The organism is Lederbergia sp. B243.17, from assembly GCF_057657925.1.
In genome coordinates this window covers 1-57,671 of the sequence record NZ_JBWBKF010000064.1, presented here as the reverse complement: position 1 = coordinate 57,671, position 57,671 = coordinate 1, and the positions used below count along the sequence as shown (strand labels likewise).

The following is a 57,671-nucleotide window of genomic DNA, read 5'->3' as shown; positions in this document are numbered from 1 at the left end:
GGATATGCGAGGCACCCATCACACGTGAAGCCGTCACATACTCGCTTTCCTTCAAAGAAATGACCATCGACCGCATCAATCGCGCATAGTTCGGCCACCAGATGATGGCCATGGCAATGACCGAGTTCATAATGCTCGGCCCTAGTGCAGCCGCAATGACCATTGCCAAAATAAGGGGCGGAAAGGCCATGATCAGTTCTGAGAACCGCATCATCACTTCGTCTACCAGCCCGCCTTTATATCCGGCGATCCCTCCGAAAAGAATTCCGAAGGCAAAGGCACTAATTACGGTAATAACCCCTGCAGTTAAGGATATTCTCGAGCCATACATTACACGTGAAAATACATCACGGCCCAGTTCATCGGTCCCAAAAAAGTGTGTAGAGCTTGGAGGCTCGAATCTGCTGGACAGATCTTGTGCTGTTGTACTATGCGTGGCGATTAGCGGCGCAAAAAAGGCGATAAAAATCCACAATATGCATATGATTAATCCCAGTTTAAATAAAAATCCTTTTTGAGTGATGAAAGATTTAAATGTTCGCATTACCGGTACCTCACTCTCGGATCGATTACTCCATAAAGGATGTCGATTACCAGGTTAATCACAACGTAAATAAACGCAATTAATAATGAAACGCCACAAATGGCAGGAAAGTCGAGTGAAACGGCCGAGAGATAGGCATATTGGCCAATGCCTGGCCAAGCAAAAATATTCTCGACCAGCACCATTCCGCCTAATAGATTACTGAACCCCATACCGGCTACTGTCAGGACCGGGATCATTGAATTGGCAAGCGCATGCCCCATAATAACCCCTGATTCTTTTCGGCCTTTTGCCCTGGCTGTCCGGATATAGTCCATCGACATGACCTCAAGCAGGTTCGACCTTGTTTGCCGTGCAATCAATCCCATCGTGAACAATCCCAACACGGTTCCTGGAAGAATTAAGTGCATCATCACATCCCCAAACAGGTAAAAATCACCGCTAAATAAGGAATCCAGCAATAACAGTCCTGTACCGCCTTCCGGTGTGGAGGATCGTGAATCAATCCTTCCCGGTCCAGGTGTAAGACCTAATTTAGAAGAAAATATAAAGAGCATGATTAAAGCAAACCAAAAGCTTGGTATCGAAACCCCGCTAATTGATATCGTACGGACAACGTGATCAATCGGCTTATTCCGGTAAATTGCAGAGATGATGCCAAGTGAAATCCCAAGCACCAAGGCAATGACCATGGCTGCTATCGACAACTCCAACGTAGCCGGGAAAAACTGCATAAGGTCTTCCAGCACCGGCTTTCCTGTGCGGATGGATGTGCCGAGATCACCGGTAAGCAAGTGCTTGAAGTATAGAATAAACTGTGTGAATAAGGATTGGTCCAATCCCCATTTCTTTTCAAAGGCTGCGACAATCTCCGGATTGTTCAATGCTGCCTGACTCAAATTCGCAGCGACCGGATCACTCGGCACCAAATGAGAAAGGATGAAAACGAAAAGCGATACACCGAATAATAGAAAAAGAAGGAACAATAAACGTCTCCCAATAAATCTAAGCAAGATCGATCCACTCCCGACTAAAAACAACATCTTTCTTGCATATAGCTATTCGCAGATACGCCTATCCGCGAATAGCTATAGCAGTCTTCAAAGATTATTTCGCCAGCTTCAGTTCATTTAAATGCAGCTTGCAAAGGTCGTTATACTCAACCCCTTCAAGATTCGAGCTGACTGCAAATGATTTAGGGTGCTGAACCAAAAAGGCATAAGGGCTCTCTTCTGCAACAAGCTCCTGCATTTTTTCGGATAGCTCTGCACGCTTAGCATCGTCAATTTCCACTTTCGCTTGTTCTGCTAAGCTTACCAATTCAGCATTGGCATCCGATGGTTGCCAATTCGCACGTGCTCCGACAATATCTCCCGGCATAAATGCCAATTGATTGCTTAGGTCATAATAGTCCGGTGACCAGTGCATGACCAGGAATGGAGACTTTCCGTTTCTGTAATCCTCAATGACTACACCGATTTCTCCTGTCTTAATCTCTGCATTGATATTGATTTTGGCGAGGTCTTCTTTCACCTTTTCGGCAATCGTTGTCCATGAAAGCCCTTCGGAATCATAGTTTGCAGCTGTTAGAGGAATCGTAAATCCGTCTTCGTAGCCCGCTTCCTTCATCAGTTCTTTTGCCTTTTCAATATCTTGATAGTTTTCCGGTCTTGATTTCGCCCCAATAAAGCCGTCTTGGACAAAGGACAATGGAAGCAGCGCTCCATCACCTGCAAGCTGTTGGTATCCCTCATAGTCAAGTGCGTAACGTACAGCTTGCTGAACAAGAGGATCCGCCATCTCTTTCCCGATCGCCGGATCGTTGTTCATTAATAAAAACGACTCGGTGGAAGTTGGCGCAGATACAACTTTTGCGTTCCCGCCTTCCTTGATTCCTTTCACTTGATCAGGTCCTACACTTAGAGCAACATCAATTTCACCTTGTTCAAGTGCTTGAATTTGCGTGTTTGGATCCGGCATTTCTTTGATGATGATTTTGTCTGCATTCACAGTTCCCTTGTAATGCGGGTTCTTTTCCAAAACCATTTCTGTGTTTGCTGTCCACTTTTTCAAAACATACGGTCCGCTGCCGGCTGATGTTCCATCCAGGTAGGCAGTGGCACTGTCAGTTGTACTCGCATCTTCCCCATCCGTGCCGCCGTTCTCTTTCACAACTTTGCTATCTACAACGGCGAACGGATTTCCTGTAATTTTTGACAAGAAGGAGGCGTCTCTCTCTTTAAGTGTCACAACAACCGTTTTGTCATCCTTCGCCTCTACTTTTTCAACCCCTGCTGTAAGGGCAGAAGCGTTGTCCTTGATATTGATTGTACGATTAAAGCTGAAGACGACATCCTCGGCCGTCACATCGTTGCCGCTTGAAAATTTCCGGCCTTCGTCAAGCGTGAATGTGTAAACAAGTCCCGTCTCATCTACCGTATGTTCTTTGGCTAGAGCCGGCTTTGGTGTGAGGTCCGATCCTTCCAGCATGTATAAGTTTTCATAGGTCGCATAAAAATAGAAGTTTCCGTACACTTCATACGCACGAGCTGGATCCATCGTTTTCCAGTCGGAGGCAATCCCGATTACGATCGTATCTCCATTCGACTTGGACGATCCGCCCGTCTCCGCCTTCTTGTTACAGGCGGCGAGTGATAGAGTCAAAAGCAATGCCATGGCCAGTAATGCAATTTTCTTCATACATAAGACCCCTTTTTATTTTTTTATAGTTCACTTTGTACACAAATGACAGGCAACAAAGTGTTCGCTATCTGTCTGAATAAACTTCGGTTCTTCCGACCTGCAGATATCCATCGCGGCCGGACATCTTGTGTGAAACCTGCAGCCGGCTGGTGGATTGGACGGACTCGGCACATCTCCCCTAAGAATGATCTTCTCACGCGGACCTTCTCCTGTATCAGGAATGGAGGAGAGAAGCGCTTTTGTATAGGGATGCTGCGGATTTCCATAAAGCTGATCGCGCGTTGTCAGTTCAACGATTTTGCCTAAGTACATAACGGCAACCCGGTCACTGATATGGTGAACGACGCTCAGATTATGAGAGATAAATAGATAAGTAAGATTCAGCTGTTTCTGCAAATCCTCAAGCAGATTGATTACCTGCGCCTGTATCGACACATCCAAAGCTGAGACAGGCTCATCGCATACAATCAGCTCCGGATCCAGTGCCAATGCCCTGGCGATTCCTACCCGCTGTTTCTGACCGCCCGACATTTCATGTGGAAACCGGTCGAGAAAGCGGCTTGCCAAACCAACCATATCCATCAATTCCGTGATTTTTGCTTGGCCGCCTTTTATTTTGTGGATTTTAAACGGCTCCAATAAAATTTGTCTTATTGTCCTGCGTGGGTTCAAACATGCCGAAGGGTCCTGGAAGATCAATTGTGCCTGTTTGGCGAACTGTTTTCGTTCGGACTTGCCAATACTCGAAATATTCTTCCCGTTAAACATAATTTCCGTCCCTGCGTCAGGGGGATAGAGACCAAGCAGTGTACGGCCAAGCGTGCTTTTGCCACATCCGCTCTCACCGACAAGGCTAAATGTTTCTCCTTTTTTAATGGAAAAAGAGACATCATCCACCGCTCTGAGCAACCCTCTTTTTCCGTCCGAACCTTTAACCTGGAAGGTCTTTTTCAGGTTTGAAACCTCCAGAATGTTCTCTGGGACAGGATTCTCCATTTCTCTTTCTCTATCAGCAGTAACTGTTAGCGGCACTTGGTTGATCCCCCTCTCTCGCACTATCATAAAGGAAGCATCTAACTTCCCGTCCATCTTCCTGTTTAAATAATGAGGGAGCTTCTAACCTGCACCGCTCCATCGCAAACTTGCAACGGGGATGGAAGCTGCAGCCGACCGGCATATTCTGCGGGTCGGGCACCGTGCCCTCGATGGCCTCGAGCCTGTCTACTTTACTCGAGATTTTCGGAATCGCATTCAGCAGTCCCTTCGTATACGGATGAAGCGGATCTATAAACACTGATTCCGTCGGGCTCTTTTCAACAATTTGCCCGGTGTACATGACGGCCACATTCTCACACATCTCTTTGACTACCCCTAAATCATGGGTGATCATGATGATGCTCATATCGCCCTTTTTCCTCAGGCTGTTCATTAGTTCCAGGATTTGGGCCTGAATCGTGACATCCAATGCCGTTGTCGGCTCATCCGCAATCAAGAGCTTTGTATTGCAGGCAAGCGCAATCGCAATCATGACCCTTTGCCGCATCCCGCCGGACATTTGGTGCGGGTACTCATGAAACCTCTGTTCCGGGGAAGGGATTCCAACTAGCCTCAGCATCTCAATCGCAGTCTTTTTCGCCTCTTGCCTGCTAACGTTTTTTTGATGAATCCGAATTGGCTCCATGATCTGTTTGCCGCAAGTATGCAATGGGTTCAGGGAAGTCATCGGCTCCTGAAAGATCATCGAAATCGAGCTTCCTCTTATTTTGCGCATCTCCTCAGATGAGAGCTTCAACAAGTCCTGCCCGTCAAAATGGATATTGCCCGTAATCTCGGAGTTGGCATTCTGCAAGAGACCCATAATGGCAAGTGAGGTGATGCTCTTCCCGCTTCCGCTCTCGCCGACGATTCCGAGTGAACTGCCCTCTTCCAATTCAAAGCTGATCCGATCGACCGCTTTGACAGCACTCTTGCGCGCTTTGAATTGAATTGTCAAATCTTCTACTTTCAGTAATGTCACTGGCCTCACCTTTTCAAATGAATTGGAACTTGCGTACTTAGTTAAAAATCACAGGTGTGATCACAGAGAGCAGCACCGTTTCTTGGTCAAGCGGGTTTTCCCAGGTATGTGAAAGGGTTGACGGAAAATGGATTGCTTCCCCCTCCCGCAAATAATATTCTGTCCCATCAACGGTCAGTAACACCGCTCCTTTCATGACATAATAAAACTCCTCGCCCGGATGGTTGAAAATCTCCCCCTCTTTTTGATTCGGCTTAATGGTGACGAGAAACGGCTCTAATTTACGATCGGCAAAACTATTGCTTAATCGAATGTATGAGGAATCGGAACTCTCTATTTTAAACGGCTTTTGGTCTTGTTTTTTCACTGCGTAATTCAGATTTTCCGTCTCTTCGAAGAAATGAATCATTTTTACCCCAAATGCGTCAGCGATTTTCTTCAGCGATGTGATAGCAAGGGAGGAAGCCCCTCTCTCGATTTGGGATAGAAAGCTAACGGACAAATCGGTCTTCTCGCTTAAATCCTTCAAAGTCATCCCTTGTTCTTGGCGCAATTGCTTGATTTTTAGAAAAATTTCTTCCATAACTGAATTCCTTTCTTTTGTAGCAGGAATTTTACTGTCACACTGTAAGTATTTATGATTTTATCATAATTCTATGAAATGTAAACAAATATTCTAAAAAATTTTAATATATGGAGTGATTCGATATATTTCATTACCTTCCAAGTAGTAAAAAAGAAAGTGCCATCCCCTATTAGGAAGGCACTTTCATTGAATCTATTTGTTTTATCGGAACAGCTGGTTCAGCTCCACCTATTCCGGCGTCGGGTTATCCTTCTTTTCGAAAGATTCTGTTTCCCAGTGCTGTTTCAGCCATTTGTCTAATGCGGATGGTGTCAGGTTATACTCACTGGTGATCTCTTTTCATGATTGATATCTTCCTTAACTGATTAAGCGTTAGTAGACCATCTGAAAAGCGAAGGATCAACGAAACTTGACAGGGAGTCTCCTTCCTCGGCCATGCCCCCGTTCAGGACATCAGCTAACTCCATATCTTAATTTGGCCCACCAGCCAGGCTAGCATACCCCCACTCCCCATAAGGTTTCTCATATCTCTCCTATGAATAAGAGTCAATGTTTGGCTTCTAGTTGGACTTGGCCTTAATTTTAAGTGTAGCCATCCATTCCTTCTTTATATTGAAAGAACGTTCCAAGTAAGTGTCAATAAAGTAACTTTAATTCATTCGATTAGCAAACTAATTTAACGAATAGAGCACTCGCTTGGAGTCTCACATAGAACCTATTTCCACCTTCCCAGTTTGATTACTAAAGAAAATTTCTATGCTTTTGATAGACTTTATTTAAATCGGCCGCCATAATACGTATTTGGAATTCTGCCGTCAGAATTTGGGTTATAGTTACTTCTAAATAGATCTCCTTCGATAAAAGCTCTCCTTACAATTTCCTCCACCGAATATTTTCCACTATCTATTTTTTCTCTCTTAATAGCTAGCTTAAAATCTATTTCAAAAGTAAAGTTTGGTATGTCAGGCACTTCGAACCTTGGCTTAATATGCAACAAATAATATTTTCCATCTGCAGAAAGCACTAACTTTACCTTGTTTATATCGTCAAATGAGATCCCGAGTTTTAGCATTTGGCTTTTCTTAGAATACTTCAGCAAAGCGTTATGATCTTTCATTTTGGATAATTTGAATTCACTAGGTTTAAAGTCCACAGGTATCATCCCCATCCTGCTGCATAAATTGAACTAGTCTAAATCTCAATAATCTCTTTGCACATTCTACATTTAATTCTTACTGATCCCTTTACATAAGAGTTCTCATCTATCTCATATAGGAAAGTATTACACTTAGGACATCTGTTCTTAACAAAGTGCTTTTCATGAGTAATACCTTTTTTCAGAATCCTATCTGCAAAGAGGTCCTGTATTCTTGTCATTTTCGCCACTTCCTCCTCCTACATTTCGATCAAGCCGGCTGAATACGGTCATCTCAACAACTCCACTACCCTCTCCGCCTGTGTATTCGACTGTGCCAATATTGCTTGTGAAGCTTGCAGGAGGATGTCGGTTTTAACCTTTTCCGTCATTTTCTTTGCCATGTCTGTATCACGGATTTTGGATTCGCTGGCGATCAGGTTTTCGGCGTAGTTTCTGGCGTTGTTGATGGCATGTTCGAGCCGGTTCGTAATGGCTCCAACATAGGATCGCTGGCTACTCACGTATTGAATCGCACTGTCCAGTCGTTTCAATGCTTTATTGGCGTGTTGCGGATCGTGAATCATGAGGGTGTTTACCCGCAGGATTTCTCCTGAGACGACGACTCTTTCAAAAGTGATTTGGTCGCCTGCATTGGCGCCGATTTGAAATTTCATCGGATCCTGGTTCTCTCTTTCATCCGTTTGGAAGAAGAGAGTGCCGCGAGCGTTCCCTCTGATTCCGTCGATGGGAATTTGTCCGACTTCTTTGCTGCTTAACTTTAGCTTTCCTTCAAAGTAGGAGGCGATGACATTTGCGTTGGAACTCTGGAGTTGCCGGTTGATTTCCTCCAGCAGATCCTCCGATCCATAGCTCCCTTCACTCAGCACAAGCTTTTTCTCAAATCCGTCCACTTCAAAAATGAACGTATCATTGACACCTTGTTTGATCTCTGTTGTGCCAGATAGGTCGACAACCCCGATTGTGTATGTCGGTTTTGGCTCTCCTTCTGCACGGTAGAAGAACGTATAAGCCGCACTTCCGCGGACGCCGTCAATCCGGTAGCTGCCGGAATCATTTCTTCCGTCTTCTTTCGTTTGCACCTTGAACACGAGCTTATCGCTATCATTTTCTGCTGTACCGCTTGTCACGCCTCCCATTTGAGCACGGACCAGGTCAGGGTAAAGTCCCTGTCGGCTTAATTCCGATTCAAGAGACCGATTCAATTCCGCTATGAGAGAAGCAGAGTTATAATGACCAGCCTCCAATGACAATTCCAACGTTCTTTTCACACCGTTATGGTAAAAGTCCAGCATCAAACTGTCATTGACATTCGGGTTGATTACAAAGTCTTTATCCAGCAGCCCTTCCCGGCCGACGATATACGTTTCTTGCTGCCCTGTATAGCCATTGCTGCTTGCGTACGGTTCGGTTACAGTAATTTTTTTTTGGAAAAAGTCGCGGAAAAATCCGCCGGTGAATGATCCGAAAGTATGTTGACTCCCGGCGTCTTTGGCAGACAATCTGATTGTACCTTCATATAGCTTCGCTGCAGTAATTTCATCTCCGGACAGGCCCTTCGTCAGCAGCTGTTCTTTAAGTGTTTGATTAAGCGCAGTGATTAGATCACTGTCACTGTAATTACCTTGTGCAATTGACAATGTAATATCATAAGCCACACCCAGATGATTAAAAGTAAAGTCCATTTTGCTGTTTGATTCATCAACTATGTTTGTAGCTGGCAGTACGTATTTTCCAGTTATAGTGGAAGTGGTGACTGTACCTGTACCGCTGTAGGAGTATGGGGGCGAGACCTGTTTTTTGCCCATGATAAATTCATGAGATGTGCCGCCGAAGCCGGATAACTGCTGGCCGCTCCCCTTTTCCTTCGTTTCAATAACGAACCGACCGTCACTTGTCAGGCTTGCAACTACTCCTTTCGCATCGAAAAGAGAGCGGTTTGCATTCAAGAACTCTTGCGCATTGGCATACGCCCCTTTTTGCAAAGCAATCTCGATCTCTTCGCCATTCATAGTGAAGCTCATTCCGTTATTATCATCATTGAGGGTTATACCCTGTTGCAAGGATGTTATTCCCTCGGCCTTAGCCGCATAGTACGTATACTCAGGCGGACGGACGATCCCTTCAGGAGGATTGACAACCGTCGTCTTTCCATTTGTAATCAACGGATCAATGACAGCAGTCCCGTTCAGAAGGGTTGCGGCCGCAGATGAACTCGGGTCAATCCAGAATCCTCCAGACCCTTTTACTTCATGACTGAAAATCAAGGCAGACTGCTGATTCGAGTCGGTAGTAGGAGAAAGAGATACTGAGACCTGTTTCGGCCCAAGCTGCCGGTTTAATTCTGCTGCCAGTTCTTCTTTGGTGTAAGCCTTCTCCTCAAGTACAACGGAAACAGTCTCTCCATCGATTTTCATATTCAATGTGTTGTTCGTACTGTCGATGACCGTTGTCCCTTTTATTCCGAAACGACCTGTCACCTGCGCTGCGGTCTCCGTACCATTTACCGGATCGAACAGGACGTAATCCACCTTTTCATTCACAAATAAACCTTTGAACGAAGGAGATTGCTTGTCGATAACGACGCGGCTATTCGAGCCGAAATAATTGCTCTTAATCCAAAGTCTGCTGCGGGAATCGACTTCAGCAACTGCATCGATTCCCATCATTTTAAACTCATCATTTATCCTGGATGCAATGTCTCTTCCGCTCAATGTTTTTTCTGTTTCATCGTCCTGCAGAAAACTCACTGTAATTGGCTGAGTCTTCTGGTCAATAAAAATACGGAGTTCATCGTTGACTCCATTTTGCATCTTTACACCAGCGGACAGATCCGCGTATCCATATACTTGAGCGCGAGATTTTGATATAGAACCGCTCTTTGAATTGTCATACAGGATAGAAGTGATACCGTCAATTTCAATCATGTTGCCGCTTAGGCCTGTAATAACATATCGGTTGGATGTAAGAGCGATTCGATCATCTCCATACTTGATCGCCTGAACATCCTTCTCTCCATTCTCCTCAAGCTGGCGGTTCACCTCGTCAATGACTTCATCGAGACTATACTCCCCAGCCCTGAATTTCAGTGTATATTGCTTATCGCTTCCCGCAAAAAAGGATAATGTATCACTTTGACCGCTGACAATACGGATCTTGTAATTTTCAAACTTGGTAACGCCAATCACCATGCCTGGCGGATTCCCAAGCGTATATTCATAGAATAAAAAGGATGCCCCGCCCTTTATTGAATCGATTGATTTATTGTTTTCCGCCTGAAGGGAAATCGCCCCCTTATCGGTCACATTCACAATCAGATTAGGGTCAATCTCCATAAGACGGTCATCCAGCAGATCGGCTATTTCCCCTACTGAATAGACCCCTTCAGGGATCGACAGCTTTTTCACTGTGCCGTCAATCGTGATTTCCAAATCGCTGTTATATCCGTCAACAATTTGTATTGGGCTTTGAAAATAGTGATTCCCTTCCAGTTGAACAAAAGAAGGCTGATGGGCTTCAATCACAGGCATGCTTCCCCACTCGGCCGCTTTCGGAAAACGGTCAAGTGAAATCTGCAGCTGGCGGAACTCCGTCTGAAGCACATCCCGGTCCTCCGCCGTTAAAGTATCATTCAGCGACTGCACCGTCAGCTCCCTCATCCGCTGCAAAAGTTCCGTCTCCTCCTGCAAAGCTCCATCAATTATATTCATCATCATGCGCGCATCCTCACCGTTCCGCTCTGCCTGATAAAGACCATGGATCTGTGCCCGCATCCCTTCACTAATTGACAGACCCGCCGCATCATCTGCAGCCTTGTTGATTGACATGCCGGAGGACAGCCTTGCAGCGCTTTCAGCATTCTTTTTCATCGTTTTATTTATCTGATTCAGGGTTTTTAACCCAACAATATTGTGCCGAACTATCACGAGAACCACCATCCGGTTGTGGAATTAGATTTTCATAATAATTATATCGGCAATCTTGCGTGGAAAATTAAGTAATTAAATGGTGGATAATGTAATAATCACCATTCTTTTATTCTATTATAATTCGGAGAGATATATGGCATTTTAAGAGGAATAAGTGCTATGGAGGAGGTTTTACAAATATCGGAGTCTTGTAATAAATACTGACTACGCTTTACCTCCATCTTTTCTCCAGCTGAAGAGGTTTCAAATAGTCAAGGGAGCAGTTGTTGTACCGGCAAATCATTTACTGGAATAGCTCAAAAGTCTTTCCCCTTAATGTAAAACCCTCTCATTTCTTCAGTTGCTGAGAGAATTTCATACAGGCATTATTTAACGGGTGCCATTTCAGATGAGTATTACATTTTAGCAACTGACCATATTGTTTTTCGGGCTTCCTGTCCTTTGTGGAGAATCGTGTGATATTTCGAGACTACTGAATGGAATCAATATTCTCCAATCTAATGTACACGATATTTATTGTCATCGCTCTGTCGAAGTGTTAGCCAACCACTTTCTTCTATGTGGATTCAGCAAGGTACCGAGAACGAAGCCTATTTCAGGGCAGGTTGAGCTACAATCGGTTGATGCTTGCCTCGATACCTTTCTTTCCAGAAGATGATAGACTAACATCAATGAATATGGAGGGTTTTAATCCAAAAGCCTATTTTTCATTTATACTGTTTAAAAACTAAAAATGACGGGAACTTAGGTGAAAACCATGTTGACTTTGGCGGCATGATAGTATTCGTATTTGCATATCCAATAAATTCTTCTTTATCTATTGGATAAGTTTCAATTATAACGTCTTTTTTTCTAGGTGATAATTTATATTTCTTTAGTTCAGTATCAGAAAGATACTCAAGTCTACTTGTATCAAATATTCGAAAGGCCTGTGAAATAATTTGTGTATTTAAACGGTAAATATCATTATTCGAAAAAGCATCAGGACTTAATTTTTTTAAGTTCACTACAAATTCATTATTTCCATATTCAATACGAATGTTTCCTTTTGAAAGAGGTGTGTCTTTAGACATGACCTTAAATCTTTTAAAAATGAATTCTTTAGCCTTTTGAAATAGTTGTTCATCTACCTTAGGTATTATGCGATGAATTGGCAAAATATCTAGATATTCGAAGCTTATCAAACAAGAAAGAACAGAGTTTTTAAAGCCTGATAATGAACTTGTGTATAAACGGTGATGTCCATCTGCCACATATATACTTTCTATATCTAAAAATTCCTCTGTAATCTTGCAAGCTTCTTCACCACAAAACACGAAAATTTCTATATCTTCATTTAATCTATAACTATCAACGTACTTCATCTCATCGATGTATACTTTATAATCTATCTTTTTTCTATGGCCAAGCAAGATTGGAGCCGCCTCGCAATTATATCCATGGAGGTTACTCAGCATTCCTTGAACAATGTCTGGTATAACTAGTTCATGACATTTAACCCTCCCTTTGTCGTATTCGTTGATAGATAAATCTCCAATCATTCCATATACATTATTCAATTTAAAGATATAAACAGCATTTTTATATCCTCTTACTGGATGATTATTTAATACATCCTTTTCCTTTTGAGTAAGAAACAAGGTTCCTTCATCAAATGCCAATTTGTTGTCCTTTATATTAACTAAATTTATATATTCTGAGTCATAAATACTACCACTGATGTTGATAAACGATTTTTCGATTACGTTAATTTCCAAGAATTTCTCACCTTCTTTTACCTATACATTCATTAGTGTTTTTAGCATAAATTATATTAAAATTAATATTCACTTTGTATAAAAGAATTTAGACTATCTTATATCCAAAACTTTTCTTTAGGGGGGGTTAATGTAAACTCCTGCCCAATTCCCGTTGCTTCCGCTAACTGATAAATTTTTTCCGAAAAGTAGATGTCATGCATGGACAGACCAATGTTGTATACCATAATTCTCTCAGAGTCAGTTCGACGCCCTTCTGCTGTGCCATTGAGTATGTCAGACACTTCAGCAAATTTTTTAAACTGTCTAAAATACTTAAAATCCTTAACATGGTCTGTATCATCTGCATAAATTTTATCAAAGAATAAATCGCAATTCATAAACCCTCTCGTATGAATTGGTACAACCAAACAACCTTCTTCATAACAATCATCTCTACATATATCTTGAGATAAATAAGTAACAGAAGAAATGATAACTTCGCTTCCCTTTACTGTATCTTCGTAAGAATCACAAAAAATATATTCAACACGTTCTGAATTAGGAAGACTACGAATGTAATCCCTAAATAATAGATGTTGATTTTTATATTTTAGGAGTTTTAATACTATATTTGTGTCAGGCAATAAAGCAAGCAACACTTTCAATGTAGCCCTCGCTTGATTACCTAAACCTATAACAGCTATCTTATTAAAATTTTTCTTGCTTAAAAGTTTAATTGAATGTGCAGCAACTGCACCAGTACGCATGGTGGTTATATAATTTCCATCCAACAGAGATTTCAGAGAACCAGTTTCGTAATCATAGAGCAAAATCTGACTATCCAGCGCAGGACTTCTAGACGGATATCTAGTTACTATTTTAACCCCCCCACAATTATCCTTAAGGAGTATGGAAGGCATCACATTATAAAACACATCTTCTATTGGTTTCATACTAGTTTTTGCAGGTAATATTACATCGCCTTTGTTTTTGAGCATATCATCTACCCATTTATAGCACTGCATTGGCTCTATGTTTAAACGCATAATGTCAGTATGTGTTAAAATTCTCATTACCCTTCCTCCCACATTACTATGTTCTAAGCCAATATGTCTTTTAATGCTGCAACCAGTTTATTATTTTCTTCCGGGCGTTTTACCGCAATTCGGATATATTCACCCTCAAAACCATTCTTTGAAGTTAAATCTTTAATTAAAATATCGTATTGATCTAATAAAGTTTCCGTTACTTCCTTTGCTTTATGATCCCCAACAACTTCACACATTAAATAGTTAGCCTGCGAAGGTATAACTCGCAAATTTTTTACAGTTGAAAGTTCCTCAATGTAATCTCTTCTAACATTTTTAAACCTTCTCATAGCTTCTTCATAATCACCCTTATATTTCTCAAATATTTGCATATAGAATTCACCGAAGGAATTTATATTCCAGATTGCCATGTCATCCTTTATAGTGTTGATAAGTTCTGTATTGATAGAAGCCAAAACCCCTAGACGCAGCCCTGGTACTCCAAAAGATTTTGATATACTCTTAATGACAATTAAATTTGGATAGCTATTTAATACTTTTTCGTCTAATAGGGTGGCATTTTTCTCTTCCGCAAAATCTATAAAAGACTCATCCACAATAAAAGCTATCTCTCTATTCGCTGTCCATTCTGCAATCTTCAATACATCTGCTTTTTTGATATAATTTCCAGAGGGATTATCAGGATTAATTAATAATAAAACAGAAATATCCTTGTCCACATAGAAGTCAATCAAGTCTTCAGCTGTATAAGTATAATCATTGTTACCCGGATAATATGGAACTATATCGTCAGATCGTTTCCGATTTGGATATTCTTCAAATGTCGGAATTGCCATACCAATCTTTCCGGGAATCCTTTCCATCAATGATTTAATCAGTTCAGCTGCTCCATTCCCTATAACGACATGTTCCTTTTTCAGTCCAAAATATTTTGCAGCTAAGAGACTGTTTACACCCATTCCAGATGGATAATCACATATTAACCGTTCAAAATTAGCTTTTATTTCATCCAATAGTTTTTGTGAAGGGTAAAATGGATTTACTAAGTAGCAAAAGTCAATTAAACTAGGATATCTCCAATATCCACCATATCTACTCTGTATTCTCTTTAGCTTATCTTCAGCAGAAGTGGTGAAAATGGATTCAGCAATATCAAGATCTTGTACATCGTCTATTTCATACCATGATTCATCACCTAAGATTGTTGCCTTTATCTCTGGCCTGTCTAGTAGTGTGATCACTTTAAGTACTTGTTCATAATATTCATTATTTCCTAAAGCCTTACTATAAGCCTCCAAGAATGGTACATAATGAGTGGTGGAAAATCCCTTGCTAAATTTATATATATTGACGGTCTTATAATAGCTTTGGATATCCTCATACTTAAAATCTTTTTTGCCTAAAAATCCTTTTATGTTGTTCTCTTCGTCTAATTTAACTACTGTACCATCCATCCAGCTTTCATATTTTGCAACTAATGCAAGGCTTGGGTAAGGATCTTCAATAATTTTATTTAAGACTGAGTCCTCGAAAATTAGATCTGATTCTAATAGCAGTGTATCATCCTTCAATAAGTAATCTCTTGCCATATAAAGTGAATAGATGTTATTAGTTTTATCATAAATTTCATTTTCTACGTATTCCACGGGGGTATTTATTTCCAAGGTTGAAATAAAGTCAATTAGTTCTTTACCCTTATAACCAACGACGATAATAATCTTTGTTAAATTGGTCTTATCCAGTTGGCGAAGCATCCTTTCAATCATTGTAACCCCATTTACTTTCACCATGCTTTTCGTATTATTATCCGTTAATTCCTTTAGACGTTTACCCATACCAGCTGCCAAGATTATTCCTTGCACTTTTCTCAATCCCTTTCTCCAATATTCTTAAAATCCTGTTCTCTTTTCTAAATCTAGTCTAATAACGTACTACTACTATAAAACTTTGACTGTGAGTAGTAATGTCCTCGTTCATAAAAGGCGCTTTGCAAAACACCTCTCCCCTAATGATATGTTAAAAATATATATTGGTTTTTTAAATGCCATTGCCTTTGTTAGTAGCCAATATAGTTCTCTCCAGAATCTCGAATTACTAGGATCTATAATGGCGCGTTCCTAAACTTATTAGCATGGCCAGGGCATTTAGGATAGTTGTGCATTATCGTTTGTTTAAACATTTTAAAAGCACCTCCTAAAAATGATAACCTTTGATTACCAGGAGGTGCTGCAAACGCCTTAAAACGTTAGTCTACAGATTATCTGACGCCAAACCGAATATGTTTTCCGCCTATAGGCCCTTTCAGAAACCAACTGACTGCTCTCATCTTTTCTAGCACAAATTGATTTCATCCAATGGGTCATGTAACAAAATAAGATACCACAGTCTTTGTCTAGAACCCTAGAAACAGAAACAAGAAGAAAGATAAATTTCCATATATTGTAGGGCCATTAGTAAAAACTTTCTTTTAACACTTCGCTTTTTATAGATAAATAAATTTCCTTTCCGGATTGTCCATTGGAATTAACATACACCCGGTTTGCTATATTCTTTCTGTTTTTAGCTAAAGGATCATAACCCACTGATAACTTCTTAACTAAATCATACCAAGACTCCGAACGATCCATCATATAATAAAAGACATTATCTGGGAGCAATGAATTCTCAGGCATCTTTTCCGCCCAATATAAAACCTTTTTTTCGGTTAATAAATAGGCATTTAAAAGCGATCCTTCTTTAGAAATTAAAATATCCGCCGCTACTAAAGCCGGATAGTAACTATCTGTCTCATCTAAAATAACACCTTTATATAATGTATCTCCAGCGTTTATACTATTGATTAAGTCCTGATAATATTCATAGAAGTGAGGTATATACTTAGAAATAGATATCTTTGTAAGTGGATGAGGACGCCAAAGAATGACTGTATCCTTAATAAATCTAGGTATATTAAATATATCAATAAGATGTTCTAGTGCCTGAAATGGCTTGTTAGCAAAATAAAGACAACCTGTATCAAGAAGAAAAACGGTTTTCCCCTTTACTTTCTCCCTCCATTCCTTAGGGTAATCAATTTCACTACTTAGTGCCACAATCATGCCATCTAGCTTAGGTGATCCCAGTACTAGAATTTTATCTAATGGAATTCCTTCCATTAATGCTTTTTCTTTTTCTCTTTCATTCACTAAAACTATTTTATCTATATTTCTTAAAGAGGGATTATCATATGGATAAAAGCCTTCACCCTTATTGTGAGAAACAAAAGATGAAAGATAGTATGGTACATAAACAAGCATATCAGTATACTTTTTTAAATTCGAAGTGAAGTACTTTTGATAAACCTGTGTTAGTGTATTATAGTTATCATAAATATTGTGTATAAAAATTATATCTGGTTGCTCAATTTCTAAGTCATACTCTTCATAATGTGTAATAGGAATATTTAAGGCAAAACGTTCACCTTCATATACAGGTATTGCTTCTTTATTTGTAAGTTGATAGTACGGTATTGGAACCACATTAACTACACAGTTCGGATCTTCCAAAAAAGCCTCGTAAATAGACGCTAGACTATCCCACATTGATGCTTTGTAAGGAAAGAAAACAACGTTTATTTTTGCTTGAACTTCTTCAATAAATAATTCTTTTAATATTGATATGTTACTCTTTAGATTTTCGATAATGTTATTTTTTTTATCAACATCTTCTATCAAAAGCTCACAGAACATGCCTTGTACAACTTTTAACTGTTTTGCAGTCTTATTCGGGGTTATTTCTTCATTTTCTATTTTACTTTCTATCATTTTCAATGCATTTAAACAATCATTTATTGCTACACTCTTATTCATCAATTGGTCTAAAACATCTACCATTTCAGAGACTGTTTCTAATAAATCAACGATTTTCTTTTTATTTTTTAAAAACATGGAATTCACCCTTCAGATTACTTCAAAAATTTCTTAAGTGTTTTTTCCTTTATTTTTGTTTATATTCAAAATATCCATTCTCTTCATCGCTAATTTATAATTGTACTTTGAAGAAAGAGTGTAATAATATTGCGCTTTTTCCAATTTGCCAATAACTTCGTAGAAAACACCCAAATTATACGCTGGAAGAAAAGTGCTAGTTCCCTTCACAATCTCTCTTAAATTTCCTCTTAAACATTCTAGAAAGCTTAACTCTATATTTTCCATATAATCATTAATATATCTAGGATATTTGAAACTATATTCCATAAAGAAAAGACCCTTAGCGAAGTGAAAATCGGAAAGGTTTTTTAATGATTCTTCATTATCCCTTATAACCTGTAAAACCTCTGTTTCACCAAGTTCTTTTCCGGCAGTTATAATTTCAACTACTAAATCAGCATAATAGGGAACACTCTTCCTTACTAATTCGTAAGATTTACTCAAAAATTTAAAAGCCCCTCTATATTGTCCGTCAATTCTCAACTCTTTTCCCAATTGATATAAATAATAAGGGTCAGAGGGGTGATCGGCAACTTCTTTAATTAATAATGGTATATTTCGTTCACTCTTATTTTTATTTAAATACCCATCATGTTTTACTTTCCACGTTAGGTTTACTCTTGGTCTGTCACTAATAAGTTGCTCATGAATTGAACCTTGATATCTGACATCCTTTGGAAAAAACCTCGATACGTATGTTGTACTTTGTTCCTCTTGGTCCCCGTTCATAAAGCGGCTCTCTATAAGAAGTCTCCCAATAAAGTTACCATTCATGGTTTCATATAAGTCTTCCTTTGAGCCATTGACTAGGTATTCATCAGCATCTAAGACCAATATATATTCGTTGCTAGCCTGTTCGATCGAAAAGTTTCTCGCATCAGCAAAGTTCTCTCTCCAATTATACTGATATAGCTTGGTATTTGGAAACGATTTAACGATACTGATAGTATTATCAACTGAACCTGTATCAACTACTATAATTTCATCTACTAGGTTTTGGACACTGTTTAGACATCTTTCTATATAATTTTCCTCGTCTCTGACAATCATAGCTAATGAAATCTTCATGTTGATTCCTACTTTCTATTGCGAGTGGACTTATCCATTACAATCCTTCCTATCAGAAGATATTGCCTACCAAAATCTCTACGATTCGAATACATTTACATAAACAGAAAATATATTGATATTACTTGAACAATACAAAAATTATTGAAACCCCATAAAAATATACATAACAAAGGAATGATTTCCTGTGAAGAATTCGTGAGTTCCTTTTTTACCAAGCTATGGACATCTCTTCAGAATATTACACCATAGCTATACAAAAAAATTAGTTCATTAACCAGTAGAAGCTTTGGAGTGATTATTGATCTACATAGTCGTTGAAATTAGCTTTACACCTCTCAAGAATTGTTCCATATAATATTTTATTTGTGGTATTCTCAAGGATATAATCATAAAATCTGTAATCATCTTCAAAAATGCCTAATGCATATTTCGCCACTTCTATGGCAGATTCATTTTGTTTTACTTCTAAAAGACATTTAATTATAGAATCGAAATCCTGCTCACTATATTTATCCCAGCTACATAAGTTGTATAACTCTAGTGCCTGCCCCTTTAACCCAATTGAAAATAATAAACGTGCAACTTTAATAATCAATGATTCTCCTGCCCCTTCAATATTTTCCAGAAGCACATTACACATATCAATTTTTTTATAGACAAATAGAATTTCTAAAGCATTAATAACTATATTCTCATCGATATCGTTCACCGATTTATTCCCTTGGAAAATATCATTTAATGCGGTTATTTTTACATTTTTCATAATTACGTCAGTTTTTTCCTGAAACTCTTTTACATCATTGATATGATTACTCAGGATTAGAAGATCAATCATGTTTATCCAATTAGAATCAATTAGCTTTTGTATTAAATCTATATTAATGATACTTTTAAATTCTTTTATGCTTCCCATCTCAGTGATAATATATCTTTTTAATAAGCTTAATTCGTATAATATATTATTATCCTCATTATGATCTTCTAGGATTTGCAATGCCAAAAAGGGATTTCCCACAAAAAAACTTGCCTTGATATATATTTTAAGATTGTTTTGATTTACTAATTGGTTTCTCTTCAAAAACTCTAATATCTCAGTTTCACTGTGATATTTGTTGAGCAAAGATACTATTTGATTAATACTCTCTCTATGGTTCTTATTTATATTCAAAACACTAGTAAAGTGGTAAATAGCGTTATTGTAATCCTCGAGGTAAAGAAAGATCTGTCCTAACATGTAATGTGGTTTTTGATCTTTAAGGTCTGGTCTAATAATTATGTGATTATACTTATCACCGTTATTTAATATCTGCAGGAATATATTTTTAGCTTTAATTATTTGGCCTCTTTGTTGATAAATTGCACCTTTAAAATATAAAAACTCTGGTGAATGCTCATAAATTCTTTCAGCATCGTGTATGACATTTAATGCATCTGTATATCTTTTTAAGTTTATTAAACAAATTGTAATTTGGATCAAAGTAGTAGAAACCCATGAGAGGCGAAAGTCCTTTTTCTGCTTATAAGCTTCTAAATAAGCTTCTAATGCCTTTGAATAGTCGCCCAATGAAAAGTATTCATTTCCATAATTAAAGTAATCGAAAGCATTCTTCTCATCGTTCATCATTTCTGCATCCAAGAGCTCTTTGTTGCGCAAAGATTTATTCTTTTCGTCGACCGTTCTTTTTAAGTAGCCTGAATGAAAAATAAGCAACCCTGATTTGCAAATCCTCAATGTTTGCTCTTTATCACAAATTAACTGCTCGTGTATTTTACGATAATACTTTATTTTACCGTTGTTTCTATATATTCTATCATGGTAGTGTTGGACTAGATTTTCTCCAACATCTCCTGCAAAGTTAATAATCTTCGCAGCATATGCATCACTTTCTTCTCTATTCTCTTTCAACTCCTCAATAAATTGTTTAAAGTTTTCTTCGTCAACATATTCATCAGCATCCAAGACTAGTATCCATTCACCAGTAGCCTTAGATGCAGAAAAGTTTCTAGCCGCTGAAAAGTCATTTATCCATTCAAAATTGTATATTTTTGAAGTATATTTCTCAGCAATAGATATCGTTTGGTCCTCGGAGCCTGTATCCACCACAATAATTTCATCTACTAAACTAACTACTGATGATAAACAGCGCTCAATTACCTTTTCTTCATTTTTTACTACCATGCATATTGATAATAATGGTTTCATGTCATTGGTCCTCCTAGAATATAATAAATCTAATAAAAATATCGTGCTTAGGAAAATAAGCACGATATTTCAATAGATTCATTAAATATAAATTAACGAAGTAATTGTAATACTCCTTGTGGCTGCTGATTTGCTTGAGCAAGCATTGCTTGAGCGGCTTGAGAAAGAATAGAATTCTTAGTTTGAGCCATCATTTCTTTAGCCATATCAACATCACGTACACGTGATTCTGCAGCTGTCAAGTTCTCACTTGATGTACCAAGGTTATTTATAGTGTGCTCAAGACGGTTCTGGAATGCACCTAATTTAGAACGTTGTTTCGATACTGCTTCAATGGCGATATCCAACGTACTAATTGCTGTACTTGCCGCCCCATGACTACTAACTGATACCAGTGCTGCAGAAAGACTTAAACCTGTTGTACTCATATCAGAAATACCAATATTTATATTCTGACCATCATTAGCACCAATTTGTAGAGTTCCAGAGAAATTACCTTTTAATAAGTTTTGCGTATTGAATTCAGTAGTATCAGCAATCCTATCGATTTCTGACATTAGTTGATTTAGTTCATCCTGAATTGCATCTCTATCTGCTGTAACGTTTGTGTCATTAGCCCCTTGTACAGCAAGTTCTCTCATACGTTGGAGAATAGCGTGCGTTTCATTTAGGGCACCTTCAGCAGTTTGAATTAATGAAATCCCATCTTGAGAGTTCTTAGAAGCCATATCTAGACCGCGAATTTGTCCACGCATTTTTTCGGAAATCGCCAAGCCTGCTGCGTCATCACCAGCACGGTTAATACGAAGTCCTGAAGCAAGTTTCTCCATGTTTTTAGATTGTGCATTTGTTGCCGCACCCAACTGACGGTGTGTATTCAACGCTGCAATATTGTGATTGATAATCATTCTTTTTTCCTCCCTGAATGTCCGATCCACGTCCTTGTGGATGGTGTTGTTTTTTGGTGTTAAGCAAGGCAGAGGGTCGGCCGCCCCTTGCTGTTGCTTACATATCTTATATCGTCAGGGAGGAGGAATATTTAATAGTTTTTAAAAAGATTTTTATTGTTTTTTTGCTTTTGATAGGATGGTGAACAGGTCTGTTACGGATTCGGTTGCTTCTGTGTTGGCGGATTGGATGTCGAGCCAAACTTCTTTGCGATGGATTTCGACATTTTTAGGTGCGTTGATGCCGATTTTGACCTGGTCGCCTTTGATCGAGTTGATAGTGATTTCAATGTCTGGGCCGATTTGAATCGATTCGCCCTTTTTTCGGGTCAGTACTAGCATCTTGTCACCTCTTTACCGCTTGGAAGAGCGGATGCTTTGTTTTGTAGTTTTCCTCGTTCAGAATAACCTGTTTTGCCTTGTTGTTTTTGATGTTGACGATGACAGGCGCTTGCAGATTTGCTGTGCTTTTTTCAAACGGATCGTGAACAGTCAGGATAACGAAGGCGCTGACATCTTCAGGGCTACTGATTTGGAGCAGTTCGACTGTATTTTCATCAAGTTTAAAGTCATATTTTTCATAAAGACTGTACGGGTCGGCGATGACGAAGGCAATTTCTGGCGTATCAACGGATTGCATGATGGACATTGCATCCATGTCGGGAAGTGGAAGCAAAGTGAACCTTGTTTCGTCCGGAAAGCCGGGTATGCCGCTTTCAAATGTAAGGATTGTATCCTCTGTGATTTCCACTTCTCCGTGGTATTTCGTTTGTATGTTCATTTGGCCACACTCCTTATTTTACAAAGTCGATTTGCAAAGAATGGCGTCTTGTGAGTGAGACATTGACTTTGCCTAGTTGGTACTGGTGAATTGGCTTGTTGACTTTCGCATCAATGATTGGATGTCTTGTTTTCACATTGATATTTGTTTTCCCTGGCTGGTAATTAATTTTCACAGAGAAGACAGATGGAATCCAAGCGATGTTAGTTTCGGCCGGCGGCGGGTTGGCGTTGCGCTTTGCCTGCTCAATCAGGACATCTTGTCCATTCTGAATCTCCATCATTTCATCGCCCTCTGAAGAGATGCGGGCGATTGCCTGCATGACTGCCTGATGCCCCTTCTGCGCGTAATCCTTGCTCCAACGGAACGGGCTTCTTATATTCATGTCTTCCCAAGCTTGCGTCTGATCAATCGTCAGGCGGCCGAGAATTGTGTTGATTTTCATGTCAGCCAGTGGCTGCTCAATATGTAGATCGGCCTTTGGCTGCTGAATCGATTGCCTTGCGGGCGTTGACTGGATGGCAATTTGCGCCGTTTGGGACTGCATTCTGATTTGCGGAACTTGCATATATAGCCTCCTCTCGAAAAAATGCCTGGCCCTCTTGCGCCGATTGGCTTCATTGCCAGATGCGTGTAGAGGAGCCAGGCACGGTATGTGCGGTTATCTTAGGAAGTCCATCAGAGATGGCTGGATGATACGGGAGCCGACAGACATCGCTGCACGGTGAACTGCTTCCTGGGCTTTGAATTCCATGACCACTTTTTCGAATTCAATATCTTCGTTGTCTGACATGATTCGTTTTGCAATGGATTCCTGATTGTCAATCCGCTCTTCCATGAAGTCAAGGCGGTTGGTACGGGCGCCGAGTTCGGAGCGGGCGGAGAGCATAGTGTTTGTTGCCGAATCTATTTGATCAAGGTATTTCCCTACCCCGGCAGGGTCATCGCTTAAGGCTGTTTGAAGCTCCTCTAGCATTGTAAACAAGGATTCGTCACCTTTTCCAAATATGTCTTCGCCTTTCATATTAACAGGAACTCGAATACCTTTAGCCAACTCGAACTCAACATTTTGATCATCGAACACAGGTTCAACATCAGTAAGATTTTTAAAAGGCGCTTCTTGTGTTTTTGTTCCGTTGAAAATATATTTGTCGCCGACCTTTGAATTGGCAATTGATTTTAAGTGATCAGTTAATTGTTTCACTTCAGATTGAATTGCTTCAAGCTGGCCATCATCATACGTACCATTGCTTGCCTGAACAGTCAGTTCACGAATCCGTTTTACGACTTCTGTTGCTTCCCCAATCGCGGAGTCAGCTGTATCCACCCAATTCCTCGCTTCGGAGAAATTTCGTTTAAATTGTTCCACCTCTAAAACATTCGTTCTGTAGAACATGCCTTTCATTGCCACAACAGGGTCGTCAGAGGGGCGGGAAATCTTCTTCTGCGTCTGAGCCTGTTCAAACAATTTGTCCAGACGGGAATAGCTTTGATTGATATTAAACATGACATTATTTGAAATCATGCCATCTGTTACGCGCATTGTCTACACTCCTTATCTTCCGACAGTTCCCATGCCGTTTATGATTTTATCGAGCATTTCATCAATTGTAGTAATCATCCGAGCAGAGGCAGAGTAGGCATGCTGGAATTGAATCAGGTTCGAGAACTCCTCATCTAGGGAAACCTCGCTGATGGACCTCCGATTTTTATCGACCGAGTTTAAAAGAAGGCCAGTGTTTCCTTCTAAACGGTTGGCTTGCTGGCCCTTGACCGCCATTTCGCCGATAACACCTTCGTAGAAGGATTGAAGCGTGCCCGATTTGATTGGCAAACCAGCTACGACTTGATTGCCATCCTTGTCCAGCATGATTCCATCTTTAATGATGAGATCCTTCATTTCAGCCAATTTAAGGGCATTCTCTCCGTCTCCATGATTTCCATCCTTCAGAGAAGCAGCGACCTTTGAGGGTTCACTGATGATTACTTTTATATTGGCTGCAGTAATGTCTGTTCCATCTGACCCACTAGAAAAAAAGCCAGTACCCTTAACCCCATCGAGATCAAAGCCACCCGAGTGAATTGAATTAAATACTTGCGCAAAAGAATAAGCATAGTCATTAAGCTTATTGATCATTTCAGGGTATAGCGTGTCATGGGCTTCAAATAATGCAGAGAGTTTACCTTTTCCTTCTCCAATGGAGGCAGCATCAAGTGTTTCGCCGGCCAACTGCAGTTCTTGCGTCCCGGTCTCATTTCCTGCAGCATCTTTACTAGAGACCCATTCTAAACTGCGGCTTGTTTTGTCGTTAACCAATTCGACCTTCTTTCCATTTACCAAAATGGAAACACTCCGGCCGCCTTCTGCAATAGCCAATGAATTTCCGCCGTAATTTACTGGCTTCGTTTCAATGGGCACAAGGGTGGATAGCTGGTCAATCAAGCGGTCCCGTTCATCATACAAATCATTTGGCAAATACCCATGCGGCTCTACTTCGCTAATTTGCTGGTTAATGGCAGCGATTTGTTTCGCGAGTGAATTGATTTCCAACACTGCCGTATCAATTTGGCTTTTCGTTTCCGTCTGGATTTGAGTGATGGATGAATGAAGATAACGGAACGTCTCCGCTACTGCTTCCCCTCGTTGTATAACAACTCGACGGGCACCTTCGTTCTCAGGATTTGTACTCAGATCCTGAAGGGATTGCCAAAATTGTGCCATTGCTTTGGACAACCCGTTGTCACTCGGCTCGTTCATGATGTCTTCCATTTGACGGATAGATCCGGCGAGTGAGCTATAGTAGCCGAATTTGTTATTCTCGGCACGATATTGTTCGTCGATAAAACTATCGCGAATGCGCTGGATGGTACCGTCAACAACCCCTGTTCCAAGCTGGCCGGGAATTTGAGGGCGATTCATCGCAGCTGCTGGATATGGTGTTGTTTGTTCAAAATTAACACGCTGGCGAGTGTAGCCGGGCGTATTTTTGTTAGCGATGTTATGGCCAGTTACGTAAATCGCGCTTTGCTGGGTATACATACCGCGTTTTGCAGTTTCAAGCCCCATAAATGTGGAACGCATCGGTTTTTCCTCCCAAATAGCGGTTTAAAACCCGCTTTCTATGCTTTTGAGTCAAATATTGACCTACCTCCGCCCGACTGTTCAAAGCCTTCATTTTGCGTTTTTGAATAATTGGGCGTGTTTTGTTCAGGTGATAAAATATCAAGGCTCATGTTCACGAACTGTATCGAGTATTCGAGAAGCTGCTGGTTCAGACCATTGATATTTTTCAGCTCGGCAATAACTGCTTTCAGTTTGTCCTGCAGCCCGGTCAGCTCTTCCCTTTCCTGATCAGAGAGTGACTCGCTGACTTCTGAAATGGATGCACCTTTTCGGTCCAGTAATTGTTCAGTGATTTTTTCTCTTGATTGGTCAGCGATTTGAATGGCTGTAACATGCTTCTGTTCTTCACGCAGCAACGTGTTCAGCTTTTTCATATCGTTTTTTTCAATGGCTTCAGTTTTTTCCTGTGACGTTTCGAGCAGCTGATTATGAAGAACGAGCAGCTTTTCTAAAACTTCTATGAGTGATTGGGCCGTCATCCGCAGACCCTCCTCCGTTGTTTTGCATTCTAGTCATTATATCGGCTTCATTTGTCGTTCATTAAGTATAGATGTTGATAAGCATGCCTTGGATCTCTCCGACGAGTCCGAGAATTTCAAGTCCCTTTTGCTCCTTTTCGAGAACCGAATTGGCAAGGTCAATCAGTTTGCTGTCCACTTCTTTGACAACCTTGTACACTTTCGTACGGCCCCGCCAATCAAGTCCACGCTGTTCCTCCAGCTGCAGACCGTTATTAACTGCATCTTCAAGGAAGCTTTTTACAAGTTTCTTATACTTTTTGAAATCCTCGATTGTCTGCGACTTCGCTAGCTTCTGTCCCTGGTCCTCGATGTCCTGACGAAGCTGGTTCATTCGTTCATAAACAACATTCTCACGTTTCTTTGACATCACTTCAGAAAAGTGGACAGATTCCGTTGCCTGCTGTTCTTTTTTCTGGACGCTATGGACGCCTGTGCTTTCAACTCTGCGCACATCCATACTCATTCACCTCTTGTTCGAACTATCTATAGTCAAAAGGAGCGGAGTATTCCCTCCACTCCTAAGTTGGAATTATTATTGCAGCAATTGCAGGATTCCTTGTGGCAATTGATTCGCCTGTGCGAGCATTGCCTGGCCTGCTTGGTTCAAGATATTGTTCTTTGTGAAGCTTGACATCTCTAGAGCCATGTCAAGGTCGCGGATCCGAGATTCTGCCGCAGTCAGGTTTTCGTTCGCTGTTTGTAGGTTGGTTACTGTGTGCTCTAGACGGTTTTGGTAGGCCCCTAAACTAGCACGAGCAGTTGAAACATTATTAATAGCTGCATCCAATTTCTCAATGGCAGCTGAAGCGGCTGTTGCATTTTCCACATCAAGAGTTGGAATCCCCAACCCCGCAGCATCCATTTTGCTAATCTGTATTGTCATGTCTTCATCAGTATTTGCCCCTATTTGGAACTTGAATTCACCCTCAGTCCCACCTTTGAGCAGAGTCTTCCCATTAAATTTTGTGTCTTTTGCAATTCTATCTATTTCCTCTATCAATTGATCCACTTCTTCTTGAATGGCTACTCTATCTTGATCATCATCTAACGTCCCATTCGCCGCCTGCACGCTCAACTCCCGCATTCTTTGCAAAATCGAGTGCGTTTCATTCAGCGCGCCTTCTGCAGTTTGAATCAGGGAAACGGCGTCAAGTGCATTTCGCTCTGCCATGCCGAGTCCGCGGATTTGCGATCTCATTTTTTCAGAGATAGCCAGTCCTGCAGCATCGTCAGCAGCGCGATTGATGCGCATGCCGGACGAGAGTTTCTCCAGGTTTTTAGAAGTTGCGTTCATTGTTTGTGACAGGTTCCGATAGGCATTGAGAGCCTGGATGTTGTGATTGATTCTCATTTTGTACCCCTTTCTAGTCCCTGTTTAGGACCATGACGTTTTGTTCGTAGGCGTTTGTTTTTTTATGGAATTGGCGCTGGGAGGCGTCGTCTGTTTTATGCATCGCTTCGTTCCAGGCTGTTGCCAATTGGTTCAGGATTTGCAGGGCTTCGCCGAGGATGGCTGGGTCTTTTTTCAAGTTGCCCATGATCACTTGGTTTGCCATGTAGTTGTACAGTGTATCGAGTTGGTCGGCGATAATGCCTGCTTCGTAGTTTAGCCCTGCGCCAAGCCGCTCAAGGATGTCGTTCACTTTTTGCAGTTTTTCGTTGGCTGTTGAATATTGTTTCGTTTCAATATCGCTGATCGCTTTTTCGAGGTTGTCGATGCCGGCTTCGTAAAGCAGGGCGGTCAGCTCTTGGGGTGATTTCTGATAGACGAGTTCTTTCGTTAGGAAACTCACGGTCTATGCCTCCATTCACTGTTTTTATCGGCAGGTCTGCCGGGATCTTAATATTTTTTGTTCATTTCCTCGAGCAGGATCAGGATTTCCGCGATGACATTGTAGAGCTGCGGAGGCACGTTATTGCCGAGGTCGATGTCGAGCAACTGGCCAACAAGGCTCTCATCTTCCTGCATTTGAACACCGTGCTCCTTCGCCAGTTCCATGATTTTCACGGCGACGGCGCCTGTTCCCTGGGCGACGACCTGCGGAGCGCCGCCTTCATTTTCATCATAGCGGAGGACGGCTGCCGACGGCCCGTTTTTCAGCCGTTTCGCTTTTTGGTTATAGTACGTTGGCATCATACGGTAAAGTCGTACCCTCTTTCTGTAAAAGCTTTCTTAGGTGCTGGTGCTGGTGCCGGTTTCGTTTCTTTTGGTTCGCTGGCAGTCAAGGAATTGAATTGGATTTTGCCGATCTGGTAGCCAATTTCCTCCAGCCGTTCTTTCGCTGTTTCAGCGAGCGGTGTCATTCTGTCTTTAAAACCCGGCTGGTCATTCTTTAGGGTGACAGACAAGTTCCGGTCGACTGCTGTCAGCATGATGCCGACATCTCCCATTTTCTCTGTTTCGAGCAGGAAGTAGAGACTGCAATTTTCCCAGTCGATTTTCTGTCCGCTGTTGTTTGATTTTAGGAATACCTTCACATCTGCCGCCTGGTCTTGGAGGATGAGCGGCAAGGTGAAGAGCATCGTCTGCAGGCCGCTTGCTTCCGGTTTAGACAAAAGCTGCTGGCCAGTCATGTTCATCGCAGCCTGCTCGGCTTTCATACCTGTAGCTTGTCCTTCCGCCTGTGCGAGCTTCAAGAGCATGCTCTTCAGCGTCGCATCCCTCTCGCCCTTTGTCATATCGCCGGCAATGAGTTTATGGGCCGCATCTGTTTCATAGGTCAGGCCAAGCCTGCGAATATAGTCTAGCGCCTGCCGTGCTGTCGGTTCGTGTTTGATCAGTTCAAGCGGCCTTTCCACCGTTTCCGCAATCTGCTTCGCTAGGGAAGGCTGTTCCGGCTGCAAAAATTCCTTTGCGACGAAATGTTTCAACCGCACGTCGGACGGCTTGAAGATGAGCTTGTCCACCGTTTCTCTGACTGAGCTGACAATTTCATAAGCTTTGGCGTGCTCACCTTTTGCAAGCAGCTTTCTCGCATCCTGAAGCTGGGAGCTCGCGACGAGGAGTTTCTTTTCCGTCCCCATATCGGTATAAAGCATGAAATCACTTTTCAAAATGGCTTTATCAAGCTGTTTGATCGCCGCCTCCAGAGGCTGCTTCGCCCCGGCCGGCGCCTGTTTGATCAGATTTTGCGCCATTTGCAATGCATGGGAGATTTCCTGTTTAGCAGCTTTGAAGTCAATCGCTGCCTGTGACAGTTTCTTCGTGATCGTTGTGACGACCAGGTCCCTCGATTGAAGCGGCACTCCGGCGAGTACTTCGCTATTCATCCTGTACTGCGACTCGGCTTCTTCCTGAGAAGCAGCTGCCACCGGTTTCGAGTCGGGCAGTTCTGAAATGGCGGAGGCGAGTTCTGCTCTTGCAGCCATTTCCCGCCCTCCCGCATGAAGAGTCTCCGCTTTTGCCGCGGCCTCAAGCAGTTTGCCGCCCTCGGGCAGTTCAGCAGTCGTATCTTTCACCGTTTGAAGCACTTTCGAAAAGTCTGCCGTCTTTTGCACTTGCTGCATGAGGCCGTCTTTTATCGCCGGTGCCCCTTTTTGCTGTACTTCACTGGTATTGCTCGATGGAAGCTTGATGTCAATCGGTTCATCGGATTTGGCAATGGCCGCCGCTTCCTTCAGCAATCCGGGATTTGATTGCAGTTCTTTTGCAAGCTGGCTTAGCAGCACTTTTGCCAGATCACTCGGCTTTTCGCCGCGTTCAAGCGCTTGGCTGATTCTAGCGTAAACCTCTGCTTTATCAGGGAAGGCTTTTTCAAGCTTGTTCAGCAGCTCACGGAGCGCTTTGTCTGCGGCCGGAGATTCCGGACGGGCTGTATCCAATTTGCCTGTGATTTCCCCAAACACCTTCCCCAGCTTCTCACCGTGCAAAGCCTCATCCACCGCACGGATCTGCTCAGGGGTGAAATCAAGGTTCTTCGCCGCCATTCTCGCCAGTGTCTCAAGCTTCTGCTCGCTCGTACCGGGAGCTTTGTCCATATAGTTTTTAATCGCCTGCAAATTCTCTTTCGTGATTGGGATGTTTTGTCCGTTCAGCAGCTTGATCGCTGCTTTCATGTCGTCTGACAGGGCAGGGCCTTGTGTTTTTCCGGCCTCCGCAGGTGCCGCTGGGGCCTGTGTTAGTTTGACGACAGGAGGATCCTGTTTCATGTCGGCCACCTGCATCGTCATCTTGCCGCCGCCAGGGATTTTCCCATCTACTTTTACACGCATATCCTGGCCCTTCACCTGGACGATCGCTTCGTTATTAGGCAGTTTTTGTTTTACAGCAACTGTGTAGCATCCGCCTTCTTTTATTGTTTGGGAGGTACTGTCGCTTTGCGGCAGCACCGGTAGCTTCGCATCATTTTGCACGAGCATGAATATCACTCTCCATATTAGAAATGCAGAAGGCGCCTGATCAGCCCCGACAAGCGCTGGATTTTCCGAAGCGACCTCGAGGGGGCTGGCGCCTGGAGCTGGACAGATTAAAAGCGTTCCCAAGCGTCCTCGGGGACTGGGCCTGAATTGGACACCCACATTTCCATTCGAATTCTTTACCATATGAAAAGGGAACACGCCTTTATCCGATAGATTTCTCAGATGCTGGGGCGCGTTCCCTCGGTCATCAGATTCTTTAGTATGCGTCCTTCTTATGGCGCAGTTGAACAAGGCTTCATTCATCCAAAAAATGAAAACCTGGTCAACTGGATAAAAAAGATGCTGAAATGCTCATCCGTGAGCTATTTTCCGAATCCGTTCGTATTAGGTTTTTTTCCTTATCAGCGTCGATAGAACTTCGCCATGCTTTCGGCGAGGGCTTCCGGATCGACTTTGTACGTGCCGTTTTGCACTTGTTCCTTCAGTGCTGCGATTCGCGCTTCCCGTTCTTTGACGATTGACGGAACCTGCTGCATTTGCTTTGCCTCGGCGGAGATTTCCACTTTGTCTAGCTTGCCTGGTGATTCAACCTTGCCTGTCTTTTCGGCTTGACGTTTATACGGGTTCATCTCCACAGGCCGGAAAGGATTGATTTTCATATTTACTTCCTCCTTGTTTCCGTCGTTGTTCTATCCTTTATATCGGCATCCGTGAAGAAATGTTAACAAATTTTCATAGGTCAATTTTCCTGTTTTTTCGACAGCGTATTGACAACTATAGTCCTGTTGGTTTTTCTGTTTTCTACTGCTTTTTTACCTGTGAGTGGTAAGCTCCTGCATTTCGCAATGCTTCCATGCGACTTTCTTCCCGTTCGTACAGGTCGAGTTCCTGTGTCAGCGATGTCGAACACTCATCACAGATTTTGCCTTTATTGATCAGTTTGCCGCATTTATCGCATGGATACCCCATGTTCGGGAATTTTGCCGGATGTAATCGCCCTTTACGGACCCATTTATGCAAAAGCTTCTCGTCGACGCCTGTTGCTTCGGAGACACGTTCGATTGAAGCCGCCCGGTTTTCCCGCTGCCGCAAGAACTTGTACACCTCGTCATATTGCGCTTCTTCTTTTTTATAGCATGCGTCACATACGTCTCTGACGGAATTTTTTATATACAGGTTTCCGCACTCCGGGCAATTCAACAAATCCATTTCGTTTCCCCCTCGATCACTTCTCTCACCTATTATATCGGTTTCGTTTCTCATTTTGTTAGCCTCTCGCCACTGTAAAAGACTGGACATTTGCTGCCCCCGCATTGATCAAGGTTCTAGCCGCTGCGTGCAGCGTCGCACCTGTCGTATAAATATCATCGACAAGTACGACTGATTTTCCCGTGATGTTTTCTTCCGTTGTAAAAATTTCACCGACCTTCATCCGCTCAAGCCTCGTCTTTTTCGACTGCTTTTCAGAATGGGTACGGATAAGAAAATCCGACGGTGTCTGGCCCGCCGTTTCAATCAGTGCGGTCGACTGGTTGAACCCGCGTTCCTTAAGGCGTTCTGGGCTAAGTGGGATGGGAACAAACAAATCGGCTTCCAATGCAACAACTGCCTGCCTCATCTCCTCTGCAAAAATAGATGCTAACACATAATCACCGCGATACTTAAAGCGCGCCATCACCTCTTTCAAAAAATCATTATATAAGTAGGGCGAGATATTTTTTTGCAAGACACCTTGACAGACAGGGTCTTTTTCCCACCGGATGCAGTCAAGGCAGTGGCCGTTCTCAACCCAGTTACCCGGAAGGCCCGAAAGGGGGCGGGAACACTTTTCACATCTGTCCCCTTCGATTTTAGCAAGTTTCCCGGAGCAGCTAACACAAATTAGAACTGGCTTTTGCGGCAGGAAAATCGCTTCCCACCCGCTTTTCCCCTCTGTCGGAAGGTCACAATACAGGCAGTGGCCGCTCATCGATCGATCAGTCCCTTCTTTTTCGCTTCCCTGTTCATTTCATCAATATGAATAAGGGCCCGTAGCATCGCCTTCGTCCGTCCATAATGGAAAAACGTGATCACACCTTTAGGGAATTCAGCACTCCTGCCGACCCTGCCGGCAATTTGGACGAGAGCCGCTTCGGTGAATGTGTCGTCTTCTGCGCCAAGAACAGCTACATCAATATTCGGGAAAGTCACGCCTCTTTCGAGAATCGTTGTCGTGAGCAAAATCGGGATTTCCCGTTTCCGCATCCTCTCCACTTTTTCCTTGCGGTCAGGTTCTGCTGAGTGAACCTCCTCGATTCCTTCGTGCAGCTCTCGGAAAAGCGGGAGAGCGGCTTCCATCAGTTGGATATGGGGAAAGAAGATGAGTACCTGCTTTTTAGAAGAAAGCCTTTCTTGCGCCCAGCGCAGGAGAGGGGCAGGAAGCTTCTTTTTCTCAAGTGCTTTCCTCCAATTGCCGATCCAGCGGAATTCCGGTACAGGAAGACTGTAACGGTGGTAACGGGCAGGGATTTTCACATACCGGCGCTTCCCTGCCCGGCACTCTGCTTGCCAGCTTGCCTTTGGAGTGGCGGTTAGGAAAATATTTGCGGCATCAAGTTTTGCTGCTTTTTTCACCGCAAACTGTAGGCTGTTATCGAATGTATAGGGAAACGCATCGACCTCATCGACGATCATCGTGTCGAACGCTTTGTCGAACCGGAGAAGCTGGTGGGTCGTGGCTATTGTGAGCGGAGAATAGAGATGGCGATCGTCGCTTCCCCCGTACAGGGCTGCAACCTCTATGGCTGGAAAAACCTTTTGCAGCCTTGGAGCTAGCTCTAGCACAACATCCGTCCGCGGCGTCGCGATGCACACCCGCTGGTCTTTTTGGAGTGCTGTTTCAATGCCGGCAAACAAAACCTCGGTCTTCCCTGCACCGCACACCGCCCAGACAAGCAGATTTTGCTTCCGTTCCACCGCCTTGACTACCGCTCGAGAAGCGGCTTCTTGCCCGGGTGAGAGTTCACCGCTCCACTGAAGATCCGCTTCGCTTGCAACTTCAGGAACTGGTCCCATCCACGTAAAAAGCGGGGTACATTCGGACACACGCCCCATCATGATGCACTTCCGGCAATACCGGCAGCGTTTCCCGCAGCGGGCACATGGAAACTCAGCGATCAGCCGCTCTTGTTGGTTGGCGCAGCGATTGCATTGTCTTGCGAGACCGGGTGTTGTTTGTATGTAGCCTTGATGGAGATGCTGTTCAATTACGTCTGGAGAAAAAGGAAGTTCAGTTTCAAGGAGAGCGCGGCCGGATAAAAACCGCTGGAGAGCAGGGGAGAAACGATGAGTCACGGAATCACCTCTGGATTTATTTTTGGGGAGTGGTCTAATTCTACGGAGAAAAGTGAAGTTTTCAATAGGTTATTTGCCGTGTAAGTAGCTGGCTAGCTCATAAGGGCTAAGTGCGTAATTTTAGTGCAGATAGGCAGAAAGTCGGTCCGCGCAGGTGGAGGGTTTATAGGTTATTCTCGGATGGGTGTTCGTTATTTGCGGATGGTCCACGTTATTCTCGGATAGAAGGGCTTTATTCTCGGATGCGCTCCCGTTATTCCCGGATAGAACAAAGCGCGCCTGCCTGCAGGCGGCGCGCATTTCAGGTTATTTGATTGTCCAGGCGAGGCCCATGGAGCCTTCGCCGAGGTGGGTGGCGATGACGGGGCCGAAGTAGCTGATGGAGAATTCGACGTTTGGATAGAGGGCGCTGAGTTCCTGTTTCCATTGTTCGGCTTCTTCCGGGCGGTTGGCGTGGATGATTGATGCTTGGAGCGGCACGCCTTTCGCTGCATCTTGGCCGATCAGGTCGGCGACCCGTTTCATCGCTTTTTTGCGGGTACGGATTTTTTCAAACGGGACGATCACTTTGTCTTCGAAGTGAAGGATCGGTTTGATGTTGAGCAGGCTGCCGACGATGGCCTGGGCACTGGAGAGGCGGCCGCCTCGTTGGAGGTGCGACAGGTCGTCAACCATGAAGTAGGCGCGCATAGCACCCTTCAGTTCCTCAAGACGAGGCATGATCTCATCGGGCCCTTTGCCGGCCTTTGCCATTTTTGCGGCTTCAAGCACGTAGAAGCCTTGGGCCATGCAGCTGATTTCCGAATCGAACGAGTAGACCTTGATTCCGTCTGCCATTTCTCCGGCGGCGACAGCCCCCTGGAAGGTGCCGCTGATTCCGCTTGAGAGATGGACGCTAATGACGGCATCGTACTCCTTGGCAAGGGAATTAAATAGCTCGACAAATTCGCCGATCGGCGGCTGTGTTGTTTTTGGCAGCTGGGCCTCGTTTTTCACCTCTTCGAAAAATTGTTCTGCAGTGATATCTATTTCTTCCCGGTATGTTTTTCCGTTCATTACGACACTGAGCGGGATCATATGTATGTCAAGCTGTTCGCGCAGGGTTTTCGGGATGTAGGAAGTGCTGTCTGTCACTACTGCTGTTCTCATTTTATATTCATCCTCATTTTTTCCGACGTCTTATTCTTTCTATATGATTTGTATTGTATCGGAGAATGACGGCTTTGAAAAGAGATGGCGCCGATTCTCCGTAAAGAAAAGCCGGCAAGATGCGTCTCCTGCCGGCTTGATCAATTTATTCAGTTCAGCGGACTTCAACCCAGCCATTTTTAATGGCAGTGATGACAGCTTGTGTCCGATCATTCACATTCATTTTCTGCAAAATATTGCTCACATGGTTTTTGACGGTCTTTTCACTGATAAACAGCGCTTCGCCAACACCGCGGTTGCTTTTTCCATCCGCAAGGAGCTGAAGGACTTCACATTCACGGGAAGTGAGCAGATGAAGCGGCACATGCACTTCAGGCTGCTGGTAGCCGCGGCCTTTGTTGTACTGATTCGCCAGGCGCCGGTATTCCTTCACGAGCTTATGCGTCACTTTCGGATGAATATACGAGCCGCCTTCTGCGACGACCTTTACTGCTTCAATCAGCTCATCCGAATCCATCTCCTTCAGCATATAGCCGAGCGCACCTGATTTCAACGCATGTGTTACATAGGATTCGTCATCGTGAATTGAGAGAATGATCACTTTCGTGTCCGGATACGTATCGATCAGCTGACGCGTCGCCTCAATGCCGTTCGTCTTCTTCATATTGATGTCAAGAAGCACAACATCAGGAGCGTATTCTTCTACGAGGGAGATTGCGTCACAGCCGTCGTCTCCTTCGGCCACGACGGAAAAGGTTTTTTCAAATTCAAGAATGCGCTTGACGCCTTCCCTGAATAATTGGTGATCATCGATAATTACGATTTTCGTTGTCACGGTAGTTCCCCCTACTCTATTAATGGTATCTGTATAATAATTGTCGTGCCCGCGCCGAGGATGGAATGAATGGTCAATTCCCCCTCTAAAATGGCGGTACGCTCTTTCATGCCAATCAGCCCGAAGGAATCGGCCCGTTTATCTTCTTCATTGAAGCCGATGCCGTCATCCTTGACCAGGACAGTCACCTGGTTTGGCCGCATTTCCATTTTAACGGTAATCAGCGAAGCATCTGCGTGCTTCAGTGCATTCTGGACGGATTCCTGGATGAGCCTGAATAAGGCAACCTCCAATTTTGGCGGAAGCCGGTCGTCCCGCCCCAGATGTGTGAACTTAATCCTGGCTTTCTGGTTATACTCTTCTATAGTAGAAAAATATTTTTGCAAGGTTGGAATAAGACCAAGGTCATCAAGCGCCATGGGACGCAGATCATAGATGATCCGCCGCACTTCATAAAGTGCCGTCCGAATCATTTCTTTCAGACTGCGAATCTCCAGAAGAGATTGCTCCGGGCCCTGTTCCCGGTGGACCTTTTCCGCTAAATCCGAGCGGATCAAGACATTGGCGAGCAGTTGGGCCGGACCATCATGGATTTCCCGAGATAAGCGCTTGCGCTCCTCTTCTTGTGCCTCAATGATCTTGAGGCCAAATTCCTGCTTCAGCTTTGCGTCTTCAAGCGCCTCGCCCATTTCCTTTATATCGCTCACAAGATAATTGGAGACGATTGTAATCTGAGAAATGAGGGAATCGGCGCGCTCAATCGTTTCCTGCAAGGCAACGAGCCGGCGTTCAAGGTCATCGCGGCGCTCCCGGCACTGCTTCTCCTCCTGCCGGATCACCGTCAGTCTCGTATGTAAATCATGCGCGTGCTCATAGATATGGCGGACCTGTTCCTCCGAAAATTTACGGAAGTCCTTGCTCACCTCGGATAGCCGCTTTCTCGCCAGGCGTGACTTGATTTCAAGGCCGTCGCCTTCCTCGATCAGCACACGGACTTTCTCCCTCATGCCTTTCAGCTCAAGAACACAGGCGTCGTACTCCCTTCGGCATTGTTCGCCGATCGTGAAGATTTCATCCTTGCTTCTATCCACCGTACTGATCATTTGGCTGACGATTTCATCCAGCAATTTTACATCCATTTTTCGTAACGCCATTTTGATTCCCCCACGGGTGCTACTTTTCGGTTAAGATGATAGGCAGCAGGTGTTTTATCCGCCAAAAGTGCCGCACCGCTTTATAGGTACTGGGTATCGGTAAGTCGCTTTCTTGGCGACTCTTCTATTTTACATGATATTCTATTTTTCAACGATTTTTGACTTCACCTTTTTGTCAAAATCGTTCCATACTACTGCCTATACTTTATACCCAGCAATACTTTATACCCATTTACCGGTAGTTTAGTCCTCTGAATCTTTTTTCCGAGGTTCGCATTTCTCACATTATATCATGTATAATTTCGTGGAACATTAAGATTAGCTTACAAATAGATCATGTTTGAGAGGGGAAATTGTAATGTTGCCTAATTATCGGACGGTAAAAAGTCGCGGCGAACATGAGATTGCCATACAAAAATCCCGGTTTATTTGTCATGTAAGCCGGGCAAAAAGTGAAGAAGAAGCTCAGGAATTTATTTCCATGATAAAAAAGGACCACTGGAATGCCACGCATAATTGCTCCGCCTACCTGATCGGCGAAAGAAATGAAATCCAAAAGGCGAATGACGACGGCGAGCCAAGCGGCACAGCAGGTGTTCCAATGCTCGAGGTCTTGAAAAAACGTGACCTTCGTGATACGGTTGCCGTCGTGACCCGATACTTTGGCGGCATCAAGCTCGGCGCCGGCGGACTCATTCGCGCTTATGGAAAATCCGTCTCTGAAGGATTGAACGCAGTCGGTATCGTCGAAAGAAAACTGACTGCGATCATGCACACGAAAGTCGATTACACCTGGCTAGGAAAACTTGAAAACGAACTCCGCTCTTCCGTTTATCAAATAAAAGACATCCATTATACGGATGCCGTTGAATTTGAAACATATGTTGTTGAAGCGGACACCGACGCCTTCACCGCCTGGATGACCGAACTGACAAATGGACAGGCGGACATCCGCAAAGGTGAGCTCGTTTACTTGGAAGAGGTTGTCTCCACATAAAATACGAAATTTCCTCACAATGGATATAGACCTTGAATGAATGTTTAGGGTAAAATGAAATTTGGCTTGTTTGTTTTTGTAACTTTTTGCTGAATGGAACGTCTAAAGTAATACAGGCCTAACCACGGCCTGAATTAAGATAAAGGAAAATGAGGGACAGTCCTGCACAGACGGGGCTGAAGCGATTTTCCCCCCTCAAATCTTGAGGAGCAAAGATGCTATTCTGCTGTACATTTGAAGTGATTATCCCTGGACTTTTCCTAGCCTGATAGAGGGAAAAAGGCGGAAGAAAGCGCGAAGAAGACCAAGGAAGAGCTGCTTCGAGCACCGCAGTGTATGTACCAATACATGAGGAGCGGAGAGGCGGATATGACGCAGGGATTCAAAGCGATCTTTCCCGGACTTTTTTCTAACCTGATAAAGGGAAAAAAGGAGGACAAAAAGCGCATAGAAGACCAAGGAAGAGATGCATCGAGCACCGCAGTGTATGTACCAATACATGAGGAGCGGAGAGGCGGATCTGACGCAGGGATTCGAAGCGATTTTTCCCGGACTTTTTTCTAACCTTACGAAGGAGCCATATTACATGGACAGACAATCTCGCAAAACCCGAAAAGTAAAAAAACGGCGGAGACGGATATTTTGGTTTGTTATCTTTCCGATCCTGCTATTTGCCGGAACCGGCATAACATACGGCACGTACCTCTGGAACAAAGCAGCGAATGCGATGGACGCCTCCTACCATGACCTGGAAGGACGCGAAACGAAATCAGCCCTGCGGGAAGAGAAGGTCGATCCGAATATCGATAACATTTCCATCCTCTTTATTGGAATTGATAATAGTGAGGACCGTGACTTTGGCGACAACACCAGGTCGGATGCCCTTATGCTCGCCACGCTGAACGAGAAAAAGAAAACCGTGAAGCTTGTAAGCATTCCGCGTGACTCCTATGTCTATATTGACAAGGTCGGCTATAAGACCCGAATCAACCATGCTCATGCATACGGCGGACCTAAACTGACAATTGAAACAGTCGAGGAACTGCTTGATATCCCTGTCGACTATTATGTCCGCATGGATTTTAATGCCTTCATGGAAGTCGTTGACGCACTTGGCGGTGTCGAAGTCGACGTTCCGTTTGCGATTACAGAGCAGAACTCAAAAGACAAGGCCGGCGCCATCAAACTTCAGCCGGGCAAACAAACATTGGACGGCGAAGAAGCACTTGCCTTTGCACGTACACGCCATGTCGATAACGATATCGAACGAGGCAAACGCCAGCAGGAAGTCATGAAAGCCGTGTTGAAAAAAGCAAGCAAAGTTCAGTCCTTGCTGAAGTATGGCAAAGTGATCGAAGCTGTCGGCTCAAACATGAAAACGAATATGACATTCGATGAAATGAAAGCCCTCGTCGACTACGGTGTTTCCGGCAACCTGTCCGTTGAGACGTATTCAATAGCTGGAACCGACTCGGAGCCCAATGGTCCCTACTACTGGATCATCGATGAACCCGAACTTGAAAACTTGAAACAGGAACTGAAGGATCACTTGGAAGTCGCCAGCCGCACCGAGAAAGAGAACGAGAACGAGGATGAATTGGCAAGCGGTGAATAATCACCTGATATGTATGAACCGTCACTTTTGTGGCGGTTTTTTTGTTCTTTCTATTTTTCCACATATAAGCCGGGAATAAACAGGAGATTTTGGAAAGATGGTTATTGTGTTTAATAAGACCATCTAAGATAAAACGCAAGATCGATAAAATTTTAATGCTGTTGTTTAAAATATACCGTGCCGTTTCATCTATCTATCTCTTCTTCAACTTCAGCCCTTGTCGGCATTCCTCCCTGGGCGCCGAATTTCGTCACGGATAACGAGGCTGCACGATTGGCGAATAAGATGCTTTCCTCAATGGTAAACCCCTCGCTTATGGCAACTGCGAATGCTCCATTGAACGTATCGCCCGCGCCTGTAGTATCAACCGTCTCGACCGGAAAGGCCGGAACAACTTTTTCCTTCTCACCGTCAAAATAACGGACGCCGTTTTCCCCTTCAGTAATGAGCAATTTATTCGGATATTTTTTCAATGCTTCGTGCAGGCCGAGCTCCCCGAACAGGACGGCGGCTTCTGTTTCATTCGGGGTAATATAGGCAGCCTTTTCAATAATGTCTTCGTGGATCGGCCTGGCCGGAGCCGGGTTCAAAAGCAATGGTACGCCAGTTTCATGGCAAATCGAAGCAACATATTCAACCGTTTCTTCCGGGATCTCCTGCTGAATGAGTACGATATCCGACTGTTTGATCAGATCCAGCGATTTCTCGACATACTCAGGCGTGATAGCGTCATTTGCTCCTTTGACAAAGATGATGCTGTTGTCTCCATCAGTGAGCGTGATGTGAGCCGTTCCGGTCTCCGCATCATGAACTCTTTCTACGCTGCCGATATGAACACCGTTCGCCTTGAAATTCTCCACGATTTCCTCACCGAATGCATCATTTCCGACAGCACCGATCATATGGACCTCTGCCCCTAGCCTGGCAGCCGCGACAGCCTGGTTTGCTCCTTTTCCGCCCGGAACCGTTTTGAACGATTCTCCTAATATTGTTTCTCCCTTTTCCGGACGCCTGCTGGCAGTGACGACCAAATCCATCGAGGAACTGCCGACTACTGTAATTTTGGCCATTTTTGCTTACCTCTCTTTTCGTTTTCCTGCGACACTACGTATATCCGGAGAGTACCATAGCCTTTTCTCAAAATCAAAAATCCGCACCCAATCCAGGTACGGATTTCCAATGTTGCTTATCTTGCCAGCCAGCCGCCGTCGATTGCCAGCACATGGCCGTTCATGTAATCGGACGCCTTGCTCGATAGGAAGACGACGACACCCATCAGGTCAGCCGGGTCTGCCCAGCGTGCAGCCGGGATGCGTGAAAGGATCTCTGCATTGCGCTTTTCGTCCTCCCGGATCGGGGCGGTATTGTCGGTTGCGATATAGCCCGGGGCAATCGCATTGATCTGGATGTTATGCTCTGCCAGCTCATTTGCGAACGCTTTTGTCAGGCCGGCAACCGCGTGTTTGCTCGCCGTATAAGGAGGGATGAATTTCCCGCCCTGGAATGACAGCATGGAGGCGATATTGATGATCTTGCCGCTTTTTTGCTCGATCATTACCTTGGCTGCTTCCTGGCTCAGCAAGTAAAGTGAATTCAAGTTGACCTCGATTACTTCGTCCCAATCTTCTTCCTTGTATTCTGACAGCGGGTTCCGTTTGATCATGCCCGCATTGTTGACCAGAATATCGACTCTGCCGAATTCGTCCAAGCAGGCTGGAACAATGCTTTTCACCTGCTCCCGGTTGCTGAGGTCGGCCTGGAAGAATACCGCTTTCTGTCCGGTTTCCTTTATAAGCTCTTCGGTCGTTTCCCAATTTCCGCTCCGGGAGACGACGAACAAGTCGGCACCGGCTTTTGCTAGGGCGACAGCATATGCTTGGCCCAGGCCCTTATTGCCTCCGGTCACAATCGCGACCTTCCCTTTCAAGCTAAAGTAATCCAATGAAAATGAACGCAAATCTGAAGCCATATTTACCCCTCCCTCAAAATAAATTTAGCGCAGGTCCGCCATGTCGATATGGTCCATGTCGGTGTAGGTGATGTTCTCACCGCACATGCCCCAGATGAACGTATAGTTGCTCGTCGCTGTTCCGGTATGGATCGACCAGCTCGGGGAGATGGCTGCTTGCTCGTTGCTCATTACAAGATGCCTTGTTTCCTCCGGTTTGCCCATGAAGTGGAAAACGCGCGTCTCCGGTTCCATGTCAAAATAGAGATACACTTCCATCCTGCGCTCATGCGTATGGCAAGGCATCGTATTCCAGACAGAGCCCGGCGCAAGCATCGTCAAGCCCATCTGCAGCTGACAGCTTTCACATACATTCGGGTGGATATATTGATAGATTTTCCGTTCATTCAGCGTCTCGCCGGACCCCATCTCAAGCGGGGTAATTTCTTTAATATCAATTTTCACAGTTGGGTATTTATGATGAGCCGGAGCCGAGTTTATGTAAAACTTGGCCGGGTTATTCGCATCCTTCGAGCGGAAGATCACTTCCTTCGTGCCTTTTCCGACGTAAAGACCGTCGCGCTGCTGCATATCGTATTCCTCTCCGTCGAGGATCACCGATCCGGCCGCGCCGATATTGATGATGCCAAGCTCGCGGCGCTCAAGGAAATACTCCACCCCCAGCTCCTTATCAAGTTTGATCGTCAGCTCTTCCGCAGCCGGGGTCACCCCGCCGAAGATCATCCGGTCATTATGTGTGTACGTCAGATGAACGTGCCCCGATTCAAACAATGTTTCCACGAGGAATTCCTTTCTCAATTGCTCCGTATCGTATTTTTTCATGTCTTCTGGATGGATCGCATAACGAGTTTCCATTTTGCATTCTCCTTTTTTGTTTGTATTTTTGTTGCCGAGTGGCCAAAAACCTTTTAAACTGCCAAGCTGCTATTTCTCAAATTACGTTAACGAACAATTTTTCCCGCTTCGCTTCCGGCAAACTGGCGAACTTCCTCCATCGAAAATGGACTGGCATCGCCAAACACTGTGTGCTTCAAGGCAGAGGCAGCGGTCGCAAAGTTGATGGTCTCCTGCGGATCCCAGTCCTCCAGGATGCCGGCGAGCACGCCTGCCGCAAACGCGTCGCCACCGCCTACCCGGTCGATGATCGGGTTCAGCCGGTGAATCTTCGATTGGTACAGTCTCCCGTTCGTGTATAAATTCCCTTGGAGTTCATTATCAGTAGCCGAGTGGATCGTACGGAATGTGGAGCTGATGAACCGGATGTTCGGGTAAAGCTCCGACAGTTGCCGGTAGTAATCCCAAAGGCGATCCGAAGCCGAATTTGACGTTGATTTCATAAAGCCCAATAGGTGGACGGCATCCAGCTCACCGCACGAACAGATATCGACATACGGCAGAAGCGGCAGGAAGGCGGCACGAGCTTCCTCAAGGCTCCACAGTTTGGAACGGTAGTTGAAGTCAAAGCTCGTTTTGACCCCGAGCTCCTTTGCTCTTTTAAGTGCCGCAAGAGAAAACTCTCTCATCTCCTCCGAAAGCGCAAGCGTGATGCCGGTCACATGGAACAGGTCTGCCCCTGTGAGAGCCAAATCCAAGTCGATTTCTTCGGCTGTTAGCTCCGTAAAGCTTGAATGCTTCCGGTCATATGTTACCTGGGCGCTCCGTTCGCCGGCACCGCTCTCAAGATAATAGGTGCCAAGACGCTCGCCGCCTTCAATGAGAAATTCAGTTCCAACGCCGTGAGAGCGCAGTTTTCTACTAGCTGCCGCACCGAGCGGATTGGCAGGAATCTTGCTGATCAGTTTGCTTTCAAAACCGAGATTGGCCAGTGACACAGCGACATTCGCCTCAGCACCGCCGTAATGGACAGCAAGGGAATCGGCCTGTGCGAGCAGTTCACCAGGCTTTGTCGAAAAACGGATGAGAATCTCGCCAAGCGTGACGACCTTTTTCATCGCGATCCCTCTCTTGCCGTCCGGACTGCCTCAACGTATTGAGCGGCATACTCGGTAATTTTGTCGAAGTCGCCGGTTTTGGCCGGGGCGAGCAGGTTTCCGCCGACACCAATGGCAACTGCGCCGTTTTGGATCCATTCAGCTGCATTTTCAAGCGAGACGCCGCCTGTTGGCATGATATTTGCCTGCGGGAGCGGGGCTTTGACTGCTTTAATAAAATCCGGTCCGAACGCGCTGCCTGGGAAGAGCTTGATAATATCGACGCCATATTCGAGAGCGGTTTTCATCTCCGTGATCGTCATACAGCCTGGCATGTAGGGCACACCGTACAGATTGCATATTTTTGCCGTCTCGGCGTCAAAACAAGGGCTGACGACGAACTCGGCACCTGCCATGATGGCGATTCTTGCCGTTGCCGCATCAAGCACCGTCCCCGCGCCGATTACGACTTGCTCGTCTCGTCCGTATCGATCCGCGAGTTCGCGGATGACCGCGTCCGCATCTTTTACGGTAAAGGTCACTTCAATGCCGATGAGGCCGCCTTTCACACATGCTTCAGAAATCTGGACGGCTTCTTCTTTTGAATCAGCGCGGACGACCGCAACCACACCGCATTCGGATAGTTTAGTAATCACATTTAGTTTTTTCATAGTTCCCTCCACTGCTACAGCGTTACGCCGCTTTTGAAAATCGAGATTTCACGGAAATCATTCTTTTCATTGTTCACGAACTCGCCGCTTGCGACATGAACCAAGTAATCGATGAAGTCCGCAAGCATCCGTTCGGCGGATACGCCATCATCCAAAAGCGTGCCTGCGTTAAAATCAATCCAATGCGGCTTCGTTTCGTAAATTGGTGTGTTCGTCGAGATTTTGACCGTCGGCACAAATGTTCCAAATGGTGTGCCGCGTCCTGTCGTGAACAAAACCATATGGCAGCCAGAGGCAGCGAGCGCGGTTGAGGCAACGAGGTCATTCCCTGGCGAACTGAGGAGGTTGAGCCCCTTCACCTTAAGGATTTCACCGTATCCAAGCACATCCTTTACGACAGACGTGCCAGCCTTTTGCGTGCAGCCGAGTGACTTGTCTTCAAGCGTCGTGATCCCGCCCGCCTTGTTTCCTGGCGAAGGATTTTCGTATACCGGCTGGTCGTGGCGGATGAAATATTCTTTGAAATCATTGACCAGATGGACAATTTTTTCAAAAACCTCTTCATTCTCGGCCCTTTCCATCAAAATCTTCTCTGCCCCGAACATTTCCGGCACTTCAGTAAGGACCGTCGTGCCGCCCTGGGCGATCAGATAATCAGAAAATCTGCCGAGTAGCGGATTGGCGGTAATGCCTGAGAAGCCATCGGAGCCGCCGCATTTCAGGCCGATTTTCAGTTCGGACAGCGGAATGTCTTCGCGCCGATCTTCTTTTGCTGCTTCAAAAATCTCCATGACGAGTTCAAAGCCCGCTTCGATTTCATCGGTCACTTCCTGCGAAACAAGGAATTTGATCCGGTTCTCATTAAATTCTCCAAGCGCCTGCCTGAATTCGGGCAGCTCGTTGTTTTCGCAGCCGAGTCCGAGGACGAGCACTCCGCCGGCATTCGGATGTTTGACCGCGTCGAGCAGGATTTTCTTTGTGTTTTCATGATCATCCCCGAGCTGCGAACAGCCGTAGCTGTGCTTCAGCACGAGAGCGTTGTCGAACGGACTGGTGTCGCCGACTTCTTTCTCAAAACGCTTGATGATCTTTTCAGCAATCCCGTTCACACAGCCGACGGTCGGCACGATCCACAGTTCATTGCGGATGCCCACATCACCGTTTTCGCGGCGGTAGCCTTTAAATGTTCTCGTTTCCGGAGCATAGGGATTTTCCGAGAAGCTTGGGCTGTATTCATACTCCTCAGTCCCCGATAGGTTTGTCTTCACGTTATGGCTGTGAACCCAGCGGCCGGGAGCGATATCCTCTGTCGCGTGGCCAATCGGATAGCCGTATTTGATGATGTTTTCTCCCTTGTTGATCGCTTTGATGGCAACCTTGTGGCCCCTTTTTACGTCCTCCTCAAGCAGGAGCGTTGCGCCCCCCTCTTCGATCGGCGTCCCTTTTTGCACATCCTGGAGGGCCAGAATGATGTTGTCATTTTGGTTGATTTGCAAGAAATTCTTCATGGACTGCGCCTCCTTGTGCAAGCAGCTCGTCAAGTGCCGCTTGGACTCCGTTCTGTTCAATTGAAGAAAGCTGGGCTGCGATCAACTCGGCAAGCCCCGGGATTTTGGACAAATCGCGGGCCCATAGTTCCTCATCAGCGAGGATGGACTCCACGAACCCCTCTAGCGTGACGGCACCGGAGTCAACCTTCTCCCACGCCGCCCCGAGCTTTTGGAGGACGAGCGGCTCATCCTGGAGCGGAATGTCCCTCCCGTTGTACTGCCCTTTGTAAAATTGCAGCAGGCAGCTGAGCGAAAAAACGATTCTTTCAGGCAATCTGCCTTCCGCGCTCTCGTAATCTAGCAAAATCGGCAAGTTCCGAGCGCAGAATTTTGAGATAGAGTTCAGTGAGATACTGAGCAGATAGTGCTTAATGAACGGATTCTGGAAACGGCTGATTACTTCTTCCGCATATGCGGACAGCTCCTCTTCGGATCCGTCGAGCATAGGGATGATCTCTTCTTTGATCATCTCTTTGATGAAAGGCCCGACCTTTTCGTGATTAATCGTTTCTTCCACCGTCTCAAGCCCGTAAAGGAAAGCGAGCGGTGTCATCGCAGTGTGAGCCCCGTTCAAAATATGCACCTTCCGCTTCCGGTATGGGTCGAGGTCATTGACGAAGAGCGTGTTTAATCCTGTGCCCTTGATCGGAAGCTCCTTTTCTAACGATTCAGGACCTTCGATCACCCAAAGATGGTACTGTTCGCCAACGACGAGCAGCTCATCTTCATAGCCAAGTTCGGCTGTCTTTTCCTCGGCCGTATCAACCGGGTATCCCGGAACAATCCGGTCAACGAGCGTTGAACAGAAAAGGTTCGCCTCAACGATCCATTCAGAGAACTTCTCACCGAGATACCAGTGATCCGCATACTGGAGAATGACGTCTCTCAGCTTTTCCCCGTTGTTCTCAATCAATTCGCATGGCAGGATGACACACCCCTTTTCCCTGTCTCCATCAAAAGCGGTGAAGCGATAGTAGAGAAAAGCTGCGAGTTTGCCGGTGAAATTTTTCTGCGGCCGGTCCTCCAGCCTTACTTCCGGGTCAAATGCGATGCCGGCTTCGGTCGTATTTGAAACGATGAATCTTAGCTCTTCTTCCCCGGCAAGGTCAATATAGCTATCATAGTCGCTGAATAGATTGATCCCTCTTGTAATTGAATCAACAACCATATGTTCATCGACCGGTTTTCCGTCTTTCATTCCTTGCAGGTAGAGCGTGAAAAGCCCATCCTGCTTGTTCAGCCTTTCAATTTTTTCCGAGCCCCTCGGCTGGACGACGACAACGCTGCCCGCAAAATCCGTTTTTCTGTTCAGGACATGCACTTGCCAGTCGACGAAAGCACGGAGAAAATTCCCCTCCCCGAATTGGAGGATTTTTTCCGGATAAGCGGCGGCTTCCGGAACGATCGACCTGCTCAATTTATCCATCCTTTTCCCTCCCCTATGCACACGTTAACAATATTATTCGAAGAAAAATCATCGCTGATTCTTCATTTAAGCTTCTTGACCGAGTCCCTGATGATAAGCTCTGTATCGGCAAAAATCTTTTCAGCATAAGGCTCACTGCCAGAAAGGAGATCCAGCATTCTTTTCGCCCCGTCAATGCTGATCTTTTCGACAGGCCGCTTAACAGTCGTCAATCGCGGTGTCGTATATTGTGAAAAGCCGATATCGTCGAACCCGATAATGGAGACTCCATCCGGCACTTTAATGCCGCGGGCGTATGCCGCATTCATCGCGCCGATAGCCATATCATCATTTGAGCAAAAAACAGCGGTCGGCGGTTTTTCCAACGAAAGCAATTCATCCATTGCCCGGAATCCGCTTTCCAAATCATAATTGCCGCTTACGGCATATGCCTTTTCAATTGGAGCACCGTTCTCGATCATCGCCTCCATATAGCCTTCTTTCCTCATCTGTGTGGAGCGGAACCCCGGCTTTCCTTCGATGATGGCAATCCTTTGGTGGCCGCACGCAATCAAGTGCTCCACTGCCTGGCGTGATCCTTCCCTGTCATTGGACACGATGTTCAAGATCCCTTCCGCCTCGACTTCCTGGTTGAGTACGATAAGCGGAATGTTCTTCTGAATGATGTCATAAATCACTCTGTTGTCTTTGTTGCTCTGGCTCATTAAAAGGATGCCATCGAACCGCTGCGAATTGATTTGCGACAAATCATTGAAATCGTCGGTTCCTCTGACGAGCAGGTTGTATTCCTGGCCGATGACACTGTTCACCCCTCGGATCGTGTCCACCAAAAAACTTGAGGACGTACCGCTGCTGATGCTTGTAAAAAACAGGCCGATCGTATACGACTTTTGCATAACGAGGCTTTTTGCACTGAAGTTCGGCGTATAGTTCAATTGTTCAGCAATCTCTAGGATCCTCTTTTTCGTCGGCTCCTTGATCAGCGGGCTGTTGTTCAGTGCTCTTGATACGGTTGTATGGGATACGTTCGCGAGTTTGGCAATGTCCTTGATTGTGACCATCTTGTTTGACCTTCCTTTTGCTGTTGTTGCATCCATTATAACAGTCCTGTCTTCGGCTTCCCTACTTTGCGGTAACCGTCTTTTCCTCGAAAGCAAAGTAGTTCTTTGCGTTCTCATATGAAATCTTCTTTACGAGTTCGCCGAGCAGCTCCATATCGTCCGGCGCTTCCCCTTTTTCGACCCAGTTGCCGACAAAGCTGCAAAGAATCCGGCGGAAGTATTCATGTCTCGTATAGGAAAGAAAGCTTCTCGAGTCGGTCAGCATGCCGATGAACTGGCTGAACACTCCCATGTTTGCGAGCGTCTTCATTTGATCAATCATGCCGTCCTTCGTATCATTGAACCACCATGCCGTACCGAATTGGATTTTCCCCGGTGTTTTTCCGTCCTGGAAAGAGTTGATAATGCTCGCAATGATCGGATTGTCGTTCGGGTTCAGCGAATAGAGAATAGTTCTTGGCAATTTGTCTTCCTTGTCGAGTGCATCGAGGAGCGAGACGAGCGGCCTTGCGATCGCTTCATCATTGATCGAGTCGTACCCAGTATCCGGTCCCAGCCTGTTGAACATCCTCGTATTGTTATTCCGGTTCGCATGGATATGGAACTGCATTACCCAGCCTTTCTCGGCGTACCTTTTTCCAAGATGGAGGAGGGTATAGGTTTTGAACTTCCTTTCTTCCTCGGCTGAAAGTGTTCCGCCTTCACGCCTTTTTGCAAAGATGCCTTCGACTTCTTCGAAACTTGTTTCCTCATAGAACATCCTATCAAGCGCATGGTCGGAAATTCTGCCGCCGGCCGAATGGAAAAAGTCGATTCGGGCATCGAGTGCTGCCAAGTATTCTCTGTAAGAGGTAATATACATCCCAACAGCCTCTTCCAGCTTTGAGAGCCATTCATGGAACTCATCCCGGCCAATTTCCAATCCCTTATCCGGCCTGAATCCCGGCACGACGCTTACCGGAAAGTCCTCTTCCTCTTCAAGCAGAAGGTGATATTCCAGACTGTCGACTGGATCGTCCGTCGTGCATACGACCTTCACATTCGACTTTACTATCAAGTCGCGTGCACCAAAATCCCCTTCAGAGAGCTGTTTATTTACTTTCTCCCAAATGCCAGGAGCCGACTTTTCGTTCAGAATGTCATAAACTCCGAAAAAGCGCTGGAGCTCAAGATGGGACCAGTTATAGACCGGATTCCCGACTGAAAGCGGTACCGTTTTTGCCCATGCGAGGAATTTATCATAGTCCTCCGCATCACCTGTGACATATTGTTCAGAAATGCCGTTTGCCCGCATGACCCGCCATTTGTAATGGTCTCCATACAGCCAGGCTTCGGTTATATTTTTGAATCGCTTGTTTTCGTAAATCTCTTTCGGGCTTAAGTGGCAATGATAATCAATGATCGGCATGTCTTTCGCGTACTGATGGTAAAGCGAAACCGCCGTATCGTTTTCCAGCAAAAAGTCCTCACCCATAAATGATGCCATCTGCTTTTCCCTCCCAGAATGTTAACGTTAACATTTTTCACTTTCATTCTACCCGCTCCTTTTCGAGAAAGCAACCTATTCTTTATTTTCTATAAACTCTTCAGGATAAAAAAGATCCCTGCAGCTATTGCAACTGCAGGGATCCTTGGACTATCCTCGATTTCGTGCTCGAATATAATTGAGAATAGGCTTGTAATTTTTATTGACGAGACCGACCGCTTCTACAAGAATTTCTATCGCAATCAGCAGGACAGCGATAATGAGGAGCGAGCCCCAGACCGTTGACACTGAAAAGATGACAGCTGCAAGTCCGAACAGCGCAGCGATCCCGTAGATCGCGAGCACCGCCTGACGATGAGAGAAGCCGATATTGAGCAGGCAGTGATGCAGATGTGATTTATCTGCAACAGATATTGGCTGCTTGTTCACGAGTCTCCGGATGATGGCGAAGAATGTATCGGAAATCGGAACGCCCAAAATGATAACTGGAATGATCAGCGAGATGAACGTCAAGTTCTTATAACCGAGCAATGAAAGAACAGCAATCGCATATCCTAAGAACAACGCGCCGGTATCCCCCATGAAAATTTTTGCGGGGTGGAAATTATATAGTAAAAAGCCGAGCGTACTGGCGAGCAGAACGCCGCCGACAAGGGCTACAAACATTTCCCCGCGCATGAGCGCCATGCCGCTGATCGTGATCAGGGCGATGGAGGAAACACCTGCAGCAAGCCCGTCAAGGCCGTCGATCAGGTTAATGGCATTTGTGATAGCAAAAATCCAAATGATCGTCAGCGGAATAGCGAATACGCCGAAATGGATCTCGCCGCCGAATGGCAGGTTGATGAAATCGATCTGTACGCCGCCCCAAATGACAACTGTCAAAGCTGCAGCGAGCTGGCCAAGTGCCTTCACTTTTGCCGACAGTTCAAGCATATCGTCCAAAACGCCGGTTATAATAATGATTGTGCTTCCGATCAGGAATGCGTTCGTAATTTTTTCATTTTCGACCGGCAGCAAAAGCACCCCGATGACAAAGCTTATAAATATTGCTAAACCGCCCATTCGCGGCATGATTTTCTGATGTACTTTTCGTTTGTTCGGTTTGTCAGTAGCTCCAATGGCAAATGCCAGCTTTTTCACAACGGGCGTAAGTAAAATTGACCCGATAAAGCAAAAAAGCATAATCCAATACTGCATAGTAAGCCTCCTTAAAAAGTATCTTGCCCTTTTTGCATAAAAACAAAATAGGAAGATTCTGTACACAGGCACTCATCCGTTTATTTCAACAAAAGTCTACCCGGATTATATCATATATTAATAGTTTAGAATACAGGAATTGCCGTAAACTTTCTTTTCCCTCTCTTGCTAACCTCAAACGTTGTCATAAAAAGGACAAAGTTGGGAGGTATTTAACGAGAGTCAATAGGTTCATATGGCAAGCATCCATTTTCCTCTGGTACGCGCATCACTGTGTTTAGGTCCCGCCGCAAAGAAAAGCGGGTTCCATCTTATCCAGATGAAAACCCGCTCTCTGCTTGCTTATTTGTATTCTCTGATCGTTCTAATTGCTTCGCGTGCCGTTTCGCCCGCTTTTTTCTGGAGCGGGCTGATTCTTTCGCGGAGGGAAATTTTTCTTTCCTCCAGGTTGCTGAAGAGACGGTCCACTTCCTCGGCGAGGGAGTCGCCTGTCCAATCACTTTCGGATACATGGCCAACTACCGGCTGGCCTGCAATGTCAGCAAATGCATCGATTTTCGGATCGTACGAAATAGCCGCAAATGGAACATTTGTAATCGCAGCGAAGATGAGGGCATGGAGCCTCATACCGACGAGGACGTCTGTTTTGCCGATAATGGCGATCTTCTCTTCAATCGTTGCTGAATAAGGAGCGATCAGGCTCTTCTCCTTCATCATGCCGGAGATTTCATGCGATGCACGGTCATCATGCTTCCCATGCATTGGCAGGAAGATCACCGTGATGCCAGAAGCTGCACAACGGTCAAGAGCCTCAGCGATCCGCTCTTTATACCCGCTCTCTGCCGGCCAATCACGGACGGAAACAGCTAAAGTTTTTCCGCTTATGTCTTGTTCTGCAAACCAATCGCTCGTAAAGTGCTCTGGCGAGAGCCCGGCAACCGGATCGGGAACGACCTCGATGCTTCGGCTGATGCCGACTTTTTCGAGCAGGGTCTTCGATGCCACGTCGCGGACGGTCAGGCCGTCGACCGACTGGAGAACATGCTTAACGAGCCGCTGGCTGAATTTTTTATTGAAAGGGCCCATCCCCTGCGCGTAGACGAAGACAGGTTTTCCCAGCCACTTCGCCAGCTTGATGACGGCGGAATAGTACGGAATCGTCTTCATGCCTGTCTCATCCTGCAAAAGACTGCCGCCGCCGCTGATCAGTCCGTCAGCGGCCGAAACCGCATCACGGACCTCTCGCATTTTCCAGCGGTTAACCGCCTCAACCCCGTAAGCGTTCTTCGTTGCCTGGGGCTGATTCGACAAAACAGTGATTTCGATGTCAGGCTCCTGCGCGCGCAGCTCCTGGATAATCGAAAACAAAATCGCTTCGTCCCCGACATTATCAAAACCGTAATATCCGGATAGCACTACTTTCATTTAATCCACCTCGCCTTGGCAACTTCATATCCTCGAAGTGCCAGCTTGTAGACGTAGATGAAAATGACACCGACCAACAAGCCGATGATCAGTCCGAATACACTTCGGAGTGCGGATACGTAAAGCGGGATATGAAGATGCGTGAAAGTATTCACCATCGACAAGTACCCGATGACACTTGGAACGAGCAGGAAGAGCGCTGCTTTTTTATACCTCATGCTGACGTAGAGCGCGAGCACATAGAATGGGAATCCGATCAGGAATTCCTTCGTCCGCGGCCGTACGTACATCATATTTTCCAGTGTTTGCCTGATCGTCAACTCAATCGAGCTGACCGACCCTTCATTGCCCGTCCGGCTGATGTAATACAGTCCGGCGGCGGCAACTACGAACAGGATGGCGAGATGCCAGTACTTGATTTCTTGCTTCAAAACCGTGCGGATCGCGCCCCACAAAGCATAAACGAGCATAAAGGCGATCGGCACGCTGTACAGCAGTTTAACCCCTCTGAACGCATCAGCCTTCACAAGGAATTGAGTCCCGTTCAACAGGACAACGACAATCCAGATGCCTAGGAAAGCGATCAGGGCAGCAAATGCGTATTCGCGCAAAATATCAACCTTGCTGCGGACTTCCCGCTTCGGCACGACGGCATAGACCGGCGCGGCAATCGCAATCGCGAGCGCAACCGCTTTTAAGAGCAGCCCCATGCCCGTGACAATATACAACAGGGATGCCGCACCCATTCCGGCAATGGCAATCCACATGATAAGGCGGTTTCTTGTAACGGCAAGTGCCGCCAGTCCGGCAAACGCAACGGCCGCAAGCAGGCCGAACGCCTTTTGCCAAAGAGGAATCTCCACTTTCTCAAACGGTACCGAGATGCCGTCATGGAATAGTCCAGGCATTTTTGCTTGTGCATCTTCCAGGAAGTTGACTGTCTGTTCGAGCACAAGATCCGGGTCCTCCACTTTTTTCAGCGGCATTTTTGTGAAAATCGCTTTGATATTCCGCTCTTTCACTGCGCGGACAACTTTATCAACATTTTCTCGATGCGGTTTATCACCGAGGTCAATGCTATGGAGCCTGATCACATCGGAATCCATCAGATAGGAGACGGTATTCATCCCTTTCTGGTCGGCGAACTCAATCGAGAACGCCTCGTAGCCTGCATTATGCAGCTGCTGCGTCCATTTGGTCATATTCGGACGGTCGGAATTGCCGAGTACCGATTCTCCGCTATAGAGAATTCGATGGATCTTATCATCTTTCCAGCGCAGCAATTCATCGACCATCCGCTGATTGTCTTTCTCAAGTTTCTGATCGGCAACCCGCAGCACGACTTCAAGGCCGGCAGCTTCAATGTCTTTCATCACTTCCGGGTTGAAGGTAATGGGCATTTCCTGGATTCTACCCGAATTCCCAGGAATGAAGTAGAACGGCTTCTCACCCAGGATCACCCGCTCCGGCCGGTCAAATGTTTCGATGATTCTTTCCTTGAAATACGGATCGTTTTCCGCGTATACATAAACACCCTCTTTATTGGAAGCACCTTCTTGCATATCCATCAAAAGAAGAGCATTTCTCATTTCCTTCGTCGTTAAAACATTGATTGTCCCTTTGTTCACAAGTTTTGCGAGCGTCTCTGGCTCCAAACTGACAGACTGCAAGCCTGCCTCTTTCAGCGTCCCGAGAAGCTCCTCCCTATCCATTTCCGGCTTCTCATTCAGCAGATCTTGTATGTCATTGTAAGGGATTATAAATTCATACGTATTGTTTCTCCACTCCGCTTTCGAGCGCTCGATAATCGAGGGAATCGTCAGCAGGAGCGAGACGGCCAACACGATCGCTAACCATTTTTTCACATTACCCTTCCTCTCTTTTACCTTCATATTCATCGGTTTCTGGGGTCGGACAGCTTTTTCTTTGTTAAAGTATTTCCCGATAACGGGGAATGAAGCGAGCATACTTTGGTCAAGCCCCTTCATAGCTAAAACGAGAAGGGCGTAAATCGCGCCCCCGATAATGATAGCGGCTCCTGTGTACAGTACAGCCATCGACCTGCTCCAGCTTTCGACCGGGAGAAATAGGGTCGGAATGCCGATGACGGCACCCATGACGAGCGAGGAGAAGGCAAATACAAAAGTTTGGCGGTTGAAAATTGAAAAACGTATTGTTCTGTAGATGAAAAACGTATTGGCGGCAAACAGTAAAATATAGATAATCGTTGTCGCCCATGCCGCTCCCTCAAGCTCAAATCGTCCGATAAGGACAATATTCAGTACAAGCTTTATGGCGACACCTGCGATAATTATCCATGCAGCAAGCTTGGCTTTGTCCATTCCCTGCAAGACACCTGTTCCAAGCACAGTCAGCGACGTAAAGAGCGAACTGAAGGAGATGATGGCGAGCACCATGCTTCCTTTCAAGTCAGTGAATAGACCAAGGTTCACCGGCAGAGTCAGGGCAATCAGACCGAAAGCAGCCGGCCAGGAAACGAAGTGCGTCAAGCTATGTGCATTGACGACAGCACTTCTTGCCTTCTCATGCTCTCCCCTTGTTAAAGCTCCTGTAATAAGCGGAATAAGCGGGAGAATGATCGACGTTGACACGACTGTGGCGATTTGTACGAGTGTCAGACCGCGTCCGTAGATACCCGATAATACGTCGATTTCAGCATTTGAATACCCATGCGTCTTCAGGCTGTTCGGAATCGTCAGCGAATCAACGAGGTTGAGCAGGGCCATCGTAATGGCGCCGACACAGATCGGCAGGGAAATTTTCAAAATGGTTGCGGACGTTTTCTTGAACTTGGCAAACGTAAAGGCGTCAGCAGCCTTTGGCCGTACAGGCGACTTGACGAACAAGCGCCGCAAGTAAAGAAGCGAGACAAGTGCCCCGATCGAAGAACCTGCCATCACTCCGCCTGCTACGACCTCAACCGATCTTCCCTGCTTGACGAGCACGTAGGCAACGCCAAGAATGAGTGCCACGCGAATAAATTGCTCGAGCACCTGAGAAATTGCGGTCGGCCGCATATCCTCAAATCCTTGATAAAATCCGCGGTATACCGCCATATACGGCGCAATGAATAAGGTTGTCGAAACGATAATCAATGCAAGTTCCCGGCTTGGGCCGCCGAGCATCTCCGCAATCGGAGCGGAAAAGGCGTAAATAACTGAAAAGCTGACAACGCCGAAAAGAAGACCGAGAATCCCGGCGGTAACGAATATATCCCGGATCGACGACTTGTCATTTTTCGCCCGGGCCTCTGATATCAGCTTCGAGATGGCAACCGGAATGCCGGCAACCGACAGCGTGAGCGCCACCATATACACCGGGTAGGTAAAACTGAAAATACCGAGCACCGCATCTCCGGCAATATTTTGCAACGGAATGCGGAAAATGCTTCCGAGTATTTTTGATACGAGCGTGGCAATCGTCAATATCAATGTGCTTTTTACGAATGTTTGATTGCTCATTTCTTCCCTCTTGCTTTCTGGCCTAAAATGATCAGAGCAAACTTCGGAAGGACGAGCATCCGCCGGAAGCGCGAAGGTTGCTTAAGGAGGCGGTACAGCCACTCCAGATTCGCCTTCTGCCAAAACTCCGGAGCCCTTTCCACCGTTCCGGCAAAGACATCGAAGCTGCCGCCGACCCCCATGAAAATCCCTCTATCGAACCGGCCGATATTCTCAGCAATCCAGTTTTCCTGCCGCGGCAGGCCGAGTGCGACAAAGACGAGGTCAGGCTTTAATTCAGCAATCTCGTCTGCAATCCCGTTGTTATCCCAATCAAAGAAACCGTGATGTGACCCGGCTACCGTCAGCCCGGGGTATGTTGCTTTGATATTGGTGACTGCTTTGTCGAGAACGTCTTCAGCAGCCCCGAGCATGTAGATGCTCAGGTGGTGCTCGTCCGCCAATTCAAGCAGGTTGGTCATCGTATCAAAACCGGCAACTCTTTCCGGGAGCGGATTTCCGAGCAGTCCTGCCGCCTTTACGACACCGATTCCGTCTGCAGTAATGTAGTGGGCACGACGGATGACATCCATATAAGCGGAATCCTCTTTCGCCCGCATGACAATCTCCGGATTCGCCGTAACGATGAACGTTTTTTCTTTGTTTTCAATACGCTTATGTAACAATCCAATCAATTCCTCACGCGTCGTCTTTGAAAACGGCACGCCAAGAATTGGAACAGTCGTTAATTCCATGATAATTCTCCTTATTTGCAGCCGTCGGCATAATAGCACAACATGCTGTACAACTCGTGTTTTTTAAACAAATATCTTTTCATACTATAACACAGAAATGCAAACGGAAAATACTGTCGAGGGAACATTTTCATGAATATGGAAGATCCAATCCTGTCCATGCCAAACAAACTTTCCAATTCTAAAAATGCCAAAAGCCTTTGCCAATCTGCCTGCATAGAAAATGACAAGATTTTGAAACTTTGCCTGGCAACTTTCGTATAAAGTAAACAGCGGGTGGAATCATGCACTAAGAAGATGAACCGCTCAAAGTGAAAGGGGGTGGAGGATAGGATGTCGAAGAAGTTTTTTATCGTTGTTGCCATGTTAATTATTGCGGTAGCAGCCATTTTACTGGCCGCGAAACATCCGACCGGCCCGAATACGGTTTCGTATGAGGAACCTGTTGGTCTGCTCTTGTCGATCGGAATGATCATTCTGCATTTTTTACCGCCTCTTATTTTGTCTTTATTCAACAATTTAGCTGTGAAGGTCATCTCCGCCATTTATCAATCCTTTATCGCATTCATATTTCTAGTGATTATCCCCGTTGGTCTACTGGCCAACAACCCAGGGGTGAGCATCATCTGTGCGATTGGAGCCTTGGTCACCATTTTCAGCATCGTCTTGACGTTAAAAACAGCAGCAAAAAGAGAACTGAGCGTTTGATTTTCTCGGCTTGGGCAGGAAAAGGAGGCTGGGACAAAACCCATCTCTGATACGAAAAAAGCCGGCGAAATTTTACGATGAGTAAAATTTCGCCGGCTTTCATTATTTTTCATAAAAGATAAGGACCACTTCTGATAAAATTAAGTTACCACACCAAATCATATCGGAAAGAAGGGTCCTTATGTTTAAAAATTATAACATGAATCAATTGGTTTTGCCTTTAGATTTAGAAGTGAAACTACAAAATA

48 protein-coding genes and 2 pseudogenes (1 of these 50 running past the window's edge) are annotated in these 57,671 nt (G+C 45.1%); 3 read left to right on the top strand and 47 right to left on the bottom strand.

Annotated features, from left to right (window positions below):
* The 33 genes from AC0TWI_RS11960 to AC0TWI_RS11800 all read right to left on the bottom strand — a co-directional run.
* Positions 1–544: the 5' portion of an ABC transporter permease gene (locus tag AC0TWI_RS11960; RefSeq protein WP_488126566.1), read on the bottom strand. 284 nt of this gene lie to the left of the window's left edge; only the first 544 of its 828 coding nucleotides appear in the window; the start codon lies at positions 542–544; the stop codon falls past the left edge of the window.
* Complete coding sequence (locus tag AC0TWI_RS11955; RefSeq protein ID WP_488126565.1) at positions 544–1,557, bottom strand: ABC transporter permease; 1,014 nt, start codon at positions 1,555–1,557, stop codon at positions 544–546. Before AC0TWI_RS11955 ends, AC0TWI_RS11960 begins: the two co-directional genes overlap by 1 nt.
* Before the next feature lie 94 nt (positions 1,558–1,651).
* A complete protein-coding gene (locus AC0TWI_RS11950; protein WP_488126564.1) occupies positions 1,652–3,244 on the bottom strand; it encodes an ABC transporter substrate-binding protein in 1,593 nt (530 codons plus the stop codon).
* A 30-nt stretch (positions 3,245–3,274) separates the two neighbouring features.
* Positions 3,275–4,243: an ABC transporter ATP-binding protein gene (locus tag AC0TWI_RS11945; RefSeq protein WP_488126571.1), complete on the bottom strand. Its 969-nt coding sequence runs from the start codon at positions 4,241–4,243 to the stop codon at positions 3,275–3,277.
* 13 nt (positions 4,244–4,256) lie between these two features.
* On the bottom strand, positions 4,257–5,264 hold the full coding sequence (locus AC0TWI_RS11940; protein WP_488126563.1) for an ABC transporter ATP-binding protein: 1,008 nt from the start codon (positions 5,262–5,264) through the stop codon (positions 4,257–4,259).
* A 37-nt stretch (positions 5,265–5,301) separates the two neighbouring features.
* Positions 5,302–5,847 (bottom strand): helix-turn-helix domain-containing protein, encoded by a 546-nt coding sequence (locus AC0TWI_RS11935; protein WP_488126562.1) that lies wholly within the window; start codon positions 5,845–5,847, stop codon positions 5,302–5,304.
* 775 nt (positions 5,848–6,622) lie between these two features.
* Complete coding sequence (locus tag AC0TWI_RS11930; RefSeq protein WP_488126561.1) at positions 6,623–7,003, bottom strand: hypothetical protein; 381 nt, start codon at positions 7,001–7,003, stop codon at positions 6,623–6,625.
* 272 nt (positions 7,004–7,275) lie between these two features.
* The gene (locus AC0TWI_RS11925; protein ID WP_488126560.1) at positions 7,276–10,944 is read right to left on the bottom strand and encodes a flagellin N-terminal helical domain-containing protein; all 3,669 of its coding nucleotides are present in this window, start codon (positions 10,942–10,944) and stop codon (positions 7,276–7,278) included.
* A 698-nt stretch (positions 10,945–11,642) separates the two neighbouring features.
* Complete coding sequence (locus AC0TWI_RS11920; RefSeq protein ID WP_488126559.1) at positions 11,643–12,692, bottom strand: DUF1015 family protein; 1,050 nt, start codon at positions 12,690–12,692, stop codon at positions 11,643–11,645.
* Between the two features lie 98 nt (positions 12,693–12,790).
* Entirely contained in the window at positions 12,791–13,747 is a 957-nt protein-coding gene (locus tag AC0TWI_RS11915; protein ID WP_488126558.1) for a hypothetical protein, read from the bottom strand.
* Positions 13,748–13,773: 26 nt separating this feature from the next.
* Positions 13,774–15,585, bottom strand: a complete 1,812-nt coding sequence (locus AC0TWI_RS11910; protein WP_488126570.1) for an aminotransferase class I/II-fold pyridoxal phosphate-dependent enzyme — start codon at positions 15,583–15,585, stop codon at positions 13,774–13,776.
* Between the two features lie 588 nt (positions 15,586–16,173).
* Positions 16,174–17,649, bottom strand: a complete 1,476-nt coding sequence (locus tag AC0TWI_RS11905; protein ID WP_488126557.1) for a hypothetical protein — start codon at positions 17,647–17,649, stop codon at positions 16,174–16,176.
* A gap of 33 nt (positions 17,650–17,682) precedes the next feature.
* Entirely contained in the window at positions 17,683–18,759 is a 1,077-nt protein-coding gene (locus AC0TWI_RS11900) for a glycosyltransferase family 2 protein (protein WP_488126556.1), read from the bottom strand.
* A gap of 298 nt (positions 18,760–19,057) precedes the next feature.
* Positions 19,058–20,965, bottom strand: a complete 1,908-nt coding sequence (locus tag AC0TWI_RS11895) for a tetratricopeptide repeat-containing glycosyltransferase family 2 protein (RefSeq protein WP_488126555.1) — start codon at positions 20,963–20,965, stop codon at positions 19,058–19,060.
* Between the two features lie 92 nt (positions 20,966–21,057).
* Positions 21,058–21,873 (bottom strand): flagellin Hag, encoded by an 816-nt coding sequence (hag, locus tag AC0TWI_RS11890; protein WP_488126554.1) that lies wholly within the window; start codon positions 21,871–21,873, stop codon positions 21,058–21,060.
* A gap of 153 nt (positions 21,874–22,026) precedes the next feature.
* A complete protein-coding gene (gene csrA, locus AC0TWI_RS11885) occupies positions 22,027–22,254 on the bottom strand; it encodes a carbon storage regulator CsrA (protein WP_488126553.1) in 228 nt (75 codons plus the stop codon).
* Between the two features lie 4 nt (positions 22,255–22,258).
* Positions 22,259–22,693 (bottom strand): flagellar assembly protein FliW, encoded by a 435-nt coding sequence (gene fliW, locus AC0TWI_RS11880; protein ID WP_488126552.1) that lies wholly within the window; start codon positions 22,691–22,693, stop codon positions 22,259–22,261.
* Positions 22,694–22,706: 13 nt separating this feature from the next.
* Positions 22,707–23,261 carry a DUF6470 family protein gene (locus AC0TWI_RS11875; RefSeq protein WP_488126551.1) on the bottom strand — a complete coding sequence of 185 codons (555 nt, stop codon included), beginning with the start codon at positions 23,259–23,261 and terminating at the stop codon, positions 22,707–22,709.
* A 93-nt stretch (positions 23,262–23,354) separates the two neighbouring features.
* Complete coding sequence (flgL, locus tag AC0TWI_RS11870; RefSeq protein ID WP_488126550.1) at positions 23,355–24,236, bottom strand: flagellar hook-associated protein FlgL; 882 nt, start codon at positions 24,234–24,236, stop codon at positions 23,355–23,357.
* A 12-nt stretch (positions 24,237–24,248) separates the two neighbouring features.
* Positions 24,249–25,775, bottom strand: coding sequence for a flagellar hook-associated protein FlgK (flgK, locus tag AC0TWI_RS11865; protein ID WP_488126549.1), 1,527 nt, complete (start codon positions 25,773–25,775; stop codon positions 24,249–24,251).
* 38 nt (positions 25,776–25,813) lie between these two features.
* A complete protein-coding gene (locus AC0TWI_RS11860) occupies positions 25,814–26,296 on the bottom strand; it encodes a flagellar protein FlgN (protein ID WP_488126548.1) in 483 nt (160 codons plus the stop codon).
* 61 nt (positions 26,297–26,357) lie between these two features.
* Entirely contained in the window at positions 26,358–26,795 is a 438-nt protein-coding gene (locus tag AC0TWI_RS11855) for a YaaR family protein (RefSeq protein ID WP_488126547.1), read from the bottom strand.
* Between the two features lie 75 nt (positions 26,796–26,870).
* Entirely contained in the window at positions 26,871–27,689 is an 819-nt protein-coding gene (locus AC0TWI_RS11850) for a flagellin N-terminal helical domain-containing protein (RefSeq protein ID WP_488126546.1), read from the bottom strand.
* Positions 27,690–27,702: 13 nt separating this feature from the next.
* Positions 27,703–28,131 carry a flagellar export chaperone FliS gene (gene fliS, locus AC0TWI_RS11845; protein WP_488126545.1) on the bottom strand — a complete coding sequence of 143 codons (429 nt, stop codon included), beginning with the start codon at positions 28,129–28,131 and terminating at the stop codon, positions 27,703–27,705.
* A gap of 47 nt (positions 28,132–28,178) precedes the next feature.
* On the bottom strand, positions 28,179–28,475 hold the full coding sequence (locus AC0TWI_RS11840) for an EscU/YscU/HrcU family type III secretion system export apparatus switch protein (RefSeq protein WP_488126544.1): 297 nt from the start codon (positions 28,473–28,475) through the stop codon (positions 28,179–28,181).
* Positions 28,472–30,697 carry a hypothetical protein gene (locus AC0TWI_RS11835; protein ID WP_488126543.1) on the bottom strand — a complete coding sequence of 742 codons (2,226 nt, stop codon included), beginning with the start codon at positions 30,695–30,697 and terminating at the stop codon, positions 28,472–28,474. Before AC0TWI_RS11835 ends, AC0TWI_RS11840 begins: the two co-directional genes overlap by 4 nt.
* A 401-nt stretch (positions 30,698–31,098) precedes the next feature.
* Complete coding sequence (gene flgM, locus AC0TWI_RS11830) at positions 31,099–31,356, bottom strand: flagellar biosynthesis anti-sigma factor FlgM (RefSeq protein WP_488126542.1); 258 nt, start codon at positions 31,354–31,356, stop codon at positions 31,099–31,101.
* A 142-nt stretch (positions 31,357–31,498) separates the two neighbouring features.
* Complete coding sequence (locus AC0TWI_RS11825; RefSeq protein ID WP_488126541.1) at positions 31,499–31,906, bottom strand: TIGR03826 family flagellar region protein; 408 nt, start codon at positions 31,904–31,906, stop codon at positions 31,499–31,501.
* A 58-nt stretch (positions 31,907–31,964) separates the two neighbouring features.
* Positions 31,965–32,372: a ComF family protein gene (locus AC0TWI_RS11820; RefSeq protein WP_488126540.1), complete on the bottom strand. Its 408-nt coding sequence runs from the start codon at positions 32,370–32,372 to the stop codon at positions 31,965–31,967.
* 290 nt (positions 32,373–32,662) lie between these two features.
* On the bottom strand, positions 32,663–34,030 hold the full coding sequence (locus AC0TWI_RS11815; RefSeq protein WP_488126539.1) for an ATP-dependent helicase ComFA: 1,368 nt from the start codon (positions 34,028–34,030) through the stop codon (positions 32,663–32,665).
* A gap of 306 nt (positions 34,031–34,336) precedes the next feature.
* Complete coding sequence (locus AC0TWI_RS11810) at positions 34,337–35,179, bottom strand: DegV family protein (RefSeq protein ID WP_488126538.1); 843 nt, start codon at positions 35,177–35,179, stop codon at positions 34,337–34,339.
* Positions 35,180–35,333: 154 nt separating this feature from the next.
* Positions 35,334–36,014 carry a response regulator gene (locus AC0TWI_RS11805; protein ID WP_488126537.1) on the bottom strand — a complete coding sequence of 227 codons (681 nt, stop codon included), beginning with the start codon at positions 36,012–36,014 and terminating at the stop codon, positions 35,334–35,336.
* Positions 36,015–36,025: 11 nt separating this feature from the next.
* Complete coding sequence (locus AC0TWI_RS11800; RefSeq protein WP_488126536.1) at positions 36,026–37,168, bottom strand: sensor histidine kinase; 1,143 nt, start codon at positions 37,166–37,168, stop codon at positions 36,026–36,028.
* A gap of 358 nt (positions 37,169–37,526) precedes the next feature.
* On the opposite strand from AC0TWI_RS11800, the gene AC0TWI_RS11795 reads away from it, so the two are divergent.
* On the top strand, positions 37,527–38,165 hold the full coding sequence (locus AC0TWI_RS11795) for a YigZ family protein (RefSeq protein ID WP_488126535.1): 639 nt from the start codon (positions 37,527–37,529) through the stop codon (positions 38,163–38,165).
* A gap of 586 nt (positions 38,166–38,751) precedes the next feature.
* Complete coding sequence (locus tag AC0TWI_RS11790) at positions 38,752–39,780, top strand: LCP family protein (protein WP_488126534.1); 1,029 nt, start codon at positions 38,752–38,754, stop codon at positions 39,778–39,780.
* A gap of 185 nt (positions 39,781–39,965) precedes the next feature.
* Here the strand turns inward: AC0TWI_RS11790 and rbsK are convergent, their stop codons facing one another.
* The 14 genes and pseudogenes from rbsK to AC0TWI_RS11720 form a co-directional block, all read right to left on the bottom strand.
* Positions 39,966–40,850 (bottom strand): ribokinase, encoded by an 885-nt coding sequence (gene rbsK, locus AC0TWI_RS11785; RefSeq protein WP_488126533.1) that lies wholly within the window; start codon positions 40,848–40,850, stop codon positions 39,966–39,968.
* A 116-nt stretch (positions 40,851–40,966) separates the two neighbouring features.
* On the bottom strand, positions 40,967–41,749 hold the full coding sequence (gene kduD, locus AC0TWI_RS11780) for a 2-dehydro-3-deoxy-D-gluconate 5-dehydrogenase KduD (RefSeq protein ID WP_488126532.1): 783 nt from the start codon (positions 41,747–41,749) through the stop codon (positions 40,967–40,969).
* Positions 41,750–41,773: 24 nt separating this feature from the next.
* On the bottom strand, positions 41,774–42,604 hold the full coding sequence (kduI, locus tag AC0TWI_RS11775; protein ID WP_488126531.1) for a 5-dehydro-4-deoxy-D-glucuronate isomerase: 831 nt from the start codon (positions 42,602–42,604) through the stop codon (positions 41,774–41,776).
* Positions 42,605–42,690: 86 nt separating this feature from the next.
* Positions 42,691–43,701: a PfkB family carbohydrate kinase gene (locus AC0TWI_RS11770; RefSeq protein WP_488126530.1), complete on the bottom strand. Its 1,011-nt coding sequence runs from the start codon at positions 43,699–43,701 to the stop codon at positions 42,691–42,693.
* On the bottom strand, positions 43,698–44,351 hold the full coding sequence (locus tag AC0TWI_RS11765; protein ID WP_488126529.1) for a bifunctional 4-hydroxy-2-oxoglutarate aldolase/2-dehydro-3-deoxy-phosphogluconate aldolase: 654 nt from the start codon (positions 44,349–44,351) through the stop codon (positions 43,698–43,700). The genes AC0TWI_RS11770 and AC0TWI_RS11765 overlap by 4 nt, the downstream gene beginning before the upstream one ends.
* A 14-nt stretch (positions 44,352–44,365) precedes the next feature.
* On the bottom strand, positions 44,366–45,859 hold the full coding sequence (locus tag AC0TWI_RS11760) for a UxaA family hydrolase (RefSeq protein ID WP_488126528.1): 1,494 nt from the start codon (positions 45,857–45,859) through the stop codon (positions 44,366–44,368).
* Complete coding sequence (locus AC0TWI_RS11755) at positions 45,828–47,327, bottom strand: tagaturonate reductase (RefSeq protein ID WP_488126527.1); 1,500 nt, start codon at positions 47,325–47,327, stop codon at positions 45,828–45,830. Before AC0TWI_RS11755 ends, AC0TWI_RS11760 begins: the two co-directional genes overlap by 32 nt.
* A 62-nt stretch (positions 47,328–47,389) precedes the next feature.
* Positions 47,390–48,388, bottom strand: a complete 999-nt coding sequence (locus AC0TWI_RS11750) for a LacI family DNA-binding transcriptional regulator (protein WP_488126569.1) — start codon at positions 48,386–48,388, stop codon at positions 47,390–47,392.
* A gap of 61 nt (positions 48,389–48,449) precedes the next feature.
* Positions 48,450–49,874 carry a glucuronate isomerase gene (uxaC, locus tag AC0TWI_RS11745; protein ID WP_488126526.1) on the bottom strand — a complete coding sequence of 475 codons (1,425 nt, stop codon included), beginning with the start codon at positions 49,872–49,874 and terminating at the stop codon, positions 48,450–48,452.
* Between the two features lie 150 nt (positions 49,875–50,024).
* Entirely contained in the window at positions 50,025–51,074 is a 1,050-nt protein-coding gene (locus AC0TWI_RS11740) for a glycosyltransferase family 4 protein (protein WP_488126525.1), read from the bottom strand.
* Between the two features lie 342 nt (positions 51,075–51,416).
* A complete protein-coding gene (gene csaB / locus AC0TWI_RS11735) occupies positions 51,417–52,499 on the bottom strand; it encodes a polysaccharide pyruvyl transferase CsaB (protein ID WP_488126524.1) in 1,083 nt (360 codons plus the stop codon).
* Positions 52,496–54,262 (bottom strand): annotated as a pseudogene (locus AC0TWI_RS11730) (DUF5693 family protein); the annotation flags it as partial. The gene csaB and the pseudogene AC0TWI_RS11730, both read right to left, overlap by 4 nt.
* Positions 54,263–54,427: 165 nt before the next feature.
* Positions 54,428–55,981: pseudogene (locus AC0TWI_RS11725) on the bottom strand (putative polysaccharide biosynthesis protein); the annotation flags it as partial.
* Complete coding sequence (locus tag AC0TWI_RS11720) at positions 55,978–56,715, bottom strand: WecB/TagA/CpsF family glycosyltransferase (RefSeq protein WP_488126523.1); 738 nt, start codon at positions 56,713–56,715, stop codon at positions 55,978–55,980. The gene AC0TWI_RS11720 and the pseudogene AC0TWI_RS11725, both read right to left, overlap by 4 nt.
* A 333-nt stretch (positions 56,716–57,048) precedes the next feature.
* Between AC0TWI_RS11720 and AC0TWI_RS11715 the strand changes: the two genes are divergently transcribed.
* Positions 57,049–57,423 carry a hypothetical protein gene (locus tag AC0TWI_RS11715; RefSeq protein WP_488126522.1) on the top strand — a complete coding sequence of 125 codons (375 nt, stop codon included), beginning with the start codon at positions 57,049–57,051 and terminating at the stop codon, positions 57,421–57,423.
* Positions 57,424–57,671: the final 248 nt, after the last annotated feature.

Bases quoted from the DNA above. Each gene is read 5' to 3' on its own strand.
- fliW (WP_488126552.1), bottom strand. From the start codon at position 22,693: ATGAACATACAAACGAAATACCACGGAGAAGTGGAAATCACAGAGGAT.
- AC0TWI_RS11720 (WP_488126523.1), bottom strand. From the start codon at position 56,715: ATGGAATTAACGACTGTTCCAATTCTTGGCGTGCCGTTTTCAAAGACG.
- hag (WP_488126554.1), bottom strand. From the start codon at position 21,873: ATGATTATCAATCACAATATTGCAGCGTTGAATACACACCGTCAGTTG.
- AC0TWI_RS11810 (WP_488126538.1), bottom strand. From the start codon at position 35,179: ATGAGAACAGCAGTAGTGACAGACAGCACTTCCTACATCCCGAAAACC.
- AC0TWI_RS11900 (WP_488126556.1), bottom strand. From the start codon at position 18,759: ATGAAGATTTCATTAGCTATGATTGTCAGAGACGAGGAAAATTATATA.
- AC0TWI_RS11860 (WP_488126548.1), bottom strand. From the start codon at position 26,296: ATGACGGCCCAATCACTCATAGAAGTTTTAGAAAAGCTGCTCGTTCTT.
- AC0TWI_RS11855 (WP_488126547.1), bottom strand. From the start codon at position 26,795: ATGGATGTGCGCAGAGTTGAAAGCACAGGCGTCCATAGCGTCCAGAAA.
- AC0TWI_RS11945 (WP_488126571.1), bottom strand. From the start codon at position 4,243: ATGGAGAATCCTGTCCCAGAGAACATTCTGGAGGTTTCAAACCTGAAA.
- rbsK (WP_488126533.1), bottom strand. From the start codon at position 40,850: ATGGCCAAAATTACAGTAGTCGGCAGTTCCTCGATGGATTTGGTCGTC.
- AC0TWI_RS11925 (WP_488126560.1), bottom strand. From the start codon at position 10,944: ATGGTGGTTCTCGTGATAGTTCGGCACAATATTGTTGGGTTAAAAACC.
- AC0TWI_RS11895 (WP_488126555.1), bottom strand. From the start codon at position 20,965: ATGAAACCATTATTATCAATATGCATGGTAGTAAAAAATGAAGAAAAG.
- flgM (WP_488126542.1), bottom strand. From the start codon at position 31,356: ATGAAAATCAATCCTTTCCGGCCTGTGGAGATGAACCCGTATAAACGT.
- AC0TWI_RS11915 (WP_488126558.1), bottom strand. From the start codon at position 13,747: ATGAGAATTTTAACACATACTGACATTATGCGTTTAAACATAGAGCCA.
- AC0TWI_RS11835 (WP_488126543.1), bottom strand. From the start codon at position 30,697: ATGCTCGTGCAAAATGATGCGAAGCTACCGGTGCTGCCGCAAAGCGAC.
- csrA (WP_488126553.1), bottom strand. From the start codon at position 22,254: ATGCTAGTACTGACCCGAAAAAAGGGCGAATCGATTCAAATCGGCCCA.
- AC0TWI_RS11905 (WP_488126557.1), bottom strand. From the start codon at position 17,649: ATGTTTTTAAAAAATAAAAAGAAAATCGTTGATTTATTAGAAACAGTC.
- AC0TWI_RS11935 (WP_488126562.1), bottom strand. From the start codon at position 5,847: ATGGAAGAAATTTTTCTAAAAATCAAGCAATTGCGCCAAGAACAAGGG.
- kduI (WP_488126531.1), bottom strand. From the start codon at position 42,604: ATGGAAACTCGTTATGCGATCCATCCAGAAGACATGAAAAAATACGAT.
- AC0TWI_RS11800 (WP_488126536.1), bottom strand. From the start codon at position 37,168: ATGGCGTTACGAAAAATGGATGTAAAATTGCTGGATGAAATCGTCAGC.
- AC0TWI_RS11760 (WP_488126528.1), bottom strand. From the start codon at position 45,859: ATGAAGAATTTCTTGCAAATCAACCAAAATGACAACATCATTCTGGCC.
- AC0TWI_RS11770 (WP_488126530.1), bottom strand. From the start codon at position 43,701: ATGAAAAAGGTCGTCACGCTTGGCGAGATTCTCATCCGTTTTTCGACA.
- AC0TWI_RS11790 (WP_488126534.1), top strand. From the start codon at position 38,752: ATGGACAGACAATCTCGCAAAACCCGAAAAGTAAAAAAACGGCGGAGA.
- AC0TWI_RS11825 (WP_488126541.1), bottom strand. From the start codon at position 31,906: ATGGATTTGTTGAATTGCCCGGAGTGCGGAAACCTGTATATAAAAAAT.
- AC0TWI_RS11850 (WP_488126546.1), bottom strand. From the start codon at position 27,689: ATGAGAATCAATCACAACATCCAGGCTCTCAATGCCTATCGGAACCTG.
- AC0TWI_RS11765 (WP_488126529.1), bottom strand. From the start codon at position 44,351: ATGAAAAAACTAAATGTGATTACTAAACTATCCGAATGCGGTGTGGTT.
- AC0TWI_RS11740 (WP_488126525.1), bottom strand. From the start codon at position 51,074: ATGCAGTATTGGATTATGCTTTTTTGCTTTATCGGGTCAATTTTACTT.
- AC0TWI_RS11755 (WP_488126527.1), bottom strand. From the start codon at position 47,327: ATGGATAAATTGAGCAGGTCGATCGTTCCGGAAGCCGCCGCTTATCCG.
- AC0TWI_RS11795 (WP_488126535.1), top strand. From the start codon at position 37,527: ATGTTGCCTAATTATCGGACGGTAAAAAGTCGCGGCGAACATGAGATT.
- csaB (WP_488126524.1), bottom strand. From the start codon at position 52,499: ATGAAAGTAGTGCTATCCGGATATTACGGTTTTGATAATGTCGGGGAC.
- flgL (WP_488126550.1), bottom strand. From the start codon at position 24,236: ATGCGCGTAACAGATGGCATGATTTCAAATAATGTCATGTTTAATATC.
- AC0TWI_RS11715 (WP_488126522.1), top strand. From the start codon at position 57,049: ATGTCGAAGAAGTTTTTTATCGTTGTTGCCATGTTAATTATTGCGGTA.
- AC0TWI_RS11950 (WP_488126564.1), bottom strand. From the start codon at position 3,244: ATGAAGAAAATTGCATTACTGGCCATGGCATTGCTTTTGACTCTATCA.
- AC0TWI_RS11820 (WP_488126540.1), bottom strand. From the start codon at position 32,372: ATGGCGCGCTTTAAGTATCGCGGTGATTATGTGTTAGCATCTATTTTT.
- AC0TWI_RS11875 (WP_488126551.1), bottom strand. From the start codon at position 23,261: ATGCAAGTTCCGCAAATCAGAATGCAGTCCCAAACGGCGCAAATTGCC.
- AC0TWI_RS11750 (WP_488126569.1), bottom strand. From the start codon at position 48,388: ATGGTCACAATCAAGGACATTGCCAAACTCGCGAACGTATCCCATACA.
- flgK (WP_488126549.1), bottom strand. From the start codon at position 25,775: ATGCGTTCCACATTTATGGGGCTTGAAACTGCAAAACGCGGTATGTAT.
- kduD (WP_488126532.1), bottom strand. From the start codon at position 41,749: ATGGCTTCAGATTTGCGTTCATTTTCATTGGATTACTTTAGCTTGAAA.
- uxaC (WP_488126526.1), bottom strand. From the start codon at position 49,874: ATGGCATCATTTATGGGTGAGGACTTTTTGCTGGAAAACGATACGGCG.
- AC0TWI_RS11840 (WP_488126544.1), bottom strand. From the start codon at position 28,475: ATGATGCCAACGTACTATAACCAAAAAGCGAAACGGCTGAAAAACGGG.